At 72.7% G+C, this 43860-nt stretch carries 42 protein-coding genes (1 of these 42 cut by a window edge); 24 read left to right on the forward strand and 18 right to left on the reverse strand.

The features are described from left to right. Positions 1-95, forward strand: partial view of a M23 family metallopeptidase gene (locus Cco03nite_RS18345; protein WP_203693348.1) — the end only. The gene continues 598 nt to the left of window position 1, outside the view; the window shows 95 of its 693 coding nt (coding positions 599-693); its start codon lies beyond the left edge, outside the window; its stop codon occupies positions 93-95. Between the two features lie 95 nt (positions 96-190). Here Cco03nite_RS18345 and Cco03nite_RS18350 read toward each other — a convergent pair whose 3' ends face one another. Further along, entirely contained in the window at positions 191-1702 is a 1512-nt protein-coding gene (locus tag Cco03nite_RS18350) for an MFS transporter (protein ID WP_203693349.1), read from the reverse strand. 28 nt (positions 1703-1730) lie between these two features. Next, positions 1731-2291, reverse strand: a complete 561-nt coding sequence (locus tag Cco03nite_RS18355; protein WP_203693350.1) for a TetR/AcrR family transcriptional regulator — start codon at positions 2289-2291, stop codon at positions 1731-1733. A gap of 256 nt (positions 2292-2547) precedes the next feature. On the opposite strand from Cco03nite_RS18355, the gene sigK reads away from it, so the two are divergent. From sigK to Cco03nite_RS18410, 11 genes are all read left to right on the forward strand, one after another. Continuing rightward, on the forward strand, positions 2548-3165 hold the full coding sequence (gene sigK / locus Cco03nite_RS18360) for an ECF RNA polymerase sigma factor SigK (protein WP_275412051.1): 618 nt from the start codon (positions 2548-2550) through the stop codon (positions 3163-3165). Beyond that, a complete protein-coding gene (locus Cco03nite_RS18365) occupies positions 3162-3899 on the forward strand; it encodes an anti-sigma factor (RefSeq protein WP_203693351.1) in 738 nt (245 codons plus the stop codon). The genes sigK and Cco03nite_RS18365 overlap by 4 nt, the downstream gene beginning before the upstream one ends. A 99-nt stretch (positions 3900-3998) precedes the next feature. Continuing rightward, on the forward strand, positions 3999-4652 hold the full coding sequence (locus Cco03nite_RS18370) for a fasciclin domain-containing protein (RefSeq protein ID WP_203693352.1): 654 nt from the start codon (positions 3999-4001) through the stop codon (positions 4650-4652). A gap of 91 nt (positions 4653-4743) precedes the next feature. After that, positions 4744-6348, forward strand: a complete 1605-nt coding sequence (locus Cco03nite_RS18375) for a molybdopterin-dependent oxidoreductase (protein ID WP_203693353.1) — start codon at positions 4744-4746, stop codon at positions 6346-6348. Between the two features lie 84 nt (positions 6349-6432). Beyond that, positions 6433-6843 carry an ACT domain-containing protein gene (locus tag Cco03nite_RS18380; protein WP_203693354.1) on the forward strand — a complete coding sequence of 137 codons (411 nt, stop codon included), beginning with the start codon at positions 6433-6435 and terminating at the stop codon, positions 6841-6843. Positions 6844-6995: 152 nt separating this feature from the next. Beyond that, positions 6996-8108: a sensor histidine kinase gene (locus Cco03nite_RS18385; RefSeq protein ID WP_203693355.1), complete on the forward strand. Its 1113-nt coding sequence runs from the start codon at positions 6996-6998 to the stop codon at positions 8106-8108. Next, the gene (locus tag Cco03nite_RS18390; RefSeq protein ID WP_203693356.1) at positions 8105-8788 is read left to right on the forward strand and encodes a response regulator; all 684 of its coding nucleotides are present in this window, start codon (positions 8105-8107) and stop codon (positions 8786-8788) included. The genes Cco03nite_RS18385 and Cco03nite_RS18390 overlap by 4 nt, the downstream gene beginning before the upstream one ends. Further along, on the forward strand, positions 8785-9309 hold the full coding sequence (locus Cco03nite_RS18395; RefSeq protein ID WP_203693357.1) for a DUF2269 family protein: 525 nt from the start codon (positions 8785-8787) through the stop codon (positions 9307-9309). The genes Cco03nite_RS18390 and Cco03nite_RS18395 overlap by 4 nt, the downstream gene beginning before the upstream one ends. A gap of 119 nt (positions 9310-9428) precedes the next feature. Then, entirely contained in the window at positions 9429-10121 is a 693-nt protein-coding gene (locus tag Cco03nite_RS18400) for a hypothetical protein (protein WP_203693358.1), read from the forward strand. 99 nt (positions 10122-10220) lie between these two features. After that, positions 10221-10913: a hypothetical protein gene (locus Cco03nite_RS18405; RefSeq protein WP_203693359.1), complete on the forward strand. Its 693-nt coding sequence runs from the start codon at positions 10221-10223 to the stop codon at positions 10911-10913. A 143-nt stretch (positions 10914-11056) separates the two neighbouring features. Next, positions 11057-13105 (forward strand): Hsp70 family protein, encoded by a 2049-nt coding sequence (locus Cco03nite_RS18410; protein WP_203693360.1) that lies wholly within the window; start codon positions 11057-11059, stop codon positions 13103-13105. 35 nt (positions 13106-13140) lie between these two features. Here Cco03nite_RS18410 and Cco03nite_RS18415 read toward each other — a convergent pair whose 3' ends face one another. Both Cco03nite_RS18415 and Cco03nite_RS18420 read right to left on the reverse strand, forming a co-directional pair. Next, on the reverse strand, positions 13141-13707 hold the full coding sequence (locus tag Cco03nite_RS18415; RefSeq protein ID WP_203693361.1) for a hypothetical protein: 567 nt from the start codon (positions 13705-13707) through the stop codon (positions 13141-13143). A 46-nt stretch (positions 13708-13753) separates the two neighbouring features. Further along, on the reverse strand, positions 13754-14881 hold the full coding sequence (locus Cco03nite_RS18420) for an AI-2E family transporter (RefSeq protein ID WP_203693362.1): 1128 nt from the start codon (positions 14879-14881) through the stop codon (positions 13754-13756). Positions 14882-14955: 74 nt separating this feature from the next. On the opposite strand from Cco03nite_RS18420, the gene Cco03nite_RS18425 reads away from it, so the two are divergent. From Cco03nite_RS18425 to Cco03nite_RS18440, 4 genes are all read left to right on the forward strand, one after another. Next, positions 14956-16311, forward strand: a complete 1356-nt coding sequence (locus tag Cco03nite_RS18425) for an efflux RND transporter periplasmic adaptor subunit (protein WP_203693363.1) — start codon at positions 14956-14958, stop codon at positions 16309-16311. Continuing rightward, entirely contained in the window at positions 16308-17045 is a 738-nt protein-coding gene (locus Cco03nite_RS18430; protein WP_203693364.1) for an ABC transporter ATP-binding protein, read from the forward strand. Before Cco03nite_RS18425 ends, Cco03nite_RS18430 begins: the two co-directional genes overlap by 4 nt. After that, positions 17042-18226 carry an ABC transporter permease gene (locus Cco03nite_RS18435; protein WP_203693365.1) on the forward strand — a complete coding sequence of 395 codons (1185 nt, stop codon included), beginning with the start codon at positions 17042-17044 and terminating at the stop codon, positions 18224-18226. The genes Cco03nite_RS18430 and Cco03nite_RS18435 overlap by 4 nt, the downstream gene beginning before the upstream one ends. Positions 18227-18299: 73 nt before the next feature. Then, positions 18300-21170 carry an AfsR/SARP family transcriptional regulator gene (locus Cco03nite_RS18440; RefSeq protein ID WP_203693366.1) on the forward strand — a complete coding sequence of 957 codons (2871 nt, stop codon included), beginning with the start codon at positions 18300-18302 and terminating at the stop codon, positions 21168-21170. 143 nt (positions 21171-21313) lie between these two features. Here the strand turns inward: Cco03nite_RS18440 and Cco03nite_RS18445 are convergent, their stop codons facing one another. Continuing rightward, on the reverse strand, positions 21314-21799 hold the full coding sequence (locus Cco03nite_RS18445; protein WP_203693367.1) for an NUDIX hydrolase: 486 nt from the start codon (positions 21797-21799) through the stop codon (positions 21314-21316). Between the two features lie 139 nt (positions 21800-21938). Between Cco03nite_RS18445 and Cco03nite_RS18450 the strand changes: the two genes are divergently transcribed. Next, entirely contained in the window at positions 21939-22352 is a 414-nt protein-coding gene (locus Cco03nite_RS18450; protein ID WP_203693368.1) for a YbjQ family protein, read from the forward strand. Between the two features lie 112 nt (positions 22353-22464). Continuing rightward, positions 22465-23274, forward strand: a complete 810-nt coding sequence (locus Cco03nite_RS18455; RefSeq protein ID WP_239167470.1) for a SigB/SigF/SigG family RNA polymerase sigma factor — start codon at positions 22465-22467, stop codon at positions 23272-23274. Between the two features lie 115 nt (positions 23275-23389). On the opposite strand, the gene Cco03nite_RS18460 is transcribed toward Cco03nite_RS18455, so the two are convergent. The 3 genes from Cco03nite_RS18460 to Cco03nite_RS18470 form a co-directional block, all read right to left on the reverse strand. Further along, positions 23390-25501 carry an amylo-alpha-1,6-glucosidase gene (locus tag Cco03nite_RS18460; RefSeq protein WP_239167471.1) on the reverse strand — a complete coding sequence of 704 codons (2112 nt, stop codon included), beginning with the start codon at positions 25499-25501 and terminating at the stop codon, positions 23390-23392. Further along, positions 25498-26703 carry a glycosyltransferase family 4 protein gene (locus tag Cco03nite_RS18465; protein WP_239167472.1) on the reverse strand — a complete coding sequence of 402 codons (1206 nt, stop codon included), beginning with the start codon at positions 26701-26703 and terminating at the stop codon, positions 25498-25500. Before Cco03nite_RS18465 ends, Cco03nite_RS18460 begins: the two co-directional genes overlap by 4 nt. Before the next feature lie 77 nt (positions 26704-26780). Then, positions 26781-28052 (reverse strand): MFS transporter, encoded by a 1272-nt coding sequence (locus Cco03nite_RS18470; protein WP_239167473.1) that lies wholly within the window; start codon positions 28050-28052, stop codon positions 26781-26783. A 91-nt stretch (positions 28053-28143) separates the two neighbouring features. On the opposite strand from Cco03nite_RS18470, the gene Cco03nite_RS18475 reads away from it, so the two are divergent. Next, positions 28144-29109 carry a GlxA family transcriptional regulator gene (locus Cco03nite_RS18475; RefSeq protein WP_203693371.1) on the forward strand — a complete coding sequence of 322 codons (966 nt, stop codon included), beginning with the start codon at positions 28144-28146 and terminating at the stop codon, positions 29107-29109. A gap of 167 nt (positions 29110-29276) precedes the next feature. Here Cco03nite_RS18475 and Cco03nite_RS18480 read toward each other — a convergent pair whose 3' ends face one another. Continuing rightward, positions 29277-30179: a hypothetical protein gene (locus Cco03nite_RS18480; RefSeq protein ID WP_239167474.1), complete on the reverse strand. Its 903-nt coding sequence runs from the start codon at positions 30177-30179 to the stop codon at positions 29277-29279. Between the two features lie 34 nt (positions 30180-30213). Between Cco03nite_RS18480 and Cco03nite_RS18485 the strand changes: the two genes are divergently transcribed. From Cco03nite_RS18485 to Cco03nite_RS18495, 3 genes are all read left to right on the forward strand, one after another. After that, on the forward strand, positions 30214-30420 hold the full coding sequence (locus Cco03nite_RS18485; protein ID WP_166381032.1) for a DUF2277 family protein: 207 nt from the start codon (positions 30214-30216) through the stop codon (positions 30418-30420). A gap of 103 nt (positions 30421-30523) precedes the next feature. Next, a complete protein-coding gene (locus Cco03nite_RS18490; RefSeq protein ID WP_203693385.1) occupies positions 30524-31165 on the forward strand; it encodes a flavin reductase family protein in 642 nt (213 codons plus the stop codon). A gap of 105 nt (positions 31166-31270) precedes the next feature. Further along, positions 31271-32446, forward strand: coding sequence for a sporulation protein (locus Cco03nite_RS18495; RefSeq protein WP_203693372.1), 1176 nt, complete (start codon positions 31271-31273; stop codon positions 32444-32446). A gap of 126 nt (positions 32447-32572) precedes the next feature. Here Cco03nite_RS18495 and Cco03nite_RS18500 read toward each other — a convergent pair whose 3' ends face one another. The 8 genes from Cco03nite_RS18500 to Cco03nite_RS18535 form a co-directional block, all read right to left on the reverse strand. Next, positions 32573-34123: an MFS transporter gene (locus Cco03nite_RS18500; RefSeq protein ID WP_275412052.1), complete on the reverse strand. Its 1551-nt coding sequence runs from the start codon at positions 34121-34123 to the stop codon at positions 32573-32575. Positions 34124-34171: 48 nt separating this feature from the next. After that, complete coding sequence (locus tag Cco03nite_RS18505; RefSeq protein ID WP_203693373.1) at positions 34172-34609, reverse strand: hypothetical protein; 438 nt, start codon at positions 34607-34609, stop codon at positions 34172-34174. 194 nt (positions 34610-34803) lie between these two features. After that, the gene (gene cutA / locus Cco03nite_RS18510; protein WP_239167475.1) at positions 34804-35145 is read right to left on the reverse strand and encodes a divalent-cation tolerance protein CutA; all 342 of its coding nucleotides are present in this window, start codon (positions 35143-35145) and stop codon (positions 34804-34806) included. Positions 35146-35219: 74 nt separating this feature from the next. After that, entirely contained in the window at positions 35220-36557 is a 1338-nt protein-coding gene (locus Cco03nite_RS18515; RefSeq protein ID WP_203693374.1) for an extracellular catalytic domain type 1 short-chain-length polyhydroxyalkanoate depolymerase, read from the reverse strand. A gap of 200 nt (positions 36558-36757) precedes the next feature. Then, complete coding sequence (locus Cco03nite_RS18520) at positions 36758-37921, reverse strand: LacI family DNA-binding transcriptional regulator (protein ID WP_239167476.1); 1164 nt, start codon at positions 37919-37921, stop codon at positions 36758-36760. Further along, positions 37918-38658 carry an EcsC family protein gene (locus tag Cco03nite_RS18525; protein WP_203693375.1) on the reverse strand — a complete coding sequence of 247 codons (741 nt, stop codon included), beginning with the start codon at positions 38656-38658 and terminating at the stop codon, positions 37918-37920. The genes Cco03nite_RS18520 and Cco03nite_RS18525 overlap by 4 nt, the downstream gene beginning before the upstream one ends. Beyond that, positions 38655-39818 (reverse strand): amidase family protein, encoded by a 1164-nt coding sequence (locus Cco03nite_RS18530; protein WP_203693376.1) that lies wholly within the window; start codon positions 39816-39818, stop codon positions 38655-38657. Before Cco03nite_RS18530 ends, Cco03nite_RS18525 begins: the two co-directional genes overlap by 4 nt. A 338-nt stretch (positions 39819-40156) precedes the next feature. Next, the gene (locus tag Cco03nite_RS18535) at positions 40157-41119 is read right to left on the reverse strand and encodes a hypothetical protein (RefSeq protein WP_203693377.1); all 963 of its coding nucleotides are present in this window, start codon (positions 41117-41119) and stop codon (positions 40157-40159) included. A gap of 669 nt (positions 41120-41788) precedes the next feature. On the opposite strand from Cco03nite_RS18535, the gene Cco03nite_RS18540 reads away from it, so the two are divergent. Together Cco03nite_RS18540 and Cco03nite_RS18545 are read left to right on the forward strand one after the other, a co-directional pair. After that, a complete protein-coding gene (locus tag Cco03nite_RS18540; protein WP_203693378.1) occupies positions 41789-42880 on the forward strand; it encodes a winged helix DNA-binding domain-containing protein in 1092 nt (363 codons plus the stop codon). Between the two features lie 129 nt (positions 42881-43009). Further along, positions 43010-43534 (forward strand): hypothetical protein, encoded by a 525-nt coding sequence (locus Cco03nite_RS18545; RefSeq protein ID WP_203693379.1) that lies wholly within the window; start codon positions 43010-43012, stop codon positions 43532-43534. 59 nt (positions 43535-43593) lie between these two features. Here the strand turns inward: Cco03nite_RS18545 and Cco03nite_RS43185 are convergent, their stop codons facing one another. Next, positions 43594-43845: a zinc ribbon domain-containing protein gene (locus Cco03nite_RS43185; protein ID WP_373314270.1), complete on the reverse strand. Its 252-nt coding sequence runs from the start codon at positions 43843-43845 to the stop codon at positions 43594-43596. Positions 43846-43860 lie beyond the last annotated feature (15 nt).

A 43860-nucleotide genomic window follows, 5' to 3' on the forward strand; every position in this document is an offset into this window, starting at 1 on the left:
CGTGGCGCAAGGGCGCCGTCAAGTCCCCCGTCACCGAGATCGACACCTGGGAACGCAAGAACGGCTGCTCCACCAAGCCGCCGAAGGGCGCCTGACGCGCCCCCCATACACAGACGTTGGCCTATCTCATCGAAAATCCGAGACTCGAATTCGATGAGATAGGCCAACGTTTATGGCAAACGACGGCGCGTCAGCCGACGTGCACCGCGCCCTCCGCCGGCAGGTCGGACTTGCGGACCTTGATCAGTACGGTGATCACGATCGCCGACACGACCAGCAGCCCGCCGCCCCACGCGAACGCCGTCGCGAACCCGTGCACCGCCGCCTCGGCCTGCACGAACCCGGCCACCTGCGGGTCCATCCCCGGCTTGAGGTGCTCGGCCGCGTAGTCCGTGGTCGCGTTGAGCGCGAACGTGCTCAGCAGCGCCGCGCCCAGCGAGCCGCCCACCTGCTGGGTGGCGTTCAGCGTCGCGCTGGCCGCGCCGGCGTCGTGCTGCGGCACACCGACCAGCGCGAGGCTGGACAGCGGCACGAAGGTGAAGCCCAGGCCGAGGCCGAGCACGATCGCGCCGGGCAGCACGTGGCTGGCGTACGACGTGGTCACGCCGATCTGGGTGAGGAACAGCATGGAGCCCGCGGCCAGCACCGCACCGGCGATCATCAGCGGCTTCGCGCCCAGCTTGGGCAGCAGCTGGCTGGCGACACCCGCGGAGATGAACACGCCCGCCGAGATCGGCAGCGAGGCGAGACCGGCCTCGATCGGGGTGTAGCCGAGCACGCCCTGGAAGTAGAAGGTCAGGAAGAAGAACGCGCCCATCAGGCCGGCGCCGGTCAGGGTGCTGGACAGGTACGCGCCGCCGCGGTTGCGGTCGAGCAGGATGCGCAGCGGCAGCAGCGGGTTCTTCGAGAACTTCTGGATGACGACGAACGCGACCAGCAGCAGCGCGCCGCCGATCATGTAGGCGAGCGCCTCCGGGGAGTCCCAGCCGTGCTCCGGCTCGGCCGCCTTGGTCAGGCCGTACACGAGGGAGATCAGGCCCAGGGTGACCACGATCGCGCCGGGGATGTCGTAGCGGGTGTTGCCCTCGGCCTTGCTCTCGGGCACGAACGGGATCGCCGCGGCGATGGCGATGATCGCGATCGGGATGTTGACCAGCAGGCACCAGCGCCAGTCGGCGTACTCGGTGAGCACCCCGCCCAGCAGCAGGCCGACCGCCGCGCCGCCACCGGCGATCGCGCCGTACACGGCGAACGCCTTGGCGCGCTCCTTGGCGTCGGTGAACAGCACCGTCAGCAGGGCCAGACCGGCCGGGGCGAGCAACGCGCCGAACGCGCCCTGCAGGCCGCGCGCCGCGAACAGGCTCAGGCCGTCCCAGGCCAGACCGCCCAGGGCGGACGCGGCCGCGAAGCCGATCGCGCCGGCGACGAAGGTCCGCTTGCGGCCCCAGTAGTCGGCGATGCGGCCGCCGAGCAGCAGCAGACCACCGAAGGTCAGGGTGTACGCGGTGAGCACCCACTGCCGCTCGGCGTCGGTGATGCCCAGGTCGTCCTGCATGGCGGGCAGCGCGATGTTCACGATGGTCGCGTCGAGCACCACCATGAGCTGCGCGATCGCGATGATCGTCAGCGCCAGCCAGCGCCGGGGGTTCGGGGCGGCGGCGGAGGGTTCCGCTGCCTCGGGTCGGGAGACCGTGGTGGTCATCGTGGTGCCTTTCGGTGGTGAGGGTGTTTCAGCGGGCCAGGACGGGCAGGAGGATCTCGTCGCAGACCCGGGCCAGGTACTCGTCGTCGAGCGCCCGGCCGTGTCCGAGGTGCCTCGCCATAAGCTGCGCCGTGACGAGGTCGGGGAAGAGGCTGTCGTAGGGCTGCGGCTTGATCTCGCCGCGCTGCACGGCCCGTTCCAGCAGCGCCTCGGTGTGCCGGTGGATCTCCGGGTACACCTGGCCGCGGACGATGCCGGCGAGCTCGGGGTTCGACTGCATCTCGAACGACAGCGCGTGGATCAGCGGGCCCTCGTCGACGACGCAGCGGGCCGCGGTGGCGAGCAGCTCGATCAGGTCGCCGCGCAGGCTGCCGGTGTCGGCCGGGGCGACGTCCTCGGTCTGCTGCTGGCGCAGCACCTGGGCGACCAGGTCGGGCTTGCCGGGCCAGTGCCGGTACAGGGTCGCCTTGCTCATGTGGGCGCGCGCCGCGATCGCGTCCATGGTCATCTTGTCGTAGCCGACCTCGCGCAGCAGCTCGCGCACGGCGGCGCACAGGGGCGCTCCGGCGGGCACGCGGGCACGGCTCATGACAGGCTCCGGGGGAAGGGAGATGCGAAACGGAACGGTTTCGTTTCCTGACCATACGCAGCTGACCTGCTCAGGCGCGCTCCCCTGAGAGACGGATCACCCGATCGACGACGGCCTGTCGCACCGGGGGCGGCGGGGGCGAGATGATCGGTGTGGGCGATGGACGAGATCGGACCCATCCACGGGGGCCTCGGTGCCGAATGCTCAGTGATACGCAAGTGACGGGTGAACAGATCCACGCCGAAAGGGCGGAACTGTGAACGGTGACGAACAGCCGTACCAACGGCCCGACCGCCTGGCCAGCGTGCCGGACCCGGCCGCGCCCGCGGACGCCGAATCCCTGCTGCGGGCCGTGGCCCGCGGCGACGAGGCCGCCTTCACCAGGCTGTACGAGCTGGTCGCGCCGCGCGTCTACGGCCTGGCCCGCCGCGTCGTGCGTGATCCGGCGCAGGCCGAGGAGGTCGCGCAGGAGGCGCTGGTCGAGGTGTGGCGCACCGCGAGCCGCTTCGATCCGGCCCGCGGCTCGGCCACCGCCTGGGTCTTCACCATCACCCACCGGCGGGCCGTGGACCGGGTGCGCTCCGAGCAGGCGGCGCTGGACCGGGTGCAGCGGATGGCGCCGGAGGCGACGCAGACGCCCGCCGACGAGGTGGTCGAGCAGGCCACCGCCCGGTTGCAGCGCCAGCAGGTGCGCCGGTGCATCAAGACGCTGACCGACCTGCAGCGTGAGGCGATCACCCTGGCCTACTACGGCGGTTACACCTACCAGCAGGTCGCCCAGCTGCTCGGCGCCGGGCTGCCCACCGTGAAGACCCGCATGCGCGACGGCCTGATCCGGCTGCGCGACTGCCTCGGCGTGGAGGTGTCGGCATGAGCGAGATCCACTCTCTGGCCGGGCCGTATGTGCTGCATGCGCTGGACGAGGCCGAGCGCGAGACGTTCATCCAGCATCTGCGCGGGTGTGAGACGTGCGCGGCGGAGGTCGCCGAGCTGCACGAGACCGTGGCGCGGCTGGCCGACGACGCCTGGTCGGTGCCGCCGCCCGCGCTGCGGGACAACGTGCTGGCGGCGGTGCGGCGTACCCGGCAGATCCCGCCGGCCCGGCCGGTGCGCGCACGGCGCGAGCCGACCCGCTGGTGGCGGCATCCGGCTGCGTTGACAGCCGCGGCGTGCCTGCTCGTCGCGGCCCTGGTCGGCGGGGCGACGTTCGCGGTGCAGGAGCGGCGGTTGCGCGAGGAGCGGGCGGCGACGGCGGCGGCGCAGCAGGAGCTGGCGCGTACGCAGGCGGTGCTGACCGCGCCGGACGCAACGGTGCGCACCTCCGGCGTGGCCGGTGGCGGCAAGGTCACCGTGGTGTCCTCGGCGGGCCAGGACGCGGCGGTGATCCTGCTGGCGACGCACTCGCCCGGGGCACAGAAGGCGTACCAGTTCTGGCTGATGGAGGGCACGACGCCGCACTCGGCCGGGGTGCTCGCCGCGGGGCAGGGCACCGCCACGCACCTGGTCAGCGGTGTCAACGCCGCCGACGCGATGGGCCTGACGGTGGAACCGGCCGGTGGTTCGGCCAGTCCCACACTGCCCATCATCGCTGAGATACCCATGAAATAGAAAAAAACAGACAGAAATCGCGCTAATCGCACCAAACTATGACGGGTTCAGTGTCGAATCACCGGTGGAGGTCTTCACCGGAGGAAAGGAACCACCGTCATGTACGGCAAGAGGAAACTCACCGCGCTCGCGGCCGTCGCCGCGTTCTCGCTCTCGCTGGCGCTCAGCGCCTGCGGGGGCGGGAACACGGCGGCCACCACGCAGCCGACCGGTATGCCGACCGGCGTACCCACCACGGTGCCGACGGCCCTGCCGTCCATGCCCGGCGCCGCGGGCGGCGAGTTCGGGCCGGCCTGCGCCACCATTCCCAAGGACCCGGCCAACCCGGGCAGCCTGGAGATGATGGCCCAGCAGCCGGTGGCCACCGCGGCCGCGGCGAACCCGCAGCTGTCCACGCTGGCCGCCGCGATCCAGGCCGGCGAGCTGGCCGACACGCTCAACAACGCCGAGGCCGTCACGGTCTTCGCGCCCACCAACGAGGCCTTCGCCAAGATCCCGAAGGCCGATCTGGACAAGGTGCTCGCCGACAAGGAACTGCTCAAGAAGATCCTCGCCTACCACGTCGTGGACGGGAAGACCGCGCCCGACGCCCTCGCCGGCGCCCACAAGACCCTGGAGGGCCAGGACATCACGGTCACCGGCAGCGGCACCGAGTTCAAGGTCAACGACACCGCGATGATCGTCTGCGGCAACATCCAGACCCGCAACGGCGTGGTCTACCTCGTCGACAGCGTGCTCATGCCTCCGTCCTGACGGACGGCAGGAAGGGCGCCTGGGCGGCACACCTCGCCGCTCCGCTTTCCGGACACCAGGCGCCCTTCCTGACTCCCCGAGGAGGACTCCCATGCGACGCCTCATCCGCCCCGCGCTGAGCGGGCTGCTGGCCGCCGCGGGCGGCATCGCCACCGCGGAACTCGTCGCCTCGCCGGTGCGGCCCGAGTCCTCGCCCCTGGTCGCCATCGGCGGCACCGTCATCGACGCGACCCCCACGCCGGTGAAGGAGTACGCGGTCGCGACCTTCGGCACGTACGACAAGCCCCTGCTCATCGGCACCATCCTGGCCGTGCTCGCCCTGCTGGCCGCCGCCGTCGGCGTGCTCGCGGTCCACCACCGCGCCGCGGCGCTGCTCGCCATCGGCGCACTCGGACTGGTCGGCGCGGCCGCGGCGCTGACCAGGCCCATGGCCCGCCCGATCGACGCCCTGCCCGCCCTGCTCGCCGGCGCCGTCTCCGCCGGGCTGCTGGCCTGGCTGGCCCCGAAAGCCGCCACCGCACCCCCGCCCCCATCCCCGGTGCCGGGAACCGGTCCCGCCACCGACGGCGCACCTGCGGGCGAACCGGCGGCGGTCCCCGCCGCAGCGGCAGGTGACACGAGTCGCGACGACCGAGCGGCCGCACGAACCGGCCGGCGCGCATTCCTGGTCGCCGCAGGCCTGGTCGCGCTCGGCACCGCGCTCGCGGGCGGACTCGCCGCGATCATCCGGCGCAGCGGCGCCCAGGCCGCCGATGAGGCCCGCGCGGCGATCGCCCTGCCCGCACCCGCCGACCCCGGGCCGCCGCCGGAGCAGACGCCCGGCTTCTACACGCCCAACCAGGACTTCTACCGTGTCGACATCGCGCTGACCGTGCCGCGCGTCGACCCGCGCCAGTGGACGCTGCAGATCACCGGCATGGTCGACCGGCCCACCGAGCTGACCTTCGACGACCTGCTCAAGCAGCCGCTCATCGAACGCGACATCACGCTCAACTGCGTGTCCAACGAGGTCGGCGGCCCGTACGTCGGCAACGCGCGCTGGCTCGGCGTGCCGCTCGCGCCGCTGCTGCGGGCCGCGGGCGTGCAGGCCGGCGCGGACCAGATCGTCGCCCGGGGCGCGGACGGCATCACCATCGGCACCCCTGTGGCCACCGTGCTCGACGGCCGCGACGCGATACTGGCGCTGGGCATGAACGGCCAGGCCCTACCGCCGGAGCACGGCTTCCCGGTTCGCATGCTCACCCCCGGCCTGTACGGCTACGTCGGCGCCGCCAAGTGGATCACCTCATTGGAGCTGGCCACGTTCAGCAGCTTCGACGCGTACTGGGTACAGCGCGGCTGGGCCGCGACGGGCCCGGTCAAGACCGCCTCCCGCATCGACCGGCCCAAGGCGTTCGCCCAGCTCGCCGCGGGCACGGTGCCCGTGGCCGGGGTCGCCTGGGCGCAGCACCGCGGCATCAGCGCGGTCGAGGTCCAGGTCGACGACGCACCGTGGCAGCAGGCCCGGCTGCTGCCGGTGCCGTCCACCGACACCTGGGTCCAGTGGACCTGGGACTGGCCCGCCGCCACCGCCGGCAGCCACACGCTGCGGGTACGCGCCGTCGACGGCACCGGCGCGCTGCAGACCGAGCAGCGGGCCGACCCGTTCCCAAACGGGGCGTCGGGCTGGCAGAGCGTCCTCGTGACGGTGGCCTGACCCACGGTCGCCCGGTCCCACGTCGAATCACCGCTCGGAGTGAGGTGCCCAGAGATGACCCGCGGAGCTGACATCATGTGTGGCGTGACCGGAGAACGCGACCTCGGTGCGCTGCTGCACGGGCTACAACCCCAGCGCCACCCGTACGAGTACGTCTTCACCACCGTCACCGGCGCCGTGCCGCCGGGCGTGCACCCGGTCGTGATGGTCGCCGAGCCCGAGGGCACGACCCTGGTGGTGATGCGCGCCGAGGCCGACGCGGCCGGGCTGCCGTACGACTTCGTCGCCGCGTGGATCACCCTGCGGGTGCACTCGGCGCTGGACGCCGTCGGGCTGACCGCGGCCGTCTCCGGTGCCCTGGCCGACGTCGGCATCAGCTGCAACGTGGTGGCCGGCTACTTCCACGACCACCTGTTCGTCGGCTGCGCCGACGCCGACCAGGCGATGGCCGTGCTGGCCGGCCTGTCCACCGCCACCCGCCCGATCAACGCCTGAGCCGCAGGTCACCGGCCGTGCAGCGTTAACAAGGGCACCTTCCGCCACGCATGGCGATGTGAAGGTGCCCTTGCTTGTACTCCGGGGGGAGTAGGCGGGGAGACTCCCGGTGTGCGACGACGGGAGGGTGGCGGTCGGCCTAGCGTGGGGGCATGACCTGGGACCATCGTTATCCGCCCCGCCGACGGCGGTTGTTTCCGCTGCTCATCGCCGTCATTCAGGTGATCGGGGTGACTTTCGCGAGCCGGGTGGCAGCGGTGGAGGGCGGCGTGCAGTTCCGGGCGCTGGACTGGCTCGGGTACGCGCTGCTGGTGGGGTCGGCGGCGGCGATGTGGCTGTGGCGGGTGCACATGGTCGCGGCGCTCACCGCGGTGACCGCGCTGACCGGGGCGTACGTGCCACTCGGCTACCCGCCGGGGCCGTTCTTCCTGGCGTTCCTGCTGACCCTCGTCGGAGCGGTCGTGCTCGGGCACAGGATCGCCGCCTGGGTCACCGCCGCCGCGGGCTGGCTGGGGTTCATGCTCCTCGGCTGGGCGGAACACCCGCTGCTGTGGCGCGGCGTGGTCTCCGGCGCGGTGCTGGTCGGCGTGCTGCTCATCGCGCAGGTCATCGCCAGCAACCGCGACCGGATCATCGAGCAGCGCCGCCGCCGCATCGGCGACGAGCGGCTGCGCATGGCCCGCGAGGTGCACGACGTCGTCGCCCACCACATCTCCCTGATCAACGTGCAGGCGGGGGTCGCGCTGCACCTGCTCGACGACGACCCGGAGCAGGCCCGCACCGCGCTCGCCGCGATCAAGACGGCCAGCCGGGACACCCTGCGCGAGCTGCGCGCCACCCTCGGCGTGCTGCGCGCCGTCGACGAGCAGGCCCCGCGGAGCCCCGCGCCGAGCATCGACCGGCTCGACGAGCTGGTCGCCCGGTTCGCCGGGGCCGGGCTGCGGGTCGACGTGCGGGTCACCGGCACACCGCGCGAGCTGCCCACGCCGGTGGATCTGGCCGCGTACCGGATCGTGCAGGAGTCGCTGACCAATGTGCACCGCCATGCCGGGGTCGACGCCGCCCAGGTGTCCGTCGGCTACGACACCGACGAGCTGGTCCTCGACATCACCGACCGGGGCCGGGGCGGCGAGACCGCGGACGGCAACGGCCTGTCCGGCATCCGCGAGCGGGTCGCCGCGCTGGGTGGCACGGTCGCGATCGGCCCGCGTCCCGAGGGCGGGTTCACCGTCTGTGCGGTCCTGCCCACCGGAGGAACCTCATGATCAACGTGTTGCTGGTGGACGACCAGGCACTGGTCCGCGCCGGGTTCCGGGCGCTGCTGTCCGCGCAGGACGACATCACCGTCGTGGGCGAGGCCGCCGACGGCGAGGAGGCGGTACGCCAGACCGCCGCGCTGCGCCCCGACGTGGTGCTCATGGACATCCGCATGCCGCGCCTGGACGGCATCGAGGCCACCCGGCGCATCGCGGCCGACCCGGCCCTGGCCGAGGTGAGGGTGGTCATCCTGACCACGTTCGACCTCGACGAGTACGTGTTCGACGCGCTGCGCGACGGAGCCAGCGGCTTCCTGGTCAAGGACACCGAACCCGCCGACCTGATCCAGGCCGTCCGGGTGGTCGCCCGCGGCGACGCGCTGCTGTCGCCCGGGGTCACCCGGCGGCTCATCGCCGAGTACGCCCAGCGCTCGCGGCGGCCCAGGGACTCCGCCCGCCTCGCCGCGCTGGACGCGCTCACCGACCGCGAACGCGAGGTGATGGCCCTGGTCGCGGCAGGGCTGTCCAACGACGAGATCGGCGAGCGGCTGTTCGTCAGCCCCGCCACCGCCAAGACCCACGTCAGCCGGGCCATGGTCAAACTCGGCGCGCGCGACCGCGCCCACCTGGTCGTCGAGGCGTACGAATCGGGCCTGGTCCGGCCCGGCTGGACAGGAGAAGCCCCATGACCGCCCTGGACACCCCGACCCGGCGCTCGCCGCGCACCCGGCCCGGCCCGCCGCGGCTGCCCCGCAACGCGCGCCGCTTCCTGCTCACCGCGCACATCGTCACCTCGGTCGGCTGGCTCGGCGTGGCCTACGCGCTGCTCGTCATGGCGCTGACCGCACGGGCCGCCGACGACCCGGCCACCCGCGCCACGACGTACCAGCTGATGCTGGACTTCGACACCGCCGCGATGCTGCCGCTGGGCCTGGCCGCCCTGGTCACCGGCGTCATCCTCGGCCTGGGCAGCCACTGGGGCCTGCTGCGCCACTGGTGGGTCGCGATCAAGCTCGTGCTGAACGTGGCCGTGCTCGTCGTCCCGATGCTCACCCGCCACCCCGCCCTCGTCGACGCCGTCGACGCCGCCCGCGCCGGCCTGCTCACCGACCCCGCCCAGCAGGTCCTCGACGGCTCCATCGCCTCCGTCATCGTCCTCACCGCCGCCACCGTCCTGTCCACCTACAAACCCTGGGGCAAAACCCGCTGAGAGATGGGAAGGGCGCCTTCTACAACGCGGAGCGTTGTAGAAGGCGCCCTTCCTTTCGCGGCAAGCCGCCGAGCAGCGCCGGGCACACCGGAAGCCCGCAGCCGCCTACGCTCACCGGCATGGACCGGGAACTGGCCGCGGCGGTGGGCTCGCTCTACACCGTGTTCGCCCGCTACCCGCTCGCCCCCGGCGTCGAGCAGCGCCTGCGGCGGCCGGACACCGAACCCGGGCTGGCCCGGACGCCGCTGCGCGAGCTGACCGCCCATCAACTGGACGCGCACCTGTTCGCCGGATGGCGCGACGAGGACGACTTCAGCCACTTCCTGCCCCGCGTCCTGGAACTGTTCGCCACGGGCGAGCACCGCGACGGCGCGCTGCTCCGCAAGAACCTGAGCGAGGCCCACCGCCCGGACCGGCCCGCCGACGAACGCGCCGCCCTGCACCGCTACCACCTGGCCCTGTGGCGGCAGATCCGGTCCGCGGCCGACCCCGCCTTCACCGCCGAGGACGTGCTCGGCGCGTGCAGCCTGCACGACCACGACGTGCTGCCGTACCTCGCGGACTGGGCGGCCGACCCGTCACCGGCCGCCGCCCTGCTGCTGGCCCGGTTCATCGGCGGCGGCCGCATGCCGAGCTGGGGCGGCGAGCGCTACCTCGGTGACATCGCGGACTGGCTCGGCAGTGCCGCGCCCGCCGCCGCGCTGACCGCGGCCCTGGCCGCCACGACCGACCCGGCCGCCCGCCGGGACCTCGCGTACGGCCTGGAGCTGCTCGAACTCGACTGGCAGCGGGACGATCCGGTGATGCGGTAGCGCCGAGCCCACGCATCCGATGTGGATGCTTCACGGTCCGTCGGCCGCCATCCGGAAAAGAACGGGAAGGCGCGCTCCGGGTTGGCCTAGCATCGCCGCATGCACCCCGATCTGCAGGCGGCCGTGGAGCAGCTCTACACCGCGTTCGCCCGGCACCCGCGCGCGGACCGGATCGGCTACTGCGGTCACTGCGTGAGCGACGAGGAGGCCATGGTCCTGCAGCGGACGCCGCTGCGCCGGCTGACCGCGGACGACCTCGAACGGTTCACCTTCAAGCTTTTGTCCACCTGGGGCGACGAGGCGGATCTCCGGCACTTCCTGCCACGCATCCTGGAACTGTTCGCCACCGGCGAGCAGCACGACGGCCACCTGCTGACCAAGACGCTCAGCAACGTGCGCTACCACGGGGCGGCCTGGGGAGCCGACGAGCTGGCGGCCGTCGAGGCATACCTGCTGGCCCTGATGCGGCAGATCCTCACCGACCGCGGCTCGGCCCTCAAGGTCGACGCGGTGCTCGAAGGGGCCGCCGAGAACGGGCACACCGTCGAGCCGTACCTCGCCGTCTGGACGCGCGAGCCCGGCGAGACGGCGACCACGCACCTGGCCTGGTTCGTCGAGGACTTCGGCTGGACCTTCTCCCGCGACGACCGCTACCACCACGAGGTCAGAGCCTGGTTGCGTACGGGTCTTCCCGCGCACCGGCTGGAGGCGGCGTTCCTGGCCACCACCGACCCCGAGGCGACGCGCTGCTTCGGCCAGGCGCTCGAACAGCTCGAGTTCCTGGTTGTCTGACGTTCCCGGTCACCGGTCGCGGACCCGCGTCGGCGCGAGCCGTTAACGCGCTCGCAACAGCCGATGGCTAGCATCGGCGACCATCAACGCGGCAGACGACGGCGTCAGGTCGGGTCGCTTCGAGGGAACTCGGGAGTACCGCTATGGCACAGCACCTCCTGGTGGTCGACTTCGGCACGTACCAGACCACGGCTGCGCTCGTCGCGGGCACGCAGGTCCACCCCGTGCCGTGCCCGGTGACCGGCGCGCTCAGCAGGCCGTCGGCGGTCTGCCTGGACGGTGACGACCTGCTGGTGGGCAGCGCCGCGGTGCGCCGGCGCGAGGTGCTGCCGCGCGGGTTCGCGGCCGGGCCGCGCCAGTCGCTGGACAGCGGCGAGCCGGTCCGCCTGGGCGACCGGCAGGCCTCCGCCCAGGAGGTGCTGGCCGTGTTCCTGCGTACGCTGCGGCACGACGCCGAACGCCGCTTCGGTGTCACCGTCGACCGGCTGGCGCTGACCGTGCCCGCCGCGTACACGCCGCACGACGCGCGACGCAGCCTGCTCGTCGCGCTGGCCACCGACGCCGGTTTCCCGGACGTGGAACTGGTCGGCGACGCCACCGCCGCGGTCATGGACCCCTACACCCACGGCGACCAGCCGGACGGCGCGCTGGTGCTGGTCTGCGACCTGGGCGCGTCGTGGACGGTGTCGCTGGCCCGGATGCACGGCGAGCGCCCCGAGGTGCTGGCGCACGAGACGTCGGGCAGCGGCCAGGACTTCGACCGGCTGCTCGTCGACGACCTGCGGGCGGCGCTGCACGACTGGCTCGCCCCCGCGCTGCAGTCCGGCGGCGACACCGGCCTGCACGCCCGGTACGCGGCGGGCGAGTTCGTCCGCTCGGTCAAGCACCGGCTGGCAGACACCGACGAGGTCGTGGACCGGATGACCCCGCACGCCCCGCCGTACCGGCTGGACCGGGCCGGCCTGGACCGGCTGGCCGAGCCGGCGCTGCGCTGGCTGGTCGCGAGCTGCCGCGCGGTGGTGGCCCGTGCCGGGTTCACCCTCGCCGATGTCGGTGGCGTGCTGCTGGTCGGCGGGGCGTCCCGGCTGCCCGCGGCCCGTGCGGTGCTGCACGCCGAGCTGGGCCGGCCGGTGCGCCAGCCGAGCGAGCCGGAGTACGCGGTGATCCGCGGCGCGGCGCGCTGGGCCGGGCGGGTCGCCGCGCGGCGGGTGCCGGCCAACACCGCGTCGTGGCGGATGGAGCCGCTGAGCTGGGACCTGCCCGACGGCCGTGCCCGGCTGGTGCGCTGGCTGGTCGGCCCGGGGCAGCAGTACGGTCCGGGCGCGGCCCTGGCCCAGGTGCGCACCGCCGACGACCGGGTGTACGACCTGACCGCGCAGCGCGAAGGCATCCTCCTGGAGCACCGCACCGCCGCCGGAGACTTCCTGACCTCCGACACCGTCGCGGCGGTGGCCCGCTCGGCGAAGCTGATCAGCGGCGACCGGGCCGCCAAACGCCATCAGATGCGCGTCGCCGGGGACTGGCTGCTCACCCCCGACCACGAGCTGCTCGTGGAGTGCGAGCGCTCCGGCGCGTACGTGCGGATGCGCTCCATCGCCACCGGCGCGGTCGTCAACGAGGTGCGCCCCAAGCAGCGCGTCGGCGACGGCACCGGCAAGGTGTTCGTCGGGCCGGGCGGCCGGCTGGCCCTGGTCGCCTGGAACCCCGACGGGCAGTTCACCGTGTGGGACGTCGCCAGTGGTCACCTGACCAGCAGTTTCAAGGCGGCGTCGAACAACCGGCCGGTGAAGGTGCTGGTGCACGAGGGCCAGTGGCGGCTCATCGCCGAGGCCGACCGCAAGGTCCACGTCGGACGGTACGTGCGCGACGTGGCGACGATGTGGGACCTGGGCACGGGCACGGTCGTCGAGGAGATGGTCGGCGAGGACCTGCACCGTCGCTACGACGGCTACGCCGAGCACAGCCCGCACGACGGCTTCGCGCCGCAGTGCGACAGCCCCGACGGGCGGCTGCGGGCCGGGGCCGCGGGCAACGCGGTGTGGCTGCACGAGTCGGGCACCGACGAGGAGGTGTTCCGCACCGACATCGCCGCCGCGCGCTCGGTGCGCACCGCGTTCAGCGCCGACGGCCACCACCTGCTGGCCCGCTGGTCCACCGCGGACACCACCTGCGTCGACGTCTGGCAGGTCTGACCGCCGGCCCCGCCAGGTGTGGCGGGGCCGGCGGGTCAGCAGGAGGTGACGGGGCGGATGGTGGCGACGGTGGTGAGGTGGACCTCCAGGGTCTCGCCGGCCGTCGTGTTCAGCCACATGGCGCCGGCGGGGGCGCCCTCGGCGACCTGGCCGCAGGCCTTGCCGCCGTTGCCGAGGCTGACCTCGACCGACGGGGCCGCCTCGGTCGGCCACCACGCGGACAGGCCCGCGAACGCCATCAGCGCCACCGCGGCGATGGTGGTGCGGATGCCGGAGCGCAGCTGACCGCTCATCTCGGCGGGGTCCGCGGGCGCGGCGGGGTCGCCGACCGGCCAGGCCACCTTGCCGACCATGACGATCGACCACAGGGCCGTCACGAACGCGCCCACCGAGCCGCCGGTGGCCAGCCACTGCAGCCAGTCGGGGCCGGGCGCTTGCGCGCCCATCTTCAGCACGCCGCAGAAGCCGATGAAACCGAGCACGCCGAGTTGTACGCCGTGCCAGCCGCGCGCCGAGTCGATCAGCTTGGCCAGCGGATCGGCGCTGTCGGCCGTGGACACGGCGGAGGGGAGGATGCCGTCGGGTTGCATGCCGACAGTCATACCGCATACCTGGAGGTGGTGGTGTGTCGGCCTTCCGTCGCCGCGCTCAGATGCGGTCCAGGTGCGGCATCGCGATCTTCCGCATGGTCAGCTGCACCCCGGCGACCACCGGGATCGCGATCAATGCGCCGAGCGCGCCCAGCAGCACCGCCCCGATCAGCGCGGACAGGATCACGGCCAGGTCGGAGACGTCGACCGAGCGCCGCAGCACACGAGGTGCGATCACCCAGTTCTCCAGCTGCTGGTACAGGATGAAGAAGATCACGCAGGCGATGCCGGCCTCGGGCGAGTGCGCGAACCCGGCGATGACCACCACGACCGCGCCCAGCGTCGCGCCGATCTGCGGGATCAGGTCGCACACCGCGACGACCATGGCCAGCGCGAACGCGTACGACACCCCGAGGATGAGCAGGAACACGAACGTGCTCAGCCCGGCGACGAAGGCGATGGCCAGCGAGCCCAGCAGGTACGCGCCGATCTTCTCGAAGATCTCGTCGCCGAGCTCGCGGGCGGTGTCCCGGCGCGAGGCCGGGAACAGCCGGTAGAAGCCCTCCTTGAGCCGGGTCCATGCGGCCAGGAAGTAGATGGTGAGGATGAACACGGTGAGCACGTTGAAGATGACGCCGAAGACGGCCTGCACCCCGCCCAGCGCGCCGCCGAGCGCCTTGGTGATGTTCTCGTTGGTGGCGGCGTCCTTCAGCCGGTCGATCACGTCGAAGCGCTGGTTGAAGTCGGCGACCTGTGGGTTGCGGTTCAGCTCGTCGAGGTAGCCGGGCAGGTTCGTGATCAGTTCACTGGTCTGCGTGATCAGCGGCGGAGCCAGCGCACCGAGACCGCCGCACGCGACCAGCACCACACCGAGCGCGACCACGGTCACCGCGAGGCCGCGCGGCAGGCCGCGCCGCTGCAGCCAGGCGACCGCCGGGTGCAGGCCGATCGCCAGGAACAGGGCCGCGAACATCAGCAGCAGCACCGACAGCGTCTCGCGTACCGCCCAGGTGAGGATGATGGCGCACATCAGGCCGAGCCCGCCGAGGAAGCCGACGACGAACACGTGCCGGTTGCGGCGCGCCGCCTGCGCGTCCGGGGTGTCCGGGTCCACCTCCGGCCGCCGCTGCGCCGGAGCCGGGGCCTGCGTGGCCTCGTCCCGCGCTGCCGTGTCCTCTGCCGCCATCACGCACCTCCGCGAAGAGACTGCCACACCGGGCCGCGTCGCCGCAGCGCCCGGATGGCCACGGGTGGACCGCCATGGATAGGCTCCGGCAGGTGCGCACACCCCTCCGCAGCGCCGCCCGGCCCGCGCTCGCCCTCGGCACGGTGCTCCTGCTGACCTCGCTGACCGCGGCGTCCTGCGACGACGGCCTCGACGTGACCGTGGCCCAGGTCGGCCGATCGACGGTCAGCGAGGTCGTCGACGCCCCCGCCTCGGTCACCGCGCGTGCCGCCGCGACCGTGACCGCGCCCGCCGAGGGCATCCTGGCCAGGCTCGCCGTCACCCCGGGCCAGCAGGTCGCCAAGGGCCAGCTGCTGGCCGTGGTCGACTCCCCCGCCAGCCGAACCCGGCTGCGCCAGGCCAAGCAGGCGCTGGACGCGTCGAAGCGCTCGGGCGGCGGCGGGGTGCGGGTGGACCTGTCCGCCGCGCGCCGCAAGCTGGACCGCTCCGCCCGCGAGGCGTTCGACCACGCGCGGGACGCGGCCGAGCAGGTCACCGACCCGTCGACCAGGGACGCGCTGCTCGCGCACATCACCGCCGCGGAGGCCGGCTACCGGCAGGCTTCGGCGGGCGTGGCCGCGGCCGCCGACGCGGTGCAGCGGGGCGTGGCGAGCCTCGGTTCGGCTATGCAGGCGCTGGGGTCCGCGCAGCGGCTGCAGGCACAGCAGGCGTACGACCTGGCGAAGGCGAGCGTGGACGCGCTGACCCTGCGCGCCCCCATCGCCGGGGTCGTGCAGCTGGGCGGCACCTCCTCCGCGGCGGCGAGCCCCGATCTGAGCAGCCTGCTCGGCGGCTTGAACGCGGGCGCGCCGGCCGGAGTGGCCGGGCCGGTCGCGGCGCCCGCCGGGGTCGCCGCCGCACCGGCCGTCGGCGCGCCGGTCAGCGCCGGCACCGCGATCGTCACCGTGGTCGACACGAGCGTGCTCGGCATCGTCGCCGACGTCGACGAGACCGACATCCTGCTGGTGCGCACCGGGATCAGCGCCGAGGTGGAGCTCGACGCCGCGCCGGGCGTGCAGTACCCGGCCCGGGTCGGCGCGGTCGACGTGCTGCCGACCCCGAACAGCCGCGGCGCGGTCGCCTACCGGGTGCACCTGACGCTGGAGACGCCCGCGGACGCGCCGACGCCGCGACCGGGCATGAGCGCGGTCGCCCGGCTGAAGGTACGCGAGGCCGCCGGTGTGATCGCGGTGCCCGCAGCGGCCGTGTTCACCGGCGAGGGGCGCGACTGCGTCTGGGTACGCGGCGCGGACGGCAGGGCGCAGCGGCGTTTCGTGACCGTCGGCGCGTCCGGGATGGACACCCTGCAGATCACCGACGGGCTGGCCGAGGGCGAGCGCATCGTGGTGCGCGGCGTGGACCGGGTCACCGAGGGAACGGACCTGCCGTGACCGGCGACGCCGCGATCGAGGCGATCGACGTGGCGCGCACGTACGCCCTGGACGGGGTGGGCGTGCCGGCGCTGCGCGGGGTGACGCTGACCGTGGCGCACGGCGAGTACACCGCCGTCGTCGGCCCGTCGGGCTCGGGCAAGTCGACGCTGATGCACCTGCTCGGCGGCCTCGACCAGCCGACGTCGGGCCGGCTGCGCATCGGCGGGCGCGACGTGGCCGGGCTGACCCCCGCCGAGATGGCGCACCTGCGCAACGCCACCATCGGCTTCGTCTTCCAGTCGTTCCACCTGCTGTCGCGTACCAGCGCGCTGGACAACGTGGCACTGCCGCTGGTCTACCGCGGCCTGAGCGCGCGCGAGCGCCGCGAGCGAGCCGCCCGGATGCTGGAGCGGGTCGGCCTGTCGCACCGCATCGGGCACCGGCCCAACCAGTTGTCCGGCGGCGAGCAGCAGCGCGTGGCGATCGCGCGGGCGCTGGTCACCGAACCGGCGGTGCTGCTGGCCGACGAACCGACGGGCAACCTCGACCAGGCCACCGGCCTGGCGGTGCTGGAACTGCTGGAGCAGCTCAACACCGCCGAGGGTGTGGCGGTGATGCTGGTGACCCACGACCGGGAGGTCGCGGCACGCGCCCGCCGCCAGATCACGATGCGCGACGGCCGCATCGTGTCGGACACCGGATCGGTCTCGACGGGCTCGGCCGGCGACGGCGACGCGGAGGTGCGCGCATGAGGCTGGCGGAGGCGTGGCGGGTGGCGCTGGACGCGCTGCGGGCCAACCGGCTGCGCAGCGGGCTGACCATGCTGGGCATGGTGATCGGCGTCGGCGCGGTGGTGATCCTGGTCGCGCTGGGCACCGGCACCAAGAACGAGGTGCAGGCCCAGGTGGAAGGGCTGGGTTCGAACCTGCTGCTGGTGGTCCCCGGCCAGGTCAGCCTGAACGCCGCCCCGGCGGTGTCGCGACTGGACCAGTCCGATCTGGATGCCGTGATCCGGATCGCGGGCGACCGGGACCGGGTCGCCGTGTCGCTGACCTCGGGCGAGAACGTGCGCGCGGGCAAGGAGCAGGTGTTCACCAGCCTGCTCGGCGTGCTGGAGACGACCCCGAAGGTGTTCCTGCGCGACGTGCGCGCCGGGGCGTACCTGACCCGCACCGACGTGGAGACCGGGCGCCGGGTCGCGGTGCTCGGCAGCTCCGTGGCCAGGACCCTGTTCGGCGAACGCGACCCGATCGGCCAGCAGGTCACCATCGCGGGCGTGCGGTTCCGGGTGATCGGGGTGTTCGCGCCGCTCGGGCAGAGCCTGGGCGTGGACCGCGACAACGAGGTGCACGTGCCGCTGACCACGGCGCAGCGGCTGCTGGCGACCAAACGCGTGGACGCGTTCGCGGTCAAGGCCCCCGACGCCGAGACCATCGACCGGCTCGGCCGCGACATCGTCGCCGAGCTGCACCGCCGCCACCCCGACGAGGAGTTCAGCGCCGTCACGCAGGAGCAGATCCTCGGCGTGCTCGGCGACATCCTGGGCGTGCTGACCGCCGTGCTGGCCGCGATCGCGGGCATCTCGCTGCTGGTCGGCGGCGTCGGCGTGTCCAACATCATGCTGGTCTCGGTGCGCGAGCGCACCCGCGAGATCGGGCTGCGCATGGCGCTGGGCGCGCGGCCGCGCGACATCGGGCTGCAGTTCCTGCTGGAGGCGGTGCTGCTGACCACCATCGGCGGCCTGCTCGGCATCGCGTTCGGCGTCGGCGCGTCGCTGGCCACGGCCGCGCTGAGCCCGGTGCCCGCCGCGCTGACCTGGTGGTCGATCGCGCTGGCGTTCGGGGTCAGCTGCGCCGTCGGCATCGTGTTCGGCGTGGTGCCCGCGCAGCGGGCAGGCCGCCTCGACCCGGTCGTGGCGCTGCGTTCCGAGTGACGGGAACGTGAGTGAACCCTCGCCGCGGCGGCTCGTAGGCTGAGTGCCGACGCACATCCACCTCGGAGGCAACGTGTCGATCTTGTTTCGGCTGCTGGGGCCGGTGGCCCTCGGCCGGAGCGGGAATCCCGGCGCGATCACCGTGCCCAAGGTCCGCTGCATGCTGGCGGTGCTGCTGCTCGACGCCGACCGGGTGGTCAGCCTGGAACGGCTCACCGACGAGCTGTGGGGCGACCAGCCGCCGCGCTCGGCCGTGGCCAACCTGCGCTCGTACGCCCTCGCGCTGCGCCGCGCCCTGGCCGCCGCGGGCATCGACCCCGACCGGCTGGCCACCACACCCGGCGGCTACCGGCTGCACCTCGCCCCCGGCGAGTACGACGTGCCCGTCTGGGAGAAGCTCGCCGCCGAGGGCACCGCGGCGCTGGCCGAGGGCCGGGCCCAGGACGCGGTCTCCCGCCTCGGCCGGGCGCTGGCCTGCTGGACCGGACCGGCCCTGGCCGACGTTCCGGTCGGCCCGGCGCTGGCGGCGCGGGCCACCGCGCTCGACGAGCTGCGCACCGCCCACACCGAGCACCTGTTCGAGGCGCGCCTGCTGTCCGGTGAAGGCATCGCCCTGGTCACGCCGCTGCGCGAGCACATCGCCGCCCACCCCACCCGCGAACCCGCCTACGGCCAGCTCATGCGGGTGCTGTACGCCGCCGGCGACGCCGCCGCCGCACTCGACGTCTACCAGCAGGCCCGGCAGGCCCTCGCCGACGGGCTGGGCCTGGAGCCCGGCGACGGGCTACGCGAGGTCCAGGCCGCGATCCTGCGTCGTGACCCGGCACTGGCACCGGGGCGCGGGCTGGTCGAGGCGCGGCCCCGGCAGCTGCCGCCCGACGCGACCGTCCTGGTGGGACGCGAGCGCGAGCTCGCCGAGCTGAGCAGCGCCACCGCCCGGGTGCGCAACATCCACGGGCCCGGCGGGGTCGGCAAGTCGGCGCTGGCGATCCGGCTCGCCCACGCCCTGGCCGACGAGCACCCCGACGGGCAGCTGTACCTCGACCTGCAGGGTTCCAACCCTCGGCTCACCCCCTTGGAGCCCGGCGACGTGCTCCACCGTTTCCTGCGCGCGCTGGGCACGCCCGAGGGCGACATCCCCGCCGACCCCGCCGAAGCAGCCGGGCTGTTCCGCACCCGGCTGGCCGGGCGGCGGATGCTGGTGCTGCTCGACAACGCCGTGGACGCCGCCCAGGTGCGGCCGCTGCTGCCGGGCACCGCCGACTGCCTGGTGCTGGTCACCAGCCGCCGCGCGCTGACCTCGCTCGACTCCGCCGCGCTGCTGCCGCTGGACGTGCTCGACGAGGACGACGCGCTGCGGCTGCTCGGCAGCCGCGCCGACGCGCAGGCGGCGCACCGGCTGGCGGCGCTGTGCGGGCGACTGCCGCTGGCACTGCGTATCGCCGCGGCGCGGCTCGACGCCCGACCGGACTGGTCGGCGGCGGACCTCGTCGGACGGCTGGTCGACGAGCGCAGCCGCCTCGACGAGCTGCACACCGACGACATGGCCGTGCGCTCCTGCTTCCAGGCCAGCTACCGGGCCCTGAACGAGGCGGCGGCGCGGGCGTTCCGGATGGCGGGCCTGGCCCGCGCGCCGCACCTGAGCGTGACCGCGATGGCGGCGCTGCTGGGCCGGTCCCGGGGGTACGCCGCCTCCGCGCTGGACCGGCTCGTCGAGGCACGGCTCGTGGACATGTCCGGCGGCCGCGTCCAGCTGCACGACCTGCTGCGCCTGTACGCGGCCGAGTGCGCGCTGCACGACGACCCGCCGCAGGAGCGGGCCGAGGCGCTGCACCGCCTGTTCGTGTACTACGTGGGCACCGCGTACCGGGCCCTGCAGCTGGTGGTGGGCGTACGGCGGCCGATCGACGCCGCGCTGCAGGGCCTGGAGGGCACCGACCTCGCGCCGGTCGAGACCCTGGCCGAGGCGAGCAGCTGGCTCGACGCCGAGCTGCCGGCGGCCCTGGCGGTCGCCGCGCAGGCGGGCGAGGCCACCCCGGTGGACCGGCGGTATCCGGCGCAGCTGCTGCGGGCGATGAGCAACTACCTGCTGCGCCGGGCTCCCGACGAGGTGGAGCGGCTGGCCGCGCTGGCGCTGCGCCTGCACGCCCCGGAGGACCCGCACTCGGCCGGTATCGCGTACAACATGCGCGGGCAGTCCTACTACTACCGGGGCCGCTACGCCGAGTCGCGGGAGTCGCTGGAACAGGCGGCGGCGTTCTGGCGGGCGCGCGACGACCTCGACGGGATCGCCATGGTCGCCAACAGCCTCGGCATCCTCGCCAGCCGGACGGGCGAACTCGACGAGGCGCTGCGCCAGTTCCAGGACAGCCACGACGCGCTCGCCCGGCTCGGCGCGACGATGCTGCAGGCGCTGGTGCTGGTCAACATCGGCGAGGTGCTCGCCGCCCAGGACCGGCTCGACGAGGCCATCACCGCCGTGCACCGCAGCCTGGAACTGGTCCGCAGCGACCGCCGGACCAGCCACACCATGATGGCGCTGGGCCTGCTGGCCGTGCTGCAGGCCAAGGCCGGCGGCTTCCGGCGGGCACTGGGCTACTGCCGGCGCAGCCTGGCGATCGCCGACGCGCACGGCGACATGGCCTATTTCGTGGACATGGCCCTGGTCCGCTCGGAGATCCTGCTGCGGGTCCGGCGGCCCGACCTGGCGCGCACCGACGCGCAGTCTGCCCTGCGCCGGGCCCGCGACGTCGACGACCACGGCCGGCAGGGCGCGGCGCTGTGGCAGGTCGCCAAGGTGGCGCAGGCGGACGGCGACCGCGCCACCGCGGCCCGCTGCCGGGCTGAGGCGACCCGGCTGTTCGCCACGTACGGCAGGTCGCAGGAGAAGGTCGTGGAGACGTTCCTCACCGGCGATGGCCCGGCCTTCCCGCACCCTCCGTAGGCAGCTCGCGCTGCCAGCGTGGGATGACCGGGCCATCACCGCTTCCCCGCGACCGCACCCCCGTCCCGGTCACGGTGCACACACCATAGGCAGCACCGCATACAGCGATCCATATAGTGATTGTCTTCGAACTACAGGCCGCGTCAGCGCACGTAGCTCCAGCTCACCATCTCGCCGTCGCGGTAGGGCATGACGCCGTGGAACGGGCGAGGGTCGTCGTCGAAGACCATCGGCAGCCATTCACGGTCACTGGCCCACATCGGCACCTCGTACAGGCGCTCGCGCGGCACCCAGCCCAGGGTGCCCTCGTGGTTGCCCTGGTGCGGCTCGCCGTCGAACTCGTCGACGCGGAACACGAAGCCGAACCAGTCCTCGCCGCGGCGGCCGAAGCCTGGCCAGGACACCGTGCCACGCAGCGACAGCCGCCGGGCGATCAGCCCCGACTCCTCCTCGACCTCGCGTTTCACGCCGGTGAGCACGTCCTCGTCGCGCTCGACCCGCCCGCCGAGGCCGATGTGCTTGCCGAAGTGGATGTCGTCGGGCCGCTTGTCGCGGTGCAGCAGCAGCACGCTGCCGCCGTCGGGCGACAGCACGTAGGCGAGGGTGGCGATGATCGGCGTGAGCGGCATGAGGCGATGGTCGCACGCCCGGCGGCCGGTGCCCCGTGTGCCCCATTAACACAAAAAGATGGTAAATGAGTACCAAATGATTACGTCTTCATTCACGATGGATATACCACTCTTATCGGACTTTCAGGAGGTGGTGTCCATGCGTGACGTCGTCAACCGCGCGGGTGTGCTGGTGGTGACCACAGACCAGCTGCCGGGCCACGTGGTCCGGGCCGTCTACGGCGAGGTGCTGGGGCTGTCCGCACGGACGCTCAGCCCGTACACCGAGGGCTTCAAGTCGGCGATGGACGGCAGCGGGGTGAGCATGCCCGAGCGCATCCACATGCTGACCGAGTGCCGCCTGGAGGCCGTCGACCGCATGGCGCGCGTCGCCGCGCGGATGGGCGCGAACGCGGTCCTGGCCATGCGGTTCGACCACCGGCCGATCACCGAGTCGTGGATCGAGATCTGCGCGTACGGCACCGCGGTGCGGGCGGAGGAGGTCCGGATGCCGCGCCCTAGAAAGCCGGCAACCCCGGCCACCGAAGCTGACATGTCGTTAAAATCCGCTTAGTGAGTCTGACTGCTGAAGGCCGGTGACCCGATGCCGCGTGGGGCGGCGCGACCGGCGTGACCAGCGGATGGCGGCGATGAGCACCCATGCGGACGCGTTGAGGATCGATGCTGTGCTTGGCGTGGGCTCCCTGGAGCCCGCGGGTGAGGTGTGGACCGCCGAGCGCGACCGCCGGGTGTCCGTGGCCCTGGCCAGGCTGCACCGGCTGGCGCCGGACGACCCGGCCCGGGAACGCGCCCGTGCCGCGGTGATCCACGCCGGCATGCCGCTGGCCCGGCGGCTGGCCCGGCGGTTCAGCTTCCGCGGCGAGGACCCCGACGACCTGGTCCAGGTCGCGCTGCTGGGCTTGATCAAGTCGGTGGACCGCTACGACAGCAGCCACGGTGTGCGGTTCGAGCACTTCGCCGGGCCCACCATGCTCGGCGAGCTGCGCCGGCACTTCCGCGACCGGGGCTGGGCGCTGCGCGTGCACCGCCGGCTGCAGGAACTGCACCTGGAGATCAGCCGGGCGGTGCCGCAGCTGTCGCAGACCCTGCAGCGCACCCCCGACATCCGGGACCTGGCCGCGCACCTGGGACGCGACGAGGGCGACATCCGCGACGGGCTGGAGTGCGCGCACGCGTACGCCATCGGCTCCCTCAACAGCGTCGTGCGCAGCGGCAACGGCTTCGCCGAGCTGGGTGAGCTGCTCGGCGAACAGGACCGGCGGCTGGAGTCGCTGCCCGACCGCCACGCCATCGGCCGCGCCGTGGCCGGGCTGTCCCCGCGCGACCGCCACATCCTCGCGCTGCGCTTCGCCGCCGACCTGACCCAGGCCGAGATCGCCCAGCGGCTCGGCCTGTCCCAGATGCACGTCTCCCGCCTGCTCACCCGCTGCCTGCAGCACCTGCGCCAGTCCCTGACCGCCCAGGGACTGAGCTGATGGCGCCCGCCTCCGCGGGCGCGCGGTCCGGCCCCGGAAGCCTCCCTTACCCTCCGGTCGCTCGTCGCTTCGCGACTTCCGCGCCTGTCGGGTGCGGTCGGCGGCCGGACCGTCCTCAGTTGATGACCGTCGACGGTTCCGGCAGGCCGCGGACCTCGGCCTCGGTGCCCGACGCGGTGATCTTCAGCAGCGACCCGGCGAACGGCAGCCGGTCCACCGTCACGGTGCCCCACTCCTGGGGCAGCCGCGGCCGCAGCACCAGGCTGCGCTTGGGCACGTCCAGGTCCAGGCCGAGAAAGGCGCGCACGATCAGCAGCGGCGCGCCGCTGGCCCACGCCTGCGGCGAGCACGACGTCGGGTACGGCACCGGCGGGCGGAACTGGTCCGCCGGGAAGCCGCAGAACAGCTCGGGCAGCCGCCCGCCGAACGACATCGCGGCCCGCAGCAGCCCGTCGGTGAGCCGGTGCGCCAGCTCGACCGCGCCCGGGATGTGGGCGTAGCGCATCAGCCCGGCCACGCACAGCGCGGTGTCGTGCGGCCACACCGACCCGTTGTGGTAGCTCATCGGGTTGTACGCGCCCATCCGGTCCGACAGCGTACGCAGCCCGTACCCGCTGTCCATGTCCGGTTCCGACAGCCGGGCGACCAGCTGCGCGGCGTGCTCGTCGGTGACGATGCCGGCCCACAGGCAGTGCCCGACGTTGCTGGACATGGCGTCCATCCGGCGCTTGCGCCCGTCCAGCGCGATCGCGAAGTAGCCCTCGTCGGGCAGCCAGAACGCCTCGGCGAACAGCGAACGCAGCTTGTCGGCGCGGGCCCGGCAGGACTCGGCCAGCGCCGGCTCGCCGAACGCGTCGGCCAGGTCGGCCCGGGCCAGCCAGGCCGCGTACGCGTACGCCTGCACCTCGGCGAGCGCGATCGGCGGCTCGGCCAGCTGCCCCGCCGCGTCGTTGACCCCGTCCCAGCTGTCCTTCCAGCCCTGGTTGAACAGGCCGCGATCGGTGGCCCGCTGGTACTCGACGAAGCCGTCGCCGTCACGGTCGCCGAAGCCGTCGATCCAGGCGAGCACCGCGTCGGCGGCCGGCAGCAGCGCCCGCACGTCCGACTCGGCCGCGCCCCACTTCCAGGCCTCGCCGAGCAGCGCGACGAACAGCGGGCTGGCGTCGATGGTGCCGTAGTAGTGCGAGCCGCCCAGCGCCGACGTGCTCTGCGGGCCCAGCCGCAGCTCGTGCAGGATGCGTCCGGGCTCCTCCTCGGTGCACGGGTCGACCTGGCGGCCCTGCAGCGCGGCCAGGGTGTAGAGGGTGCCGACGGCCAGCGACGGGTCCAGCGGCAGCGCCATCCACGAGGTGAGCAGGCTGTCCCGGCCGAACAGGGTCATGAACCAGGGCGCGCCCGCGGCCACGAAGGTGTGCGCGGAGTCCTCCCCCGCCGCGATGCGCAGCGCGTCGAGGTCGCGCACGCTGCGCCGCAGCACCAGCCCCAGCTGCTCGTGCTGGGTCCGGATCGAGGTGACCTGGCGCCGCCACGAGTGCTCCTCGGCCTCCTCGGGGCTCAGGTGCTCGCGGAAGCGCGGCTCGATGCGCCGGCTGTCCACCACCGGGTGCACGATGATCTCGGTGCGCCACTCGTCCCGGGCCGGGATGACGATCTGCCAGCTCAACCCGTTGTGGCTGCTGACCGGCTCGCCGGTGGCGTGCACGAGCAGCCCGCGCGAGTTGTCGGGCCGGCTGAACACCAGGTTGACCCCGCTGGCCTGGGCGTGCGTGGCCGTGCCCGCGGCGTGGCCTTCCTTGACCGCGAACAGGTCGGCGAAGTCGGCGTCGACGTGCAGTTCCAGGTGCACCAGGGTGGCCTCACGGCCGACGTTGGTCAGCGTGACGACCTCGCGCATGCCCTCGCCGACGATGCGCTGACGCACCACCAGCAGGGTGCTGTCGGCGTGCCCGGCCGTGGGCGCGCGCCGCAGCATGAACCGGGACGCGAAGGTGTCGGTGTCGGCCACCGACAGCGGCTGCGGCTGCTGGCCGTCGATGCGCAGCTGCCAGCGCGAGATGATCCGGGTGTCGCGGAAGAAAAGGCCCTGCGCGCCCCCGGGGTCCATGTCCCCGTTGGGCGCGCAGATGCTGAAGGTCGTGCCTTCGACGATGGTGACCTGACCCTGGCCGAGCGGCTGCGGGTCGCCTGCGTTGAGCGGTGCCGGCTGGGCCGGCCCGAACACCGTCACCGCTCACCCGCCGACGTCAGCCGTCCGACGCGTGCCATCGCACGACCGCCCCGGCCGGGCAGCCGCGGCCTGCGCCGCTCCGCCAGCGCCGCCCGGTATGCCTGCACGTAGCCGACCGCCGTCCGCTCGTCGCTGAACCGGCGCACCACCTGCTCGCGGCACTCGGCTGGGTCGAGTTCGGACACCGCGCGCAGCGCCGCCGGCAGCTCGGCCGGATCGTCGCAGATGAAACCGCTGACGCCGTGCTCGACCACCTCGGGCACCGCGCCGCGGCGCAGCGCCACCACGGGCGTGCCGCAGATCATCGCCTCGATCATCACCATGCCGAACGGTTCCTCCCATTGGATAGGGAACAACAGACAGCGGGCATTTGCCAGCAACTCACGCTTGAGTGTCGCGTCGGCGATCCCGATCATCTGGTCGTTCGGTCCGAGCAGCGGCTCCACCTGCTCGGCGTAGTACTTCTTCTCGGCGGGCTCGGCGCACTTGCCGGCCAGGATCAGCGGCAGCCCGGCCGCGTGCGCGGCGTGCACGGCGGTGTGCGCGCCCTTGTCGGCGTTGAACCGGCCCAGGAACAGCGCGTAGTCCTTCTTCTCCCGCTGGAAGGGCCAGTCGGCCGGGCGCAGCCCGTTGTGCACGACGCCGATCCAGTTCAGCTCCGGGGCCAGCGAGCGCTGCCGCTCGCTGATGCCGACGAGGGACAGGTCCCGGTCCAGGGTCTGGTAGTAGCCGCGCAGTTCGGAGTCGACCGGGCCGTGCACCGTGGCGATCGTGGGCAGACCCATCGCCTCGTACGCCGGAGCGTTGAGCGGCCCCGCGAAGGTGTGGTCGTGGACCACGTCGACCTCACCCGCGGTGGCCAGGTTCTCGATGACCCGGCGGGTCAGCGTCGCGTAGATGATCTCGGGCCCGGGCTCGCCCAGCCGTTCGGGCACGGCCCGGTCCCACACCTGCCAGAATCTCGCCCTCGTGCCGTCCTTGCCCGCGCCGATCATGGTGACTTGGTGTCCCAGGTCCACCAGGGCGTTGGACAGGTCGGCGAGCACCGCCTCGATACCGCCGTAGGCGGCTGGTGGCACGTCGAAGTAGGGCGGCGCCACCATCGCGATCTTCAACGGGGCGATGCCGTTGGCAGGCAGGGTGCTCTGCACCCTGGCGAGATGTTCGGGCGTGGGTACACCCTTCACCAGCGTGGTTATCACGAGCGCTCATATACCCGCAGTGACCGCATTTCATGCCTGCCCCGACCCCCGGCTCGGCGTCGGGGCAGGTCAACCGGTCAGGCGGCGAGCCGCCAGCGCCGGACCACCCCCGGCCGGACGATCGCCAGGGACATCGCGGTCGCAGCCAGTGACAGCAGCCCCGCCCCGTAGAACGCCGCGGCGTACGAGCCGCTGCTGTCCCGGACCAGGCCCGCGACCAGCGCGATACCGGCCGCCCCGAACTGGTGCGAGGCGAAGACCCAGCCGAACACGATCGCCCCGGACGCGCCGAAGTGCTTGCGGCACAGCGCGATCGTCGGCGGCACGGTGGCCACCCAGTCCAGGCCGTAGAACAGGATGAAGACCAGCATGCTCGGGTGCGGGTCGGCGGCGAACAGCCCCGGCAGGATCATCAGCGACAGCCCGCGCAGCGCGTAGTAGATGCCCAGCAGCCAGCGCGGGTCGAAGCGGTCGGTGAGCCAGCCCGAGGCGATGGTGCCGACGATGTCGAAGACGCCGACCAGCGCCAGCAGGCTCGCCGCGGTCGTGGTGGGCATGCCGTGGTCGTGTGCGGCGGGGATGAAGTGCGTGCCCACGAGGCCGTTCGTCGTCGCGCCGCAGATCGCGAAACCGCCCGCCAGCAGCCAGAACGTACGCGTCTTCGCGGCGTCGCGCAGCGCGCCCAGCGCTCGGCGGGCCGCACCCGTGCTCACCGCCGGAGGGGCGGGCGGGGTGTCGGGGTCCGCGCCGTACGCGGTGATGCCCAGGTCGGCGGGGTCGTCGCGGAGCAGCCAGAGCACCAGCGGCACCACCAGCAGCGCCGACCCGGCGACGGTCAGCGCCGCCACCCGCCAGTCGTAGGCCTGCACCAGGCTCGCCAGCAGCGGCAGGAACACCAGCTGCCCGGCCGCGCCGCCCGCGGTCAGCACTCCGGTCACCAGGCCCCGGTGCTTGACGAACCAGCGGCTGGTGAACGTGGCCACGAACGCCAGCGCCATCGAGCCGGTGCCCAGACCGACCAGCACACCCCACAGCAGCATCAGCTGCCAGCTCGCGGTCATGAACACGGTCAGCCCGCTGCCGGTGGCGACCAGCAGCAGCGCCCCGGCCACCACCCGGCGCATGCCGAAGCGCTCCATCAGCGCCGCGGCGAAGGGGGAGGTCAGCCCGTACAGCACCAGGTTGATCGACACAGCGGCCGAGATGGTGCCGCGCGACCAGCCGAAAGCCTGCTCCAGCGGCTCGATGAGCACACCGGGCGTGGCCCGGAAGCCGGCCGCGCCGACGATCGACACCAGCGCCACGGCGGCGACCGCCCAGGCGAGATTCTGGCTCCGCGTCCTGTTCACCCTGTTTTCCAGCAACGTCACGCGGTAATCGTGCGCGATCCCCCCACCGCGAAACAGTGGCCTGAACGCCACTATGTGAAAGAATCGAGCCATGACCGCTCGCCACCGGATCGCCGTGCTCGCCCTCGACGGGGTGATGGCTCTCGACCTCGGCATCCCCAGCCAGGTGTTCGGCTGCGCCGCCGACAGCGCCGGCCACCGGCTGTACGAGACCCGGGTCTGCACCCCCGACGGCGGCCCGATCCGCGCCAGCGCAGGCTTCTCCGTGCAGCCCGACTACGGTCTGGACCTGCTCGACTGGGCCGACACCGTGATCGTGCCCGGCGTCCACCGCGACCGCCTCGACGCCCCCACCACGGTCCAGGCCGTCACCGCGCTCCGCGCCGCCCGCACCGCCGGCAAACGGATCATGTCCATCTGCACCGGGGCGTACGTGCTGGCCGCCGCCGGCCTGCTCGACGGCCGCCCCGCCGCCACCCACTGGGCCTACGCCGAGGACTTCCGCAGCCGCTTCCCGCAGGTCGAGCTCGACGCCGACGTGCTGTTCATCGACGACGGCGACGTGCTCACCTCGGCCGGCGTCGCCGCCGGGCTCGACCTGTGCCTGCACGTGATCCGCCGCGACCACGGCAGCGAGGTCGCCAACCGGGCCGCCCGCCGCTGCGTCGTCGCCCCCTGGCGCGACGGCGGTCAGTCCCAGTTCATCGAGCGGCCCCTGCCCGCGCCCGGCGACGCCTCCACCGCGGCCACCCGCGAATGGGTGCTGGCCCGCCTCGGCGAACCCCTCGACCTGGACCAGCTCGCCCGCCACGCCCGCATGAGCGTACGCACGTTCACCCGGCGGTTCCGGGAGGAGACCGGGCTGTCACCGGGCCGCTGGCTCACCCGCCAGCGCGTCGAGCACGCCCGCCACCTGCTGGAGAGCACGGACCTGACCATCGATCAGGTCGCCGACCGGGCCGGCTTCGGCACCGCCGTCTCCCTGCGCCAGCACCTGCGCGCCACCGTCGGCACGGCCCCCCTCGCCTACCGCCGCACCTTCCGCACCCCCACCTGATCCCCCACCGCCCCACCCACCCACCCACCCACCCACCCACCCGGCCCCGCCCTACGTCGACGTTGGCCTATCTCATCGACTCCGGCGGCCGGATTTTCAATGTGATAGGCCAACGTCTATTGAAGAACGGGCCGCGGCCGGAGCCCGCTGGGCACGACGCAGCGGCGTCAGCGGGTGGCCGCAGTCGGGGCCGGGTCGGGCTGAGCAGCGGAGCTTGGTGCGGGGGTGAAGTGGCCGTTGCGGCCCGCGCGCCACAGCCCCCACAGCGCCAGCAGCGCTGCCACCAGCAGCGGGCCGCCGTCGCGGACCAGCCCGTCCACGCCGAGCATGGCCAGGCACAGCGGCAGGTGCACCACCAGCACCAGCAGGGTCAGCAGCACCAGCTGCAGCCGGACCCACCGCTTGCCCTTGACCAGGAAGATGCTCAGGAACAGCGCCACGTAGCTGACCAGCAGCGCGAACACGAACCAGCCCACGATCACGGGCAGCAGGCCCACGTCCCCGTCGAACAGCCGCCCCGCCGCCACCACGCAGGCGACCAGCATCAGTGCGCTGTAGCTGAACACGGCGACCCGGGTCGTCAGCACCCAGCCGGGCACCTGCGGCCGCGCCGGCATCGGCTTGCGGGTCAGCCCGTCCCGGCTGATCCACCAGCGCAGCTTCGGCCGGGCCAGATACTCCTGCACGCTCGCCGACCGGTACAGCAGCAGCACCACGGTCAGGCACAGCGCCGCGACCACGCCGAATCCGAGGACCCCGGGCAGCGCCGGGGCGCCCTGCCGAGGCACGACCAGCCGGGCCAGTGAGAACAGCGTCGTCACCGCCAGGATCAGCCCGAACGGCGCCGCGCCGTGCCTGCCCCGCCACAGGTGGAAGATCAGCACCAGGAACAGCAGCGAGCGCAGCAGCGCCCAGCCGGTACGCACGAACAGCGGGTAGCCCCCGTCGATGGCGTAGTACCAGTTCAGCCACTCGACTGACGCCGTGGCCAGCGCGGTCAGGGCGAGCAGGACGGCCAGCACGCGTACGGCGGCGGGTCGGCTCTCGGTCATCGGCGCGGCAGCGGACACCCGTCCATCATGCCCACGGAGCACAATGGCAACCATGTGCCGCAGCATCAAGACCCTTCGCCCGCCGTTCCAGGAGATCGTCACCGAGGAGGACATGCAGGCCGCCGCGCTGCAGTACGTCCGCAAGATCTCCGGTTTCCGCGCCCCGGCCGCGCACAACGCCGAGGCCTTCGACAAGGCGGTGGCCGCCGTCGCCGCCGCGACCGCCGAACTCCTGGCGACCCTGCAGGTGCGCCGCTAGCTCCGATGCCGTGTCCGTTCCCCGCCAGCACGGCGGCCGGTCGCCCGGCAGGCTCGGCATCGGCCCCGGCACCTCGGGGCACGGACGCGGCGTTAGGACGGCAGTGCACCAGACCCTCGACCTCAAGGTGCTGTACTTCGGCACCCCCGTAGTGATCATCAGTTCCCGCAACCCGGACGGCACGACCAACCTGGCCCCGATGTCGTCAGCCTGGTGGCTGGGCAGCACCTGCGTGCTCGGCCTGGGCGACAGCGCGCAGACCGCCGCCAACCTGCGGCGCGAGCGCGAGTGCGTGCTCAACCTGGTGCCGTCGACGCTGGTCGACGCCGTGGACCGGCTCGCGCTGACCACCGGCGCGCCGCAGCCTTCACCGCGCAAGCTGGCGATGGGCTACCGGCACGTGCCCGACAAGTTCGCCGCCGCCGGGCTGGACCCGATGCCCTCGGAACTGGTCGCGCCCGACCGGATCGCGCAGTGCCCGATCCAGCTCGAATGCGAGATCAGCGGCGCCTTCCCGATCGGCGGCCCGGAGCCGTTCGCCACCGCGTTCACCGCCGAGGTCCGCCGCGCCCACGTCGAGCCGGACCTGATCATCCCCGGTACGCAGCACGTCGACCCGGTCGCCTGGGACCCGCTGATCATGAAGTTCTGCGAGTTCTTCGGCGGCGGCGACAACGTGCACCCCTCCCGCCTGGCCGCCGGCTGGCAGATGCCCCACCACCGCAGCCTCACCCCCGCCCTCTAGATCGACCGACTTGCCGGGCACCTGTGCGTCTAAGCAGCCAAGATACGCACAGGTGCCTGGCAGGTTCGCAGATCTTGGGAGGGTCGCGGCGGCATGATGGAAGGCATGGTCCTGCGGCGCATTCTCAGCAGCCTGGGGTTCGGCGGCGTCGACGTCGACACCGTCCTGTCCACTCCGGCGACCCGGCCGGGCGGCGCGTTCTCCGGGCAGGTCCGGCTGCACGCCAAGGGCGATGTCGAGATCACCTCGGTGTGGTTGCTGCTGGTCGCCGACGGGGGCGGCGCGCAGACGGAACTGGCCCGCTACCCGGTGGCCGACCGGGTGCCACTGACCGGCGGCACCGGCCACGCCGTCGGCTTCCACCTGGCCACGCCGTACGCCGTGCCGGTCACGCTCGTCTACGGGCACCCGATGCCCGGGGTCGCCGTCGGGGTGCGCACCGAGGTCACCGTCGCCCAGGGCTCGGCGAAGACCGACTTCGACCCGCTCGGCGTCGAACCCACCGAGATCCAGCAGGCGGTGCTCGACGCGTTGGGCACGATCGGCTGCCGGTTCGTACGCAGCGAACTGCGCCCCGGCTCGCCGGTGACCCAGGCGATCACCTTCTACGCGCCGGTCCCGCAGGGCCAGCCGGTCGGCCCGCACATCCCGCAGCTCGCGTTCACCTTCGCCGCCGACCCGCAGGGGCTCACCGTGGTCGCCGATCTGGCCGGACGGCCCGGACCCGGTGAGGTGCACCGGGTGGCCGAGCCGGAGTTCCGGCAGCTGATCGCGCAGCCCGCCCAGTGGATCGAGCTGGTCGACGGCTGGGTGCGCCGTGCCCTGGACCGGGTCGCGGCGCTGCCCGACCAGGACCCAGGATCGTTCATGCGGCCATCGGTGCAGGCCGGGCCGACCGCGCCCGGGCAGCCCCGCAAGCCGTACGCCTACCCCGCGCAGGGTTTCGGCGGCTACCGCTACGGCGGCTACCGGGGCGCCGGCACGATGATCGGCGCGGGACTGGGCGGCGCCGCCCTGGGCTTCCTCGGCGGGATCATCGTCGGCGACATGATCCACGACGCGCTCACCCCGGACGTCTCCCCGGACGCGACCGCCGACGCCCAGGGCGCGGCGGACGCCCAGGACGCCGGCACGGCCGATACCTACACCGACACCGGCTACGCCGACCAGGGCCAGAACGTCGCGGACTCCGGCGGCGGCTACGAAGCCGGCGGCTACGACCCCGGCGGCTACGACTCCGGCGGGTTCGACTCCGGCTTCGGCGACTTCGGCGACTTCTGACCGCCGCGCTTTCGCCGTCCGGATGCCCCGAAGATCGTCGGACTTGCCCGGCACCCGTGCGTATCTTGACCGCGTATACGCCCACGTGCCTGGCAAATCGAACGATCAGGCGCCGGGGCGGCACCGTCAGGCGTCGTAGAAGGCCTGGCCGGTGACGGCGCGGGTGTGCGGGGCCTGGTCGGCCGGCGGGGACGGGCGGTCAGGGACGGCGGTCACGGGCGTGCCCTGCGGAGCGGCATGCCGGCCGGTGGCGGCGCGGCGGCTCGCGTACACGTCGATCAAGGCGATGACCAGCGACAGCACCACAAAGGCGATGGTCACCCACAGGCCGTGCCGGAACCCGAGCGCGAAGTCGCCGCCGCTGTCCGCGATGGAGGCGAAGAAGACCGCGCCGACCACGGCGATGCCCACCGCCGCGCCGATGCGCTGGCCTGTCTGCAGCACTCCCCCGGCGCTGCCCGCCCCGGCGACGGGCACCTCGGCCAGCGTCAGCGTCTGGTTCGGCGCGATGACCAGACCACTGCCGATACCGGCGATCAGCAGCGGCAGCGCCGTCGCCCAGCCGTCGTGGCCGCCCGGCACCAGCTCGACGGCGATCTCGACCCCGACCAGGCCGATCAGCACCAGGCCGAGTCCGATCGCGATCAACGTGCGGCCGACCCGAGTCACGATCGGCCCGCCGAGGCTGGCCGACGCCGCCGAGCCGAGCGCGAACGGCACCGTCGCCAGACCTGCCTGCAACGCCGTGTAGTGCAGGCCCTGCTGCAGATAGAGGGTGTAGATGAAGAAGATCGCGGTGAACCCGGCGAAGTAGGCCAGGCCCAGCAGCGCGCCCAGGGCGTACGAGCGGCGGCGGAACAGGTTCAGGTCGACCATGGGATGCGCGTGGCGGGCGTACCGGCGCTCCCAGGCGACGAAGCCGGCCAGCACCGCCACCCCGGCGGCGAGCAGCAGCCACTTGCTCTGCCCGACCCACGCCTCCTCTTGGATCAGCGGCAGCAGCACCAGCACCACACCTGTGGCCAGCAGCACCACCCCGACCGGGTCGAAGCTCTCCTTGCGCCGCTGGTCGTCGCAGAACTTCGGAATGAAGCGGTACGCCAGTCCGATCGCCAGCGCCCCGACCGGCACGTTGACGTAGAAGACCCAGCGCCAGCCCTCGGTCGTCCCGGCGGCCTGGATCAGCAGGCCGCCGAGCAGCGGCCCGATCGCGGTGGAGATGCCGACGGTCGCGCCGAGCATGCCGAACGCGCGGCCCCGCTCGGCGCCCCGGAACAGCTGCTGGATGAGCCCGCTGATCTGCGGGTTGATGATGCCGCCCGCAGCGCCCTGCACGATGCGCGCGATCACCAGCCACAGCGCGCTCTGGGCCAGCCCGGCCCCGGCGCTGGCCAGGGTGAACAGCGCGACCCCGGCGACGAACGCGTTGCGCCGCCCCTTCATGTCGCCGAACCGGCCGGCGGGCACCAGCAGCAGTCCGAAAGCGAGGGCGTACCCGGAGACCACCCACTGCAGGGCGCTGTCCGAGGCGTCGAGGCCTTCGCGGATCGACGGCAGCGCGACGTTGACGATGCTGACGTCGAGCAGCGCCATGAACCCGCCCACCAGGCACACGCTCAGTGCACGCCAGCGGCGCGGGTCCGGCGTGTAACCGTCGCCCTCGCCACCCGTACGCACAGGTCAGAGCCTATCGGCGAACCATGCCCGCGAGTCGGCTTTCGCCCGTCACCGCCCGGATCGCCCCTGCTGCACCGCACAGACCGCGGTCAGCAGCCGCCGCAGCCGCTCCCGCCGTACCGCCTCGTTGATCAGCCGCGCCGTCTCCTCGCTCGGGCGGGGCTTGCGCCGCCAGGGGTTGACCACGACCCGCATGACCGCGGCTGCGGTCGTCTGCTCACCGTCGGCGAGCCGGAGCCGGACCCCGCCGAGCCGCGCGGTCGCCAGCTCCACCTGAGCCAACGGCACTTCGCGCCGGGCACCGGCGAAGTTCTCGACGATGACCGCATCGTCGGTCAGGGTCAGCGTCTCGCGCCAGGCGGCACGCACGACGAGCACAGCGGGGACCACCATCAGGCCCTGCACGATCAACGAGACGGTGCCCTCGTCGTCTGCCCCGATCCAGCCGCGCACGATCCGGCCGGCGAGGTAAAGGTACAAGAGCACCAGCACGCCGCAGCGGAGCAGACGATTCGCAGGTGTGGGCCAGGTGCGCGACACCGGCGGAGCATAGGCCACCCCGCGCCGCCACCCGAACCACCGGTCCTCGCGGCCACCAGCCGTCACACTCGGCCGATCTAGATGAATTGTGGTCGTCAGAGCAGCGACAAGTCATCCAGATCCGGCGCTGACGATGGCTGTCACCGGCCGGTTTCGGCAGATACCCAGTCCAGGTAGGCGGGGTTGCCGGCGAGCACGGGCATGCAGATGATCTCGGGGTTGTCGTACGGGTGCCGGTCGAGGATGTGCCGCTCCAGCGCCGGGTAGCCGGCCGCGGTGGTCTTGAAGACGAGCGGGTGCTCCTCGGCCTCCTCGATCCCGCCCTGCCAGCGGTACACGCTACGGGTCGGGCCGCCGAGCTGGGCGCAGGCCGCGACCCGCGCCTCGACCGCCGACCGGGCCAGCGCCAGGGCCGCGTCCCGGTCGTCCAGGGTCGTGACGACCTGGACGTACTCCGCGCCGCCCATCTCCACTTCCGTCATACCGGTCACGCTAACGCCCGCGGCGGTCTCCGGTCGCACCCCGCAGGGCGCGACCGGGGACCGCGGTCATCGGGTCACGCGATGGTGCAGGTGCTGCCGTTGAGAGTGAACGACGGCGGTCTGCCGGTGTTGCCGGTGTGGTTGGCGTTGAAGCCGATCGTGGTGCTCGCGCCCGGCGCGAGGGTGCCGTTGTAGTTCAGGTTGCGGGCGGTCACCGCACCGCTGGCCGGCGAGTAGGTCGCGTTCCAGCCGGAGGTGATCGCCTGCCCGCCGGGCAGGGTGAACGCCAGCGCCCAGCCGTTGACCGTGGACGATCCGGTGTTCGTGATGGTGATGTTCGCGGTCAGGCCGGTGTTCCACGGGTTGACCGTGTACGCGACCCGGCACGCGCCCGGCGGCTGCGGGCTCGGCGGCACGCTCGGCGAGGGCGGGGTGCTGGGCGACGGGGGCGTGCTCGGCGACGGCGGGGCCGACGGGCTCGGCGGCGCGGAGGTGAGGCCGAAGAACTGGATCGCCATCAGGGCCTGGCCGCTCAGCGGCAGGTTGTGGCCGACCCCGGCCAGGCTGACGCCTTCGACCGCGACGTTGACGCCCGAGCCGCCGTAACGGGTGCGGGTCCAGCCGGACTGCGGGGTGTCGGTGTACGTCGGGGTCTGGCTCAGGCCGTGCACGTTGGTCCACTGCTTGATCGCCTCGCCGAAGTTCGGGTAGCGCAGCGTCGTGTCGTCGGTGCCGTGGAACAGCTGCATGCGCGGCCGGGGGCCGGTGTATCCGGGGTAGGCGGCGCGGACCTGGTCGCCCCACTGCTGGGCCGTCTTGATGAGCTGGCCGTTGGCGCAGGTGCTGTTCCACATCGAGCCGTCGGTCGTGGCGAAGCACCCGAACGGCACTCCCATGAACGACGATCCCGCCTTGAACACGTCCGGGTACGCCCCCAGCAGCACGTTGGTCATCATGCCGCCGGACGACGCGCCGGTGGCGTAGACCCGGTTCGCGTCGCCGTCGCGGTTCTGGACCACCCAGCGCACCATCGACACGATGCTGAGCGAGTCGCTGCCGCCGTTGTGGGTCAGCGACGCCGGCGACGACACGTCGAAGCACGCGCCGCTGCGCGTCGCCGACGGGTAGATCACGATGAACTTGTACTGGTCGGCGAGCTGCGCGAACTGCGTGCCCGAGTAGAAGGCCGGGCCGGTGCCGGTGCAGTAGTGCACGGCGACCACGACCGCGGGCCGGGTGCCGATGTTGTCGGGCACGTACAGGTGCATCCGCAGGTTGCTGGGGTTGGTCCCGAAGTTGGTGACCTCGGTGAGCTGCGCCGCCACGGCCGGTGGTGAGGCGACGACGAGTCCCCCCACGACGGCCAGGGCTGACGCGGCGACCGCCAGCAGCGTCCTGACTCCTTTGCGCATGGTGTCTCCTCCCGCGGCGGGGCAGCGCCGCTGAGAAACGTTTCCAATATGTAGTCGAATGCATTCGCTCGAACCATAAGCGTCGATACGACGCGGGTCAAGGCGAGCAGGCGACCGGTACTTTCGGCGGGCGAGGCCTCAGCCGGTGATCACGGCGGCAGGGTGGTGACACGCCGCCGGACACGTCCGCAAGTTCATGATCAACGGGCCAGGGGTGGGGCGGTGCTCGCGCGGATGACAAGGTCGGTGGCGAGGTCTACGCGCAGGCGGGGTGGGGTGTCGCCGGCGGCGAGGGTGAGGGCCAGGTCGGCGGCGACCGCGCCCATCTCGGCCAGCGGCTGGCGCACCGTGGTCAGGGCGGGGCCGCTCCAGCGGGCGAACTCCAGGTCGTCGAAGCCGACCACGCTCAGGTCGTCGGGCACCCGGCGGCCGGCCCGGCGGGCCGCCTCGTACACGCCGAGGGCCAGCAGGTCGTTGCAGCAGAACACGGCCGTCGGCGGCGCGGCCAGGGCCAGCAGGTCCTGCCCGTGGCGCAGGCCGTCCTCGTAGGACAGCGAGCCGGTGCGCAGCAGCGCGGGCTCGACGGGCGCGCCGGCGGCGTCCATCGCCGCCCGGAAGCCGTCGAGGCGGGCGCGGGCGGCGAGGAAGCCGGGCGGCCCGCCGACCATCGCGATCCGGCGGTGGCCCAGTTCCAGCAGATGGCGGGTGGCGGTGAGGCCGCCGTTCCAGTTCGCCGCGCCGACCGAGGGCACGCTGTGCACCGGCTCGCCGGTCGGGTCCAGCGCCACCAGCGGGATGCCGCTGGCCGCGAGCCGGGCGTGCTCGCGGCGCATGGCCGCGCCGTACACCGCGATGACCGCGATCGGACGCCGTCGCAGCACCTGGTCGAGCCAGCCGGGTGCCGACGCCGTCTCGGTGAACCCGACCGCGAGCTGCCGTACGCCCGCGACCTGCGCGACCCCGCGCATGATCTCGATGGCCAGGTGGCTCTCCAGCGCCTGGAAGACGACCTCCAGCATCGGTGCCTGGGTGACCGCGTCGGGGCGGCGGTAGTCCTGCTCCCGCAGCACCTGCTCGACCCGGGCCCGGGTCTCGGCGGCCACGCCGGGATGCCCGTTGAGCACTTTGGACACCGTCGGCGCGGACACCCCGGCCAGCCGCGCGACGACCGCGACCGTGGTCTCCCCGCGCCGCCTGCCCCGCCGCGCGACCGGCACGCCCTTCACGGCCCGCGACGATGCGGGCGCGTCCGCAGCGCCGCGCGCCGGTGCGGGCACGGCCCCGGCGGCGTCGGGATACCCGGAACCGCCGGGCAGGGCCGGCGGTTCGGGCAGGGCATGGGCGGCCGGATCGGTAGTGGTCACCGCGGGGCCGGGCGCTGGTGCGGCACGGCGGTCAGCGTCGGCGACCGGTACAGGTTGATCGCGCGTGAGGCCAGGTCGTTGACGGTCGAGGCGTTCGCCCACGCGCCGAACACGATCGCCGCGAACGGGATCGCTTTCGCGGCGACCTTGCGCACCGCCCGCATCCCGGCCATCTGCGCGAGCTTCCAGCTCAACCGGCCCAGCGCGCGGCCGACGGGTGCGCGGCTCGTGGTCGTGCCGACGCCCTTGGCCAGCGCCGTGCCGATGCCCTCGCGGCCCTGGGCGACGCCGAGCGCCAGCCGGGCCGCCTCGGTCGCCTTGTGCACCCGCTGCAGCACCAGCAGGTCGGTGGCCCGGTCGGGGTGGGTCGGGTCGACGCCGTACACGGCGGCCAGGTGCAGCACCAGCCGGCTCTGCGTCCAGGCCAGGGTGGCCAGGTCGGCGATCGCGCCGGGCAGCCCGACCGAGCCCGACACCGCGCCGGTGAACCGGGCGTGCCGCCGGAACCGCTTGACCGCGAGCTGGGCCAGGCCGTCGGGGTGCATGTTCGGATATCTGGTGCGCATGCGCGCGACCCAGGCCGCGGCCTGCGGCCCGATCCGGGCCACCGCCTCCAGCGCCAGGTGTTCGGGGGCGTACTGGGGGTCGGCTTTCATGCGCTGCCACAGCCCCGGCGGCGGGGCGTCGCGGACGTCGAGGTCGGCGTCGGCCGGCGCGAGCGCGCCCGGTTCGGTCATCGCAATACCTCCGCGAGGTCGAGCAGGGACTCGTCCGTGCCGGGTGCGCCGACCAGGCACAGCCCGACGGGCAGGCCGCCGACGGTCGCGCCGGGCACGCTGAGCGAGGGCAGGCCGACGACGCTGGAGATGCCGGTCAGGCCGAGGATCGGGGCGCGCAGCGGGCCGGTGTCGGCGCCGCGGGCCGGGGCGGGCGCGGGCGCGGTCGGGATGACCAGCACCGCGCCGTCGAGCAGCTGCGCCATCGCGGTGCGGACCGCGGTGATCTCCCGGTCGGCGGCGATCAGTTCCGGGTGGGTACGCCCCGAGGCCGCGCGCACCCGCTCGCCCACCCCGGGGCCGAAGACGGGCTCGTGCCGCTGCACCCATTCGCCGTGGCGCTGCCAGAACTCCCAGCCGGTACGGACCGCGTACGCGAACCGGTAGTCCGGGGCGGGGGCCGAGCCCCACAGCGGCTTCTCGTCGCAGGGCAGCGTCGCGGCCAGCCGTTCCAGGGCCGGTTGCAGCGCCTGGCGCACGGCCGGTTCGGCGAGCTCCCACAGGTCGGCCGGGGCGACGAGCCCGCGGATCGGGGTGGTGTCGGGGCCGCCGGTCAGCAGCACGCCGGTCGCGGTGCGCAGCAGCGGCAGGTCCCGGGTGAGCAGGCCGGGCACGTCGAACGAGCCGCACAGCGGCACCACCCCGGACCGGCTGACCCGGCTGTGGCTGGGCCGCAGGCCGTACAGGCCGCACCAGCCGGCGGGGATGCGCACGGAGCCGCCGGTGTCAGTGCCCAGCCCCAGGTCGGCCGAGCCCTCCGCGACCGCGGCGGCGGTGCCGTTGGACGAGCCGCCGGTGATGTGGCCGGGTGCCGCCGGGTTGTCCGGCGCGCCGTAGTGCGCGTTGGTGCCGAACAGGCTGTACGCCATCTCGCCGGTGTGCGTCTTGCCGACGATGTGCGCGCCCGCGCCGGTCAGCACGGCCACCGCCGCGGCGTCCCGGGTCGCGGGTGGATGCGTGGCGAGCCAGGTGGGGTTGCCGGCGCCGGTGGGCAGGCCGGCGACGTCGAACAGGTCCTTGACGGCCAGGCGTACGCCTCGCAGCGGTCCGCCGGTCTCGGGGCGCGGCGGGATCTCGGTCACCCAGGGCACGTACGGGCCGGGGATCGGCAGCTCGGTCATCGGCACTCTCCTACCACGAACGCCCGGCCGGACCGGCGGGCGCACCACGTAGCTTAAATGCCTATGGCCCCCGTGCTCAGTCGTCAAACACTCAACCGCGCCGTACTGCGCTCCACGTCCTGCTGCGCCGGGCGCGGAACTAGGTGCACGAGGCGGTAGCGCACCTGGGCGGGCTCCAGGCCGAGGCCCCGAACCCGCCGTAAGTAGCACTGTGGAACCAGTCGGCGGACTCGCCCAACCCGAACTCTCCTAGCCGGCCACCGGGTGCTTGCGGCACGGCCCGCTTGGCATCGGAGGCATCTGCGGTCGAGTACCGCCGCGATAAGCCGACCTCACCGTCAACGGTCACCGCTTCCGGTAGCGATGATCCATTGATCGATCGCCTTGGTAACTGCGGCAAAGGCACCGACCGCCAGCCCACCGGGCAAGAACGTCAACAGATGAGGAATAGCAGGACCACCTGATCCGTACTCGTCCACCGTCCCGTCGCCACGGCGTCCTTCCGCGGGTACGACCGACACCAACCCCAGCCGTGAAAGTAGTTCATGCGAGCCATATGCATCACGACTGATGCCCATATGCAACAACCTGACCGACGAGATAACCCGAAAGCCGTCGGGATTCGACGCGTGAAAATACGCAAGCATCAGTAGAAATGTCAGCTCACTGTCTTCCAGGACGTGGATCCAGCCTTTTGTGAAGACTTCGGCGGGCAGGATGAAGTGCGGTTCGTCCGGCCGCGGTACCCGGTAGCGGGAGTTCGGCCCTGCACTGCGACGCCCCGACTCACGGTTCAGCAGGAAATTCTCATACTTGTTTCGGGCGCGGGCCGCGTGGGGCAGGGAGATGAGTTCTTCAGCCGCCAATTTCTTCAGCGCCGCCGTCAGGTGGCGTGATTGCTTATCCTGCACGGTCATATAAACCTGACCATTACCCATCGCCTTGGCGTCCGTGGCGAACAGGTCGGTCCAACCGACGTCTTCGCCCACCGCAAGAATGGGTCGACGGTTGTCCGGCTGCCCGCCGGGCCTCGTCCGGGCCTGCGCCTCGAACAAGGCGATGAGCATGCAACGCAATGCGGTGCCGCGCGACGTGACCAGGCGAGTAGCCGGTGGCCGGTGCTCGCCCCTGGGGGGACGGCGGTCAGAGGGCTCACCGGGTGCGGGCTGCGCCCGGAAGACGAACTCGTTGCGGATGCGCACGCCGGTAAGTTCGCCCTGCTCCGCGATCGCCGCGAGATTGGCAGTCGCCTGGCTGCAGGACTTCTCGGACTCGTAAAGCCGGTTCAGCCGCAAGTCCATTTGGTCGAACTTTTGCTGAGCCGCAGTGCGCCTCGGCGCGGAGGCGGAGGCGGAGGCGGAGGCGGAGGCGGAGGGATCAGACAAAATCGCTGCTCTCATTCCGAACGTTTCAATCAGCCTGACTCAACTCTCTGAGTCATCCATTATTTAGGTGTGTGAAGCAGGCTGATCGAGCCGCTTCCACAGTGTACATGATCATCCTTTCCCGCCGGGCGTCGGGAAGGCAGTATCGAACTGAACGCGGCGAAGACCGTCGCGTGGCAGCGACCCGGCGTGCCGGACGCTGTCGTGCCGAACGCGCCGCAGCCGGTCCGCGCCTATAGCGGACGGCCCCCGGGTGGTGCCCCGGAGGCCGCGTACGGCGTCCCCAACCCGTTGAGATGAGGTTCTTTCCGCATGTCCAGACTACGTCGAGAACAGAAACAAGTACCGCCTGCCCCACAACGGCTGCCGCTGCGATGGGCGGTGATCGCCATTGTGTCGTTCGCGGCCGGGCTAGTCGGCTACGTGGTCGGAGGCCCCGTATCCGCCATCGTGGTCGCGACGACTGTGGTCGGGGTCGCCCACAAGGTGCTCGACTAATGGCCGCTCGCGGGACGCACGTGGTCTCCCACGTGCGTCCCGCTGTTGGTCGGCCGGACGGCGGCGCACCACGTAGCTTAAATGCCCATGGCCCCTGTGCTCAGTCGTCAAACACTCAACCGCGCCCTGCTGTCGCGCCAACTGCTGCTGCAACGTACGCGGCTGCCGGTGCACGACGCGGTCGCGCACCTGTTCGGACTGCAGGCGCAGGCCCCGAACCCGCCGTACGTCGCGCTGTGGAACCGGCTCGAAGACTTCGCACCGGGCGAGCTGTCGCAGCTGATCACCAACCGGCGGGTGGTCCGCATCTCGCTGATGCGCTCGACGATCCACCTGGTCACCGCCGAGGACTGCCTGGCGCTGCGGCCGGTGCTGGCCGCTTCCATGGAACGAGGGCTGGCCGCCGGGTACGGCAAGCAGTTGGTCGGGCTGGACCTGGACGCGGTCGCCGCGCACGGCCGGGAGCTGGTCGAGCAGCGGCCGCTCACCTGGGCCGAACTCGGTGCGCTGCTGGCCGAACGTTTTCCGGGCTACGAGGCGGGCGCGCTGGCGCCGGTGGTGCGCACCCGGGTGCCGCTGGTGCAGGTGCCGCCGCGCGGGCTGTGGGGATCGAGCGGCCAGGCCGCGCACACCTCGGCGGAGTCGTGGCTGTCGGCCGCGCTCGCCGAGCCGTCGGCCGAGGCCATGGTGCTGCGCTACCTGGCCGCGTACGGCCCGGCGAGTGTGCGCGACGTGCAGGCCTGGGCGGGGGTGACCCGGCTGAAGGAGGTCGTCGAGCGGCTGCGGCCGCGGCTGGCGACGTTCCGCGACGAGCAGGGTGTCGAGCTGTTCGACCTGCCCGACGCGCCTCGGCCGGACGCGGACGAACCCGCGCCGGTGCGGCTGCTGGGCGAGTTCGACAGCGTGCTGCTGGCGCACGCCGACCGCACCCGGATCATCTCCGACGAGCACCGCAGGCGCATCTTCACCATCAACGGCATCATCCGGGCGACCGTCCTGATCGGCGGATCGGTCGCCGGGATGTGGCGGATCGAGCGCGAGCGCGGCCGCGCCGTGCTGGCCGTCGAGCCGTTCTCGGAGTTCGCCGCCACCGATCGCGATGCGGTCATCTCGGAGGGGGCGCGGCTGCTGGCCTTCACCGACCCGGATACGGCGACGCGCGAGGTCCAGATCGCCTGAGACACTGTCACTTACAGTACTGCGCCGACGCTGCTGGGTAGCCGACAGACAGCGGTCGGGTGCCCCGACGCCACTTACCGTGACCGGCGAGCGACCTCACGCTCATCGATCTCAGGGAGAGTGGTTCCGATGGCAATCGACGCGCACAGCCCTGTTCGACGCGGCCGACCGACCCGGCTGGTCGCGACGCTGCTCGCGGCGACGCTGCTCACGCTCGGCCTTTCCGTCACCGCCAACGTGGTGACGGCGGCGCCCGCACAGGCACTCTGCGTCACCCCGGCGATGGAGGGCGACTGGCACAACATCGACCCGGCCACCAGGTCCATCGTCCGCACGCAGGTGCAGTTCGTGTGCAACGACGTGATCATCTGCGACGCGGACACCGGCATCTGCACCGGCGGGACCAGCTTCTACCGGATCCGCCCGTGGGGCTCCTGCAGTCCCACCGCCTGCGACTGGGGGTGGCGCGACACCGTCCGGATGAGCGACGGCTGGGTCAAGGCGACGTACGTCTACAGCTACAAGACGGTGGACGTGTGGGCCCGCACCGAGGCCTGGTACGGGTCGACCTACCTGCGGGTGTGGACCAGTACGGACTACACGGCGGCCGACGGCCGCGCCGACTACACGAGCAACGACTGGTTCCTGAATTGACTGCTCCTCACCTGAAGGCGGGGACTTCTTCCCGCCTTCAGGCTATGGGGATTCCTGACTCAGGCAGCCACTCGAGCCAGCGGCTCGGGTGGTCTTACGCCCTCAGTGCCAGCAGGGCACAGACCAGCCCTGATAAGCATCACGCGGGCGGAGTTCTTGTCCCGTGGGGACACGGCTCCGCACGTGGTACAGGTGTAGGTGCGTTCACCCAGCGGCAGCGCATGCTTGGCTCTCGTCATGCAGTGCGCGCAGTCCATCGTGGTGTGCGCGGGATGTACGAGCCGGACGTCCCGGCCGTGCTTGCGGGCCATCTCGACCAGTGCGGC

It is taken from the genome of Catellatospora coxensis (genome assembly GCF_016862635.1).
Classification (GTDB): Bacteria; Actinomycetota; Actinomycetes; order Mycobacteriales; family Micromonosporaceae; genus Catellatospora; species Catellatospora coxensis.

Coding starts and splice junctions, on each gene's coding strand:
- Cco03nite_RS18350 (WP_203693349.1), bottom strand. CDS start 1,702: ATGACCACCACGGTCTCCCGACCCGAGGCAGCGGAACCCTCCGCCGCC.
- Cco03nite_RS18355 (WP_203693350.1), bottom strand. CDS start 2,291: ATGAGCCGTGCCCGCGTGCCCGCCGGAGCGCCCCTGTGCGCCGCCGTG.
- Cco03nite_RS18365 (WP_203693351.1), top strand. CDS start 3,162: ATGAGCGAGATCCACTCTCTGGCCGGGCCGTATGTGCTGCATGCGCTG.
- Cco03nite_RS18370 (WP_203693352.1), top strand. CDS start 3,999: ATGTACGGCAAGAGGAAACTCACCGCGCTCGCGGCCGTCGCCGCGTTC.
- Cco03nite_RS18375 (WP_203693353.1), top strand. CDS start 4,744: ATGCGACGCCTCATCCGCCCCGCGCTGAGCGGGCTGCTGGCCGCCGCG.
- Cco03nite_RS18385 (WP_203693355.1), top strand. CDS start 6,996: ATGACCTGGGACCATCGTTATCCGCCCCGCCGACGGCGGTTGTTTCCG.
- Cco03nite_RS18390 (WP_203693356.1), top strand. CDS start 8,105: ATGATCAACGTGTTGCTGGTGGACGACCAGGCACTGGTCCGCGCCGGG.
- Cco03nite_RS18395 (WP_203693357.1), top strand. CDS start 8,785: ATGACCGCCCTGGACACCCCGACCCGGCGCTCGCCGCGCACCCGGCCC.
- Cco03nite_RS18400 (WP_203693358.1), top strand. CDS start 9,429: ATGGACCGGGAACTGGCCGCGGCGGTGGGCTCGCTCTACACCGTGTTC.
- Cco03nite_RS18405 (WP_203693359.1), top strand. CDS start 10,221: ATGCACCCCGATCTGCAGGCGGCCGTGGAGCAGCTCTACACCGCGTTC.
- Cco03nite_RS18410 (WP_203693360.1), top strand. CDS start 11,057: ATGGCACAGCACCTCCTGGTGGTCGACTTCGGCACGTACCAGACCACG.
- Cco03nite_RS18415 (WP_203693361.1), bottom strand. CDS start 13,707: ATGACTGTCGGCATGCAACCCGACGGCATCCTCCCCTCCGCCGTGTCC.
- Cco03nite_RS18420 (WP_203693362.1), bottom strand. CDS start 14,881: ATGGCGGCAGAGGACACGGCAGCGCGGGACGAGGCCACGCAGGCCCCG.
- Cco03nite_RS18425 (WP_203693363.1), top strand. CDS start 14,956: ATGGATAGGCTCCGGCAGGTGCGCACACCCCTCCGCAGCGCCGCCCGG.
- Cco03nite_RS18435 (WP_203693365.1), top strand. CDS start 17,042: ATGAGGCTGGCGGAGGCGTGGCGGGTGGCGCTGGACGCGCTGCGGGCC.
- Cco03nite_RS18445 (WP_203693367.1), bottom strand. CDS start 21,799: ATGCCGCTCACGCCGATCATCGCCACCCTCGCCTACGTGCTGTCGCCC.
- Cco03nite_RS18450 (WP_203693368.1), top strand. CDS start 21,939: ATGCGTGACGTCGTCAACCGCGCGGGTGTGCTGGTGGTGACCACAGAC.
- Cco03nite_RS18475 (WP_203693371.1), top strand. CDS start 28,144: ATGACCGCTCGCCACCGGATCGCCGTGCTCGCCCTCGACGGGGTGATG.
- Cco03nite_RS18485 (WP_166381032.1), top strand. CDS start 30,214: ATGTGCCGCAGCATCAAGACCCTTCGCCCGCCGTTCCAGGAGATCGTC.
- Cco03nite_RS18495 (WP_203693372.1), top strand. CDS start 31,271: ATGGTCCTGCGGCGCATTCTCAGCAGCCTGGGGTTCGGCGGCGTCGAC.
- cutA (WP_239167475.1), bottom strand. CDS start 35,145: ATGACGGAAGTGGAGATGGGCGGCGCGGAGTACGTCCAGGTCGTCACG.
- Cco03nite_RS18515 (WP_203693374.1), bottom strand. CDS start 36,557: ATGCGCAAAGGAGTCAGGACGCTGCTGGCGGTCGCCGCGTCAGCCCTG.
- Cco03nite_RS18525 (WP_203693375.1), bottom strand. CDS start 38,658: ATGACCGAACCGGGCGCGCTCGCGCCGGCCGACGCCGACCTCGACGTC.
- Cco03nite_RS18530 (WP_203693376.1), bottom strand. CDS start 39,818: ATGACCGAGCTGCCGATCCCCGGCCCGTACGTGCCCTGGGTGACCGAG.
- Cco03nite_RS18535 (WP_203693377.1), bottom strand. CDS start 41,119: ATGGACTTGCGGCTGAACCGGCTTTACGAGTCCGAGAAGTCCTGCAGC.
- Cco03nite_RS18540 (WP_203693378.1), top strand. CDS start 41,789: ATGGCCCCTGTGCTCAGTCGTCAAACACTCAACCGCGCCCTGCTGTCG.
- Cco03nite_RS18545 (WP_203693379.1), top strand. CDS start 43,010: ATGGCAATCGACGCGCACAGCCCTGTTCGACGCGGCCGACCGACCCGG.
- Cco03nite_RS43185 (WP_373314270.1), bottom strand. CDS start 43,845: ATGGCCCGCAAGCACGGCCGGGACGTCCGGCTCGTACATCCCGCGCAC.